This window comes from Clostridium sp. AM34-9AC, from assembly GCF_003480225.1.
In the GTDB taxonomy this organism is placed as follows: domain Bacteria; phylum Bacillota; class Clostridia; order Lachnospirales; family Lachnospiraceae; genus Acetatifactor; species Acetatifactor acetigignens.
On record NZ_QUIU01000017.1, the window covers coordinates 1 to 57,671 of the forward strand.

Here is a 57,671-nt window from a genome sequence, read left to right on the forward strand (position 1 = left end):
GGAGTTCGTGGATTTTGCCAATGTATTTCACTAACTCTCAAGTTAGTTTGGTGTAAAAACTCTAAAAACAATGAATTCCGTACAAAAAAATTCCCAAATCCGGAATTTTTGTACGGAATTTCTTCATTTTGCACGCTCAGCGAAAATAACAGCTTTTTGCATGGCAAAATCTCCTGTTTTTGTATTTTTTTTAGAAAAAATAGCGTTTTTAATACAAACAGAACTCCCCGCGTAACTCTCCATCAACTACGCTTGGCAGCATGTTCCAAATAGAGAAAAAAAGCCACATTCAGAACAATGCCCACTGCAGTAGAGATGGGGGCTGCGAGGCCGATATTGGTGAGACATGCGTCCGGTTGGATACTCATATAGTAAGCGAAAGGAAGTCGGACGAGAAGTGTCTGGATCAGTCCCTGAAGCATGACCCACACGGTCTTGCCATTACCGTTAAAATATCCCATCATGCTGAACAGCACAGCAGTCAATAGTGTTTCCGGTGCGAAACCTTTCAGATACTCATATCCTCTCTGCACCACTGCCGCATCCGCGGAGAAGATACCTGCCAGCAGATCCCCCCGGAAGAACACCAGTGAAAAGGCAAAGCATCCCACCAAAAGTCCGATGCCGATACCGGTGAACATGGTCTTCTTCGCCCGCTTCTGTTCTCCGGCACCTACATTCTGTGACACGAAAGAAGAAGTGGACTGCATCAGTGCACTGGGGATCAGCATGGCAAAGTTAACGATTTTGCATGCCACGCCGTAGCCGGAGGAAGCTTCAAGTCCCAGGCGGTTGACAAAGGCACACAGTGCCAGGAAAGAGCCTTGCGTCAGACACTCCTGCAAAGCTAACGGCAGACCAATCTGCAGGAATTTACCGCACTGGGGATTCCAACGGAAATCGTATCCGGTAATGGTAAAGGGCAGTCCCTTTTTCACAAGGCGTACAATTGCAAACACTACGCTCAATGCCTGTGCAAAAACAGTAGCCAGCGCTGCTCCCATGGCATCCATGCCCAGTCCTGCCACCAGCACCAGATCACCCACGACATTGACAATGCATGCCACGAAGACAAACAGCAGCGGTGAATTGCTGTCACCAAGTCCTCGAAAGATCGCGGACAATACATTATATGCCACGATAAAAAAGATTCCGGCACCACAGGTCCGGATGTAAGCTGCGGTCAGCTCTACCGCCTCTTCCGGCGCCTGCATGAGAACCGCAATAGGACGGGCAAAGCCCACCATAATTACAAACAGCACCAGTGAAATCACTGCAAATACAACGGTTCCGCCGCCGATGATACTGCCGATCTGCTCCTCCTTCTTCTCTCCCAGATACCGTGCGATCAGCACAGTAATACCCATTGCCAGCTGAGTCACCACGAAAGTTACCAGATTCAGCACTTGACTACCGGTAGAGACTCCGGACAATCCCGAGGTGGAGCCGAACCGTCCCACTACCAGCAGGTCTACCGCACCGTAGGCCGCCTGTAAGATCAGTGCTCCCAAAATGGGAACCATGAAGCGAAGCAACTTTTTCAAAATGCTTCCTTGTGTAAAATCCATCATGTCATTTTCTTTATTTTTCAAACTTCTCTCTCCTCTCGCACATCACCTGATAAAAAGTCTCTATGGCGTGTATCATAGCTTCCGCATCTGCTTCGGAAATGCTCTCCAGATACGGTGCCAGACCGGAAAAATAATTCTCGTTATATTTTTCCGACAACTTTCGTCCCTCTTCGGTCAAGGAAATATAGGTGATCCTACCGTCCTCCGTTGCATTCGTTTTCCGCAGATATCCCTTTTTTTCCATTTCCTTCACAGTCCGGGTCACACCGGGACGGGGGATATTCAGATAGTCGCTGATATCTGAAATCTTCACAGTGATACCCTGTCGCTCCAGAATCTGGATCACATCCAGAAAATGAATATAAGAGGGTGTCACGCCTGAGGGCAGCGCCGGAAGCATCTCCCGGATTCTTTTTGCCTGATAACAGGCATCCAACATTCGTTTTATCGTCTGAATCGTCATTTTTTTCCTCTCGGATATCTTTTTTATCCCATATTTTGTCTTTATAGTTACCTTTGATAATTATCTTTGGTAATTATATGGGGCCAATTTCAATTTGTCAATGAGATATTTTCATAAACGCGAAGACATAAACATGAAAATAGCAGACTCTTTTGGGAGAATCTGCTGTTTTTTCCATAGACTTCATTTTTTGCTTTTCTTTATTTTCTTTATTTCAATTTCAAATCATATGATTTTAACTTATAGAACTGTTTACGCATCCGATCTGGCATAGGCGTTTTTCATCTGCCCACTGAGTTCATACAGGACCTTGTCCAAAGTATCGGCTGCCGCGCACTGAAGCATCCCAGCAATCTTTTCGTTGGCCTCTTCCTGTAATTTTTTACGAGTTTCCTCGTCAGTCTCCTGCTCCAGCAATGTATCGTAACGGTTCAGGATCTCGTGGCTTTTCGCTGCCACCTTTTCCTGATAACGTTCGATATGGAACACGGATTTGCTATAAGAAGCATCGGCCATGGCTGCGATCATACGGCTCATCCAGTAGAAGTTCTCGGTGGAGACTTTTCCGTTGGTTCCGGACAGGTAGCCGGGTGTCGTATCCATGTCCGTGTAGAACGGAGCCAGCACATTAAATGCATTGGATGCAAACGCCAGCCACTGGATTGGCTCGCCCTCCGGGCGCATCTGAATCAAAGTCATAACATCATTACGGTTAATACCAATGGAACGATATGCTCCACACATAGTTTTATCCCCATACGAAGCATAAGGATCATAGGGCGTTCCCTGATAATGGGAAGAAAGCACATATTTTACATCTTCCACCGTGATCTTCTTCTCCGGCACCATGCACCAGGGCAGATCATCGGAAAACGGTGTGTACTCTGCATTCGGGCCATCCCAGACCTTTGTACGGGGATTCAGGGTCCGCAGCATATACCAGGCTCTTGCGGTATTGTATACATGGTCGGAATCGTCATGGCTTCCAAAGGCATCTCTGGCGGAAAAATTGCCGTCCTGTGACAGATCCAGGTGGTTCTTTTCAATAAATTCTTTCAGATCCGCGGAACACATATGCTCCTTTTGCTCCGTCAGCGCATCTTCCAGATCAAAGGCATCGATTCCGAACTGGTTCGGCATCACCACATAAGCGTCGTCCGGCACTCTCCGGGCGATCCAGTGATGGCCGCCGATGGTCTCCAGCCACCAGATCTCGTTTTTATCGGAAAAAGCAATACCGTTCATCTCGTAGGTACCGTATTTCTCCAACAGGCTTCCCAGACGTGTGACACCCTCTCTGGCACTGTGAATGTAAGGAAGCACCAGAGACACAATGTCCTCCTCGCCGATGCCGCCGGAGATCTCTTCCATACCATCCTTCGCCGGAACATATTCCACCAGTGGATCCGCTCCCAGAACTCTGGCATTGGAAGTGATGGTCTCTGTGGCCGTCATGCCCACACCTGCCGCATTGATACCGTGCGCCGCCCAGATACCCTCTCCGTCCAGTGCATTGGGAACTGCGGTATAACGCATGGGATCCTCCGGCAGATCGATCTCCACATGGGAAAGCACGGATTTGTATTTTTTCGGCTGTTCTTCCGGATGCACCACAACGAATTTCTTCGGTGTGAACTGCCCCGAAGGAGAATCGTCATTCCGGGCGATCATGGTGGAACCGTCATAAGATGCCTTTTTTCCTACTAATATGGTTGTACATGGCATAATCATTACCTCCTGATACTGTGTTTCAAAATTTTCTTCTCCGGCACCGGAAATCTGTGTTCCAGTCCTGGCACTTATGCCAGCTTCTGTCCGTTAATGACTACATTTTGAATTGTCTCCGGCCTGCCCTGTAAAGGCTCGATCTTTGTGAACTGTCTGCAGCCGGTGACTTCAATATTCTCCATCTGCAGATTTCTGAAATACGGGATGTCGTCCTCATTTTCCATGGCAATGGTCTCTTCCCGGTTCAGGGAATTGAGCACATAGGACATGGTCAGGATCACTGCCTCGCCCTTGATCTCGCTCATATGGATATTGCGGAGAGTGATATTTTCCACCACGCCGCCGCGGCCCAGCGCACTCTTCATGCGGACACCCACATCGGTTCCCACGAAAGTACAGTTCTCCACCAGAATATCCTTTACTCCGCGGGACATCTCACTGCCGATGACGAAGCCGCCATGGCCTTCGTTCACCAGACAGTCATGGATGTAAACATTGCTGCAGGGCCCCTGAATCTTGCGGGCAATGGCATTTTTGCCGGACTTCATGCAGATGGCATCATCTCCGGTCTCAAAAACACTGTGATGAATATGCACATTAGTGCAGGACTCCACATCAATGCCGTCACCGTTCTGGGCATAATAAGGATTGCGGACCTGTATATGCTCCACCGTAAGGTTCTCGCAGAAATAGGGGTGGATATTCCATGCCGGAGAGTTCATGAACGTTACGCCTTGCAGAAGCACATTTTTGCAATGGCGCAGACTGATCATCACCGGGCGGTAAAAATCGTAATAGGGTGCCGCGGCGGCCAGTGCTTCCTCGGTGCTTCCCTGAATGTTGTGGTGATTTCCTTTTAAAATCGACTCTGTGGGCATCCAGATCGCTGTTTCTTTCGTCTCTAACACATAAGGACTGATGGTAAACAACGCATCCCACTGCTTTTCCGTCATCTTAAACTTCTTGATCGGACGCCATTTATCACCGCTGCCGTCAATGATGCCTTCTCCGGTAATGGCGATGTTTTCTGCATTTTCCGCGGTAACGGGAGATACGGTGCGAATGCAGTCCTGACCTTCATAGCTGGTGATCCGCAGCGGATAGTCCTCTTTGGACTTGATGAATTTTAACATAGCCTGACTGTCCAGATGAAGATTGACACCGCTTAACAGCCGGAGCGGAGCCACCGCCCAGATGCCTGCGGGAACTCTTACCGTACCGCCCCCCTGCTCCGACACTTCGCAGATCGCGCGGTTAATGGCCTCCGCATTGTGTCTGCCGGTCTCGATCTGCAAATCGCCGCTCTTCGCGCCGTATTCTGCTATGGACACCTCCCGGCCCGGGAACTGGGGAAGTTCTACTTTATAATTCTGATTATACATGGTTATTGTTTTCTCCTTTGAATATTTTCATGGATACTTTCACATTTTCTATGTTTCTGATTCTAGCGTGTTCCGTTTCGGACTTCCACCCGGTTTTTGCGTTTTTCCGAAAGGTTCTACTGCTTATTTGTGCCCTTCCGCGCAGATCCAGTCCTCGCCGTCTTTTAAGTGAATCCGTACCTCTTCAAATCCTGCATTTTCCAGCAGTTCCCGGAATTCTTCCGGTGTGGGATTAAACAGATGGAATCTTTGAATGTTTTCCCGCACCTGTTCCGGCAGATCCTCCTTCTGGTAAATGTCGGCCACCAGTAAAAAGGTTCCCTGCTCCTTCAATACCCGGTAGACTTCTTTCAGATTCTCCGCGGGATCCGGCCAGAAATAAAAGCTTTCCACCGTAATGATCTTGTCAAAAGCATTGTCCGCAAAGGGCAGTTTTTCCACTGAGGCTTCCACGAGATCCATTTTTCCCTGCTGCAGTGCTTCTGCATTGGTTTTCCCGGAAAGCTCCAGTGAAGTGGCGGAATAATCCACTCCGATCAGATGTCCGTCACGCACCTCTTCACTCATGCGTTTCAGAGTTGCTCCTCCACCGCAGCCGATGTCCAGAATCCGGTCATTTTCCCGGATCTTCCAGTGTTCCAGCGCCCAGCCGGTCACTGCGTAGTGGCTTTCGTTCATGCGACGCAGCATCTTCTCCCCATCCTCCCCGACCGGTTTCCCGGGGTTGCCGGAGATGGTGATCTCCTGCTGGGTGCGTTCGTTGGTGGTTAGGTTTATGGTATTATTTTCTGTTTTTTCAGTCATGATCTTTATTCCTTCTTCCAGCCGCTTTCTTTTTGGATCTTTGCGGTTTTCTTTGCAATTTTTACTATCTCTATTATAATAGTAACTGTTTATAATCATGTAAAGGGCAATCCCGTTATTGAGAATATCTCTGAATAAGGGATTTGGCAAAACACCCGATACAAAGTACAATCTGCGAAAGCATACGCCGAAAATGCAGTGGAACGCTTGCAGGTTACGGAAAGGCATACATTTTTTATGAAATATTATCTTGCCCCCATGGAGGGACTGACCACTTATAATTTCCGCACTAACTGGAACCGCTGTTACGGCGGCATGGACAAATATTTTACCCCTTTTATCTCCAATCGGCACATGAACAGCAGAGAACGCAACGATGTGCTTCCAGAACATAATGTGGGCATGTACACTGTACCGCAGATCCTGACCAATAAGGCGGAGGAATTTCTGTCGCTGGCAGAGCAGCTGGCCGGATATGGCTACCACGAGGTCAATCTGAATCTGGGCTGTCCTTCCGGGACGGTGGTGGCAAGAAACCGTGGTGCCGGCTTCTTAGGCACGCCCCGGGAACTGGAGAATTTTCTGGACGAGATCTTCGAAAAATGTCCACTGGAAATCTCCATCAAGACCCGCATCGGCATGGACTACATGGATGAATGGGCTCCACTGCTTAAAATATATCAAAAATTCCCCATCAAGGAACTGATCATTCACCCCAGACTGCAAAAGGAAGGTTACAAGGGGACACCCCATCTGGAGGCTTTCGCAGAGGCGGTGGAAGCCCTGCAATGTCCGCTGTGCTATAACGGGGATATTACCTCTCCGGAGTCGCTAACGCAGATTCTTACGAAGCTTCCCAGTATCGATACGGTCATGATCGGCCGGGGAATTTTGCAGAATCCGGGATTATTGCAGGAATTGAAGGCTGCCTCCACGGAGAGTGTTGCGCTGCTGTCTTGTGAAGAGCGGCTGGCTGTCCTGAAGGAATTCCACACTTCCCTCCTGACCGGTTATCAGGAGATCATGTCCGGCGATACCAATACGCTCTATAAGATGAAGGATCTCTGGACTTTCTTAAGCCACAGCTTCGAATCTCCGGACAAATACGTAAAAAAGATCCGCAAAGCCACAGATGCCAGCGACTATAAGCTGGCCGTCAATGCGTTATTCCGGGAGTGCGCATTGCAGTCGGAGAATTCTTGATCCTGACATCATCCCATACCTTTATTCCCCAGTGTCGAACTGTTCTCCTTCGTTGGCGTCTTCCATGACGACCTCCGGCTCCGGGATGCCTGCATTTTCCACATAGCTGAAATGAATGACCGCCTGTGGCCAGTTGAAGCTGATCCGGGCGGTCTTCTGCCGCTCCTCGCCTGCCTTGCGGATCAGTTCCAACAGTTCCTGCAAGACTTCTCTGGTCAGATAGCCTCCCCGCCACTGGAACGTCATGGCCCGGCCTTTTTTCGCCATCTGCTGTGCTCTTTTATATACTTCTTCCGTTTTCGTAAAGGAAAGTTTTTTCTCCTTGTAATAAAAATGATCGTTGTCCGGACAGCCGGGTGCCGGGGCGATCAACGGTTCATGATCCCGGAACACTGCTTTATCTCCCAGATTGAAATAGTCGTAGCGGATCTCTCCGGGTGCTTCCGCATTGCCCTGATGTTTTCCCAATGTATTGTCAAATGTGGCATCCAGATGGTAATACTGCCCGCCGATCCGCACAATATTCCAGGTGTGACGGTACTTGATCCCTTTCTCCGGATTGTTGCCGCAGATAGCGATTACACACCATACACCCAGCGCATCACAAAGCACCTTCACCGATTTGGCAATGCCCTCGCAGACACCCACACCCTGTCCCAGCGGTCCGATAATCTCATGGGAATAGGGCTTTTTCAACTTATCGTAGGTGATATTTTCGCAGATAAAGTCGTGAATGTACTTCTCTTTTTCCCACTCTGTGAACTTTGCGGCAGGTCTTGCCAGCTTTTCCACCCGGGACTGCATGGCTTTCTGATGTTCTCTGATCTTATTTTTCTCAAACAGATACTCCGGCACGAAGATGATATTGGGGGAGTCCTGATAATATCTATACCGATAACTCACCACCCAGAAGATCTCCGGATGATCCAGCCGCAGTCGGAAAAATACGTCATACAATTCTTCCGCCGGGATCCGCGGCAACTGGATCTCGTCTGCCAGCGCCAGCACTCCCTGATGCATGGCGTGATAGGCGGCCTGCTGGGGCTTGTTCATTTTCTGGTAGTAATATGGTTCCATGGTAGTTTCCTATTCTATTGTTTTCATCTGTCTTATTTTTACATTTTAACAGAAGGTTTTTCTTTTGGGTGGATGTTTTTGATATTTTTTTGATATTTTTTGAAACTTTTGCAGCAGATGCATAGTCTAACCATCAGAGACCTGTAAGATATGGTTTTATTTAAGAGAGGAGTTTTACTTATGAAAAACAAAATGATCTGTACACTTTTAACTACTGTGATGGTATTGTCTTTTGCTGCCTGTGGCAGTCAGGGAAATGGAGCAGCTTCGGCGGAAAGTACGGTGACTTCCGAAATCGGTGCGGAGGCTTCTACTGCTGAAAGTTCTGCTGCTGAAGCTAGTGCTGAGACAACTACAGAAGCTTCTGCTGATGCGACCAACGGTACTTCTTACGAGGATAACTTTGCAGTTTCCACAGAGGATGCTGCCGCTTTCGCTAAAAAGATCCAGGATGCCGTAGCCGCTGAAGACCTGGATGCACTCGCTGATCTGGTCAATTATCCGGTCTATGTTGCTCTGGGCGATGGCAGTGTGATCGAAACCAGGGAAGACCTGATTGCCTTAGGTGCAGACAAAATCTTCACCCCTGAATTGAAAGACTCTATGGCTAATGCTGATCTGTCCGAATTAAGCCCCAGCATGGCAGGCTTCACCCTCTACAGCACCGGTGACGGCCCCAACATCACCTTCAATGTCCAGAACGGAGTACTCGGCATCAGCGGTATCAATTACTAATTTCCGCTTTGAACCATTAAGGGGAGCCTTTCATCAGGCTCCCCTTACTCGTGTCGAAATAACCGTTGTCAACGGTACCATAGTGATATCTATGTTCCCGTCTGTCTTCCTCGTGATCAGCGTAGCTCCACGCTGGATATATTGCTTCGCAATGCCGGAATATCCCAGATAATCAATGGACATTCCGTAGGTCATGCGGATGCCCTGATATATCAGGGATAATGTATTCAGGTGATCGTGTCCACAGAAGATCCATTTCAGCCAGCCGTTATCCACCGCTTTTTCGAAAAAATGTGGCGGTTGATTCGATATTCCGAAGTACTCGTCCTTTTCTCCGATACTGCCGTGTTCATAAATCACGCTGTGATCGCCCAATTTCATTTTCTCATAAGCTTCCTTAAATTCTGCGGGCGGCATGTGGAAAAATGCCATGGCAGGCACTTTTCTCTCGTTCAGTTTTTCCATGCACCAGTCCGTCTGATCCTCATGGATCCGGTCGAAACCACTGAAAAACCAGCCGTCACCATACATGTTGGAATCCAGCAGAATCAGCGGAAGTAACAGTTTTCCCTGATCATCTGTGAGGTCTACTACAAAATTCCCTACGCCGGTAATGGGATTCTGAGGACTGTGCTCATATCTTCCTTTGGTAAAAACCGCATATTTTCCCGTGGCAAAAATCTCCGCCAGCTGTTCCTTATTGCAGGTGGAGCCCATTTCACAGTCATGGTTACCAAAGACCAGAGTATAGGGAATCTGAAAACCATCCAGAAATGCCAGCAGTTTTTCTGCCTGCTTTCGGTTGTTCATGGTACCGCTTTTCGGGAAAAACGGGAAAACAGAATCTCCGGTCAGGACGATCAGATCCGGTCCCGTCCGGCGAATCAGCTCCGTCACCGCTGCCAGCGCCAGTCTGTCCTTTTTCCCGGAAAACATGCCGAAACCAAGGTGCAGATCCGTCAGCTGCAATATTTTATAATCTCTGTCCGTCGGGATGCAAAGAGAAAAAGTCTCTTCGTCCCGAATCTGAAAGTTTTTGGAAGTATACATAAGAATCTCTTTTCTTTTTGGGGATTAACTCAACGGGATCAATGCTCCTATTGCAGAAAGTACTGTTGAAATCACCATCAGCACCTGAAAAGGCACCGTGCCGATCACACCGCAGATAGGACTGCTGCCCGCATTTTTTCTGGATTTACCGTATGTCAGCACCAGCATGATGCTCACCAGTACCACTACACCGCTCATGATCCGGGTCAGAACGATAAAGCTGTTCACGCCAAACACGGCAAACAGAATGCAGGGAACTGTGGCGATCAGCCAGCTGATGCGGTTGCCGCTGCCGATCTGCTCATGAACCACATCGCGGAGGGCGAGAGTATTGCTCCAGAACGTGGTAAGTAAAGCAAACAGGGAAAATACGCCTGCCAGGATCATCGCCCAGGTACCGATACTCTCTCCCAACTGCATGTATGCCAGTTCTTTTTCCAGCGCTCCCTTGGTTCCCAGGAGAACCGTGCCCGTTACGATCAGGACAAACACTGAGGAAAGTCCAAAACCGATGAAAATGGAGCGGCGGATCTGTTTCGCGTTGCCATCCAGACCTTTCACCACCTGAATCACCGCCTGATTGGCCGAAGTGGCAAATACCACCATGCTGTACAGCGCCAACAGGTTGTTCCAGTGGAACTCTGCCCGTTGCAATGTATTCAGCGGATGCAGAAAAGTCCCCACCGTCATCACCGCAACGATTCCCATCAGGACGATGACTGCGTATTTCTGCGCGATTCCTACTGCTTTCATGCCGATAAACACCACGACTCCGGCGATCACATAGTACAAAATCTGCGCCGCCACGAAGGGCATCCCGAACCAGTTCACAAATATCTGGGCGCCACCGTTGATATTACCGCTGACACCAATCATGATGGCCAGCCCGTAGACAATAAATACGCCCCAGCTGAAGATCTGTTTCATTGTGCCGTGGAACAGCTCTCCTTCGAAACTTTTTACCAGCTGGACGCCACCGTTGTTATAGGACAACTCGGCAATGATCAGGTGCAGAATCACGTTCACACAATATGCAATCAATACCATCCACACGACATCCAGCATACTGTTCTTCGTGGCAAGATACGGAACGGCAATGATGCCCGTGCCGATGCTGTTGCCGACGATCATGCTGATGGCTTCGAAGGTCGTGAGATGGGCTTCGGATTGGATGGGGTGGGACATGGGGAGGACCTCCTTGGTAAAAATACTGATTTTCTATAGTTATAAAAGTTTAGCGGTAAGTGCTTCCTGCAATACTTTGGAGCAATTGATTCCTCGCTTATCGGCAAGTTTGGACATCCATGCCGGAAGCGAGACATTTTTGCGAACTGCCTTGGTGTCAGTCATGCTACGATATTTTATAGTGTCTGCCTGAATGATCGTAAGAATATCTGTCGGTAAATGAGGAATCTCTGACTGCGGTGTAGGCTCATTCGGAGTAATTTCCTCATCTTCCAGACCAACAAGACAAAGATTCAATGCATCTGTAATAAGGGCAATCGCCTCTGCCAAAGTCGATGCTGTAGTAATACACCCGTCCACATCCGGAACCTTTGCATAGAAAGTGCCATCTTTTTCAGTAATAACTGCGGTATATGTGTATTGCATGTCATTTGCCTCCTTCTATATTTGCTTCTTTGAAGATATAGCGCATATCATCTTCATTAAAATCATGACGTTTTACAGGAATTGTCTGCTTGGTATTCGGTTGAAAATACAAATCATGACTTGCTCCATGTCTTTTAAAAATAAAACCGTTCTTTTCCAATTCTTTAATTGTTTTCTTTCGTGGATGCATTCTTTTCTCCTTTTATATTATACACAATCTTACACAAAATCAATAGCGAAATACACAAATTTACACAAAGCCATGCGACATAACATTAAAAATTCAAATTGTTACGTAGGAAATATAAATAGATTTTCTTAAAACTGACTTTAAAAGATATTGTAATTATCAACATGTTGTACAATATCAGACATAAAATAGAATAGTATAAGAAATTATTACAATCTGTTTTGATTTCAATATAAAGTATTTCTTGTCTGTAAATAAAAAAATCCAAAGAACTAATTATGCTTTCATGTTCTCTTCTTGCATCCAAAGTGGCATATAGTTTCCATCTTTTTGCTTATAAAAATTTTTACTCAAATATCTGTTTTCCATCTCGTATTCTTCCGGTGTCATTCCGTTTCTCCAAAATAGGGCTTCCATATGCGTTTCCGTTGCCCAATCACTTTGCCTAACCGTCTTACTCAATTAGATATCCTCCTTCTATGTAATCACATAGTACATGATATACGATTGTCTTTTCTATTTCAATGGTCGCTCCCGCAAGGGGAGCGACCATGTTGAAAAAACAGATTATCCCCATCGTCCGTGCATTTCAATCCGCGCTCCCGCGAGGGGAGCGACAACAGATTGGAGGCAGTCCGGATGAAGACAGAAATATTTCAATCCACGCTCCCACGAGGGGAGCGACTTCCTGACGCCGGAGTCCGCAGTCTAACATCAGATATTTCAATCCACGCTCCCACGAGGGGAGCGACAGCCTCATCCATACAGTACTTAGATCTTGGAAGCATTTCAATCCACGCTCCCACGAGGGGAGCGACGCGTAAGCAAGTTAGACCTCTATTGGAACCCCGCGATTTCAATCCACGCTCCCACGAGGGGAGCGACCGCAGTTGGACAGATGCGTTGATGTGAATTTGATATTTCAATCCACGCTCCCACGAGGGGAGCGACGTCCTGACCCGGACGATTTACCTTTATTTTCCGGAATTTCAATCCACGCTCCCACGAGGGGAGCGACCTTTTCCAGTTACTAACCAGTCAAGGCTTACTTTATTTCAATCCACGCTCCCACGAGGGGAGCGACATAGATGAGGCACAGCTGCTCTTTAACTCCAGGATTTCAATCCACGCTCCCACGAGGGGAGCGACTTGCCTGTGTCTTGATAAATACCGGCTCATACATATTTCAATCCACGCTCCCACGAGGGGAGCGACCACCGGCTCCGGAAACCTCTTCGGTGATAGCATCATTTCAATCCACGCTCCCACGAGGGGAGCGACGCCGATGCTGCAACTAAGGTACAGCCGGAAACCGATTTCAATCCACGCTCCCACGAGGGGAGCGACGGAAAGCTCTTCGCAGCACACGCTGTATTGACATATTTCAATCCACGCTCCCACGAGGGGAGCGACAATTGGCTTGCACGCCATTTACGCTACCCCGGTAATTTCAATCCACGCTCCCACGAGGGGAGCGACGTACAACGGGGCAAAATATTTTATTCATTGCGCAGATTTCAATCCACGCTCCCACGAGGGGAGCGACCGCAGTACCGGACGATTATCCACAGTATTGTGTATTTCAATCCACGCTCCCACGAGGGGAGCGATGGTAATATGCTTCTGCAACTTCTGAGTACCGTAATTTCAATCCACGCTCCCACGAGGGGAGCGACTTCTGCTGTCTTGCTGTTACCCGTAGCAACATCTAATTTCAATCCACGCTCCCACGAGGGGAGCGACCAGACAAGTACGCAATCGATATTAACGATTTTGTATTTCAATCCACGCTCCCACGAGGGGAGCGACTTCCTGTGCAGATAAACATTCTGCCTGCTCTTTTTATTTCAATCCACGCTCCCACGAGGGGAGCGACGATCGCACGCGTAGAGCAGTAGTGTAAGCCATGGTAGATTTCAATCCACGCTCCCACGAGGGGAGCGACTCCGAAGACCGAATCAACATCTATCAGGTAAATATTTCAATCCACGCTCCCACGAGGGGAGCGACCCCTGTCAGTACTCCCATTCCGGGAATACACTGCATATTTCAATCCACGCTCCCACGAGGGGAGCGACTGGAGGAAAAGATATTATCGGAGGAGCTTCAGAAATTTCAATCCACGCTCCCACGAGGGGAGCGACCAAACTGCTTTGATCATTGCCAGGGAGAGATGGATATTTCAATCCACGCTCCCACGAGGGGAGCGACGGATGTGTAGCCATGTAGAGTAATTCACCGTTCTATTTCAATCCACGCTCCCACGAGGGGAGCGACTTTTAAGGACTGCTACAGGCTTTTGTGCTGGATATTTCAATCCACGCTCCCACGAGGGGAGCGACAGTATTTTCATTTCTGCTCAAAGATGCTGAAAAAGATTTCAATCCACGCTCCCACGAGGGGAGCGACGACTTTCCCTGGAACATTCCGTTCCACATATAACTATTTCAATCCACGCTCCCACGAGGGGAGCGACAGAAAGTGAGGTAGTTTGATGTCGCATTCTGTTATTTCAATCCACGCTCCCACGAGGGGAGCGACACCGTGTTAAATGTAAGCGGACACTCCGGATCCCATTTCAATCCACGCTCCCACGAGGGGAGCGACTATTGATGTTTTGCTTAATAGTGCCTCTGCTCAATTTCAATCCACGCTCCCACGAGGGGAGCGACATATTACCGGTGCCACCACCTGCAGCCGTCTCAATTTCAATCCACGCTCCCACGAGGGGAGCGACACAAACCGATCGAATACGAGACAGACAATCTTATAATTTCAATCCACGCTCCCACGAGGGGAGCGACGGTGCATATTATGCCGCCCAGTGCAGATTTCATAATTTCAATCCACGCTCCCACGAGGGGAGCGACGGTAAAGATTATTTTATGGGTGTCTACGAGCACATTTCAATCCACGCTCCCACGAGGGGAGCGACGTTCCTGTTGTAACAAGGTTACCGTGATTCTTGATTTCAATCCACGCTCCCACGAGGGGAGCGACGTAATGTGGTTGCTACTTGCTCAACGCCAAAATGTATTTCAATCCACGCTCCCACGAGGGGAGCGACCCGGTGTAGTTACAAGCTGACCAATATGTCACTGATTTCAATCCACGCTCCCACGAGGGGAGCGACTTAAAAAGTCACCGAAAACCTGTCATCCAACTATATTTCAATCCACGCTCCCACGAGGGGAGCGACTATCCTGCACCTTTTACGATTGCAACAACACCGGACATTTCAATCCACGCTCCCACGAGGGGAGCGACGATGTTCTGCTTAGTAATGCATCTGTCCAGCAGATTTCAATCCACGCTCCCACGAGGGGAGCGACAGCAATTTTCGCCAAAAAGTTCTCTTTTCTCTCAGCAAAAATTGTCTAAAATATTTAATCTTAACAACAAATTATTTTAATTAAAAATATCTTTGTATGTTATTTCAATAAATCGCATAATTTATAAGGTGCGAATCCCCCAGGCATTTTATGTATGCTTGGCTTTCGCATCAGTTACAAAATCAGTGTCTGATCCGGGGCGATTCCTCTGTCTACCCCGATATGTTCAATCTTGGTCTGATATTTATTACCCAGATAGTAGAATCGAAGACTGTCCTTTTCTGTATCAATAATATCCTCAAGTGTTGCCTTCAATGCAATGCTCTGAGCATTATCCAAAATACATTCAAACACAGAATTCTGAACTCTTCTGCCATAATTAACGCATTGTTTTGCCACTTTGCGTAATCTCGCTTTTCCGGTCGCATTTTCTGTGTTGACATCGTATGTGATCAATACTAACATATCGCACCTCACTTCCACAGGAATGCAGGATAACCGTCCAGATCCCCACGTAGATACCGCGCCAACAGCATTGCCTGCACATAGGGTACCATGCCCCATTCCAACTTTTCCTGCAAATAGGGATGTGTTATGGTTTCTTTTTTTCGATTCTGCCACTCCGTCAGTATCAGTCTTCGTCCATCATCATCCAGGAGAACCGCACCGTTTTCCTTTTGGGTAAAATTCTTGGCTGTGATCATCCGTTTATTTACCAACGACAACACAAAGCGATCTGCCAGCACGGATCGCAGTTCCTCCATCATGTCCAATGCCAAAGATACTCTGCCCGGGCGTTCTGTATGTAGATATCCAACACAGGGATCCAGTCCTACACACTCCAGTGCAGATGCCTCCGTATTCGTCAGCAACGTATACACAAAAGACAGCATCGCATTCATTTTGTCGAGAGGCGGTCTCTTATTCCTGCCCTGAAATGTAAAATCTTTTTTCTGCTGCAGAATCAATTCGTCAAACACGCTAAAATAAATACTGGCTGCCTCTCCTTCATATCCCCTGAGTTCGTCCCTGGATGTGCTATTCTGAATCAACATCAGAGAATTTTTCAGCATTTCAGATGCCTTTTTTACCCGCTCTGCATCAATCTGCATACTATGATCTCTGACTGCCCGCTCCAGAACCCACCTGGCATTATGTACTTTTCCAAGGATACAATTTTGAGCAATCTCCAATCCCACCTGTTCATCTTTGCTGCTGGCATACTGTTGTTCCCGCAGAATCACGTTACCCCGCACTTTCCCGGTGACCCGTGCCAGGAATTTTCCCTGGGGAGTCATGTAACACAGAGAAATATTTCGTTCTGCACAGGCACCCATAAGTGCCGGGCTGGTTCCCCGATATCCGAATGATACAATTCCCTCAAGATTATGCAGCGGAACTCTGCCCAATTCTTTCTTGTCATCATAAATTACAATATTTTCACCATCCAGAGCAAGATAACTGTTTTCGGAAGTAACATATAACGTATTCAGCAATTTTTTCATACGTTTTCCTCCATAAGCGCCTGTTCCATATAGTTTTTCACAGAACCGGTTTTCCCGAGTCTTGGCATGCAGAGCTCCTTTAAGGAGCAGGATGTGCATCCTTTTCCCGTCTTTACTTTCGGCGTATATTGCCGTTCGTAATATTGATGCATTTCCTGAAACATTTCCTTCACTTCACTGCGAAGTTCTTCCGTGATCTCCACGATTTCCCTCCGTTTTGTCTCTCCGTAAAACAGTGCACCTTCCGGAATCTGTGTGGAAAACATTTCTTCCAGGCACATTGCCTGCGCAGCTAATTGTAATTTGTCTTCCTCTGTGATCTTCGGCTTTCCCTTTTTGTATTCGATCGGATATACCGAAAAATTGCCCCTGTGCCCATGCAGACGGATTCCATCCTCACATCTGTGAAATTCCACCACATCACACTCACCCGTGACGCCCATTTCTCTGGACGCCACGGGTAATGCTCTCGCTATGATCGTGTCTCTTCTTTTTTCGGTAAGATATGGATCATGCGCTTTCTTATGCATTAATTCACCGATTACCGTATGTTCATTTTCAGCCCACTGCTGCTCTATATGGATCAGCGCCCACTGTCTTTTGCAGAATCTGAAATGCTGGATCCCGGATATCATGAGATAATCATCTTCTGCATATTCCATTAATTCATCCTTCTCACTTCCACAGAATCAGGAATCTGCTCCTCGTGAACGGTAACTGTATAATCTTGATATTTTCTGGGATATTCCACGCCCTCGTTTCTCTTTACTTCTACGGCATCGAACAATTTATAAGCCGGGCAGTCTCCCAGTTCTTTGCTATGCTTGAATACAATCAGTTCCCGCACTGCCATATTGCCTCTCGCTGCAGAGTGGTCTACCTCGAACATGTTAAGAATTGCTTCCCATAGTAATTCCAAATCGTCTTCGGAAAATCCGGTTACTTTCCGCGCCAGATTTGCGGAAATATAGCCTTCTGCCCGGTACAGTCCATAAGGAACGATGGTCTTTCTACCCATTTCCGTATTCTTGTTTTCCGCGTCCTTTTCTGTGGTGATGGCAACTCTGGTGATAGTTACTTCTTGACTGATGATCGGATCGATACTTCTGGCAAATCCAATCTGCACGGGTCCTCTCACCTGACCGCAGTTCAACGATGCTTTTACAAAAGTAGTCATTACGGCACCAAATGTACGGATATCATAGAAATTCCGGCACATATAATCCTTCAGTTTAATATCTACACCGGGATCATTTTTCTTTAACTTTTTAAGTTCCTCTGTCACCTTTTTATCATCCGTTTCGGTGATTCCCATATCCGCACAGGCTTCTCTGTCACTGCGATTTAAAGGTACATCTTCTTTGATGTAAATCTTATATCCCTGAGCATCCTCTTTTACGGTCTCGACATAATTACGGATCTTACGTTTCAGGCAGACATCCGTTACCAAGCCCAGTCCGCTCTCTGGATCGACTCTTGGCATATTGCCCGCATCAGGATCTCCATTGGGATTACCGTTCTCCACATCAAATAATACTACGAACTCATATCTGTTTTTAATAGCTTCACTCATTTATTTGTCCTCCCCTTTTTTATATTTTTCCTGCTGTTGATGATAGTAGCCAAGTGCAAACTGCCCCTGCTGTTCCAGGGATAAGCGTTTCGGGAAATCGTCAAATTTGCCCATAATTTTCCCAACTTCTTTTTCGTAATAGACTTTCGCTCCGCCTTTATCCCGTTCCAACTTTTTCATATGGCTGTTTTTCAGTTTGAGCAACACCGGGAAAATAACTGCCGGCGTAGCACATGCGGAATTAAAGTAGCGGTCATGAATTGTCGTAGTGATTGTCGGGTTTGCTTCTTTCTGTATGCTTTCCAATACGGAAAACAATCTTCCCAATACATAGGCTATATCATTGCGGTCTTCGTTCAATCCCATGAGATTTTCTCCTTTCATACAATTATAATTTTTGATCAAAACTGCTTTGATGATAGCAGCACGTTTCCAGTTCACGTTACCGCACTCTGCCCGAATGCGGATCAGTGTGTAGGTATACAGACTTGCCGGATATCGTCCGCCCGACAGAATCGCCTGCAATACAAGGGCTGCCATGTTCGGAACCGGTGTCTTATCTTTTGATTTCTGATTCACGGTTTCATTCAGCATGTCACGAATCCCCAGATAATCCTGTTCTTCCCATGCCGGTTTTACAATCTTGAGCCGCTCATAATGGTCTGCTATATTCTGTATGATTTTCCCAAACGAATTTACATAGAAAAAACGGACCGACAATCGTGCTGCATTTGGTGCCAGCGCCAGTATGTAAAAATTCTGTTTCGGATCCATCTCCGCATCTTCTAAGTAAACCCTGGTGCCTTCTTTCAGGCTGTCGAAAATGTCCTTCAGTTTTTTCTGATTATCTTTCGTGGGTTTAAACATATTCAGAAAACATTTCTGATACTGCTCTTTACCGCTTTCTGCCCAGTACACGATCATGGAATCCCCCAGGAAAAAGGTGTAATCCCGCTGGGACAGCAGATAATTCAGTGCCGTGGTATATGCAAATTCCGCATATTTTCCCACCGGCGCATTATAACTCTGTTCCTTTCCATAAGACTCAAATGACGGTGCATTGAATGATACCAGCGCCGCTCCGCTGGACTGTGCCCCGGGTACTCCTTTGATTGCTTTATGGATTCGTGATATCTCGGCTTTTTTACCGGTAACCAGGCAAATGCCGTTATCTTCTCCACCATTCCGCGCCCGATAGTTTTCCCAACAGTCTCGAATCTCCGGATCTTCCTGTGCTTCCTGCCCTTCCACAGAGAAAATAAGATTGCCGCCTTCTGTCAATTCTTCCCAGTTTTCCCGAATCACAGGATGTTCTGATGCTTTCTGCGGATCCCATTTTTCAAAATAGGCTAAAATTGCCCGGGCTGTTTTTCCCTGTGCAGATTGCAGAATCTGTCCATGCTTTTCTTTCGTCGCCTGGAAGCAATCCACTACACGTGAGTTCGTTCCATCTGCGTCAATACCCAGCATATACTTGGAATTGTCGCACAGAAAATTAGCTGCCACACCGGAAGATCTGGTCACCATCTCCGGCACGACGAGATTTGTCGGTACCCAGACTACTTTCTTACCACGCATATCCTCTATTTTTCGGGAAGTAATACCTATGATATCCCCCTCCGAAGACAAATTGATTTCATAGGACACTTTCGCATGGCACCATCCCAACCTGGATACTTTCCCCTGTTCTGCCAGATTTTCATAGTATTTTACCAGTGCCTGTAGTATCATCGCAGCACCTCGCAATCTCTCAGATCCACCACGCCGTGACGCATTATTGCCCGGAAAAACATAGGCTGGATATTTTCCGGATCACTGTAATCCATGTCGTATAACATTAATCCCAAGTCCTTCTCTGCGACCACATCATAAGCGGTATGGATTTCTTCTTCCTCACAGAGTGCGAAATTGGCAGGAAATTCTCTACAGCCAAAGTAAGGCATATGATAGCATTCTCCTCTTCTCAATCGTCTCATAATAATGTCCTTGAACTTTCCAGAATTATCAGAATCCGTTGCTTTGGGTGTGATTTCGAAATGCGCCTCGACAACATACGAAACATTGCATAGCAAAACGGACGCGCGTTGCACAATCTCATCCTTGGTGCATATATACAATGGCTTACCCACGCCATTATACGCATCTAGCATTTTACTTTTTGAAATTTTACTGGTTACTTCATTCCGCCGTACACTGGTAAATTGAATAGGGTTTTTGACATAGATTTTGTCGATGATCCACCGCATTCCCGGATGCCAATAGATAGCTTCCAAAATGCCGCGTGCCGCTGAGGGCGTGATGATGTCATAGCTGTAGCGTTCTGTCTTAAGTTCGGGTCTTGTAAATAGTGCATAGTCTCCCCATACATTTACTTTTACTCCGACTCCCATTTATTCCACCTTCTTTCCACAATGAAAGCGCTGTTCCCGTTTACTGTTCCCTTGTAGTACTATTTTCTGTCTGACAATAATACCCCCCTTGTAAAACACTGTCTTTTTGTAGATATGTTATGACAATATTTTAGATTATCTATATTTATCTGACAAATTCACTATACTACAAGTCTAATATATTTGCAATGCTTATTTTTATTCGTAATGATAATTTCAATTGAAATTATCGCTAAAACTATTAGATTTTTTTGAATTATATGTTATACTTTCAATGTCAGGTATATCCTGTGGATTGAAATAATTGTAATTTTCATTAACTTACAAGAGTAGCGGTACACTTTTCCATCGTGTACCGCCACTTCCATTTCCTGCAATATTAAACCATCATCATTCCGCCCAATTCCACTTCCAGTTTCAATCCGGTGTCTTCCCGGTATTGTTCCTCCTGCGTCAGCACATAAAAATCCTGCGCATCCGGGTCTACCGCTTCTACCATCCCCGCATCACGCATTTCTTCAAACAACATATTCCGTTTCTCATATTCCCCTTTTTTCCGAACACTTACACAATATTGCCCTGCTTTTCGCATACGGCTCTTTGTCAGTCCCTGCTGCCGAATTTCCTGCAAAAGAGCCTCCGCTTCCGGTTCTCTGTTGATATATACCGTAACTGTATTTTCCTCAATCAGATTAAATTCTCCGGCTACTGTTGCAAATTGATAATTTCCGTCCTTGAACTTGTCCAATATTTTCTTTATATCCAGGCTTTCGCCCTTGATGCGATATAGTCTCCGAAAATATTCTGTGATATTATCCAGTGCAGTAATATCTCTGCCCTCCGCCAGCAGATTTTTCGTCGTGTCGATCTGCTGCCGCTGTCCGGATACCCTTTCCTTGTCTTCCCACTGGAAGATGCGGACAATGCTCTCTTCCTTTCCTCTTTTATCATTTCGATTACAACGTCCTGCTGCCTGAATAATGGAATCCACACCGGCTAGTTCCCGATATACCGAAGTAAAATCCAGATCCACTCCGGCTTCCACGAGACTGGTCGAAATGACGATACATTTTTTTCCTTTTTTGTCATCCAAACGTTCTCTAATCTCCGCAAGCACTCGTCTTCTATGCGCCGGATACATGGTGGTTGATAAATGATAAACGCCCTCTCCCTGCAGCCGTTCGTAAAGCCGCTGTGCTCTTTTTCGCGTGTTCACGATACACAGTGCATGCCACTCCTGCTGTAGTTTCTCCGCCATTTCCTCTTCCGTGATGGTATCAATATTCTGATAGGTTACCCTTTCAAAAAATCGAAATTGTTCCTCTCTCCGTGGGCATAATTCCCGGGCAACATACTTTTCAGGCAGAAACTGCTGTAATGCCGGTTGTGTCGCCGTACACAGCACGATACTCGTGCCATATTGTTGCAACAGTTCCTCTATCATTGCCATGCACGGTTTCAAATAATTCGCAGGAAGCATCTGCGCTTCATCGAATATGATGACACTGTTTACTATATTATGTAATTTCCTGCATTTGGAGGACTTATTGGCATACAGGGATTCAAAAAACTGGACATTTGTGGTAACCACCACCGGTTTATCCCAGTTTTCCGCCGCCAACTGCATGGGTTTGAACTCTTCCGAGCTCTCATAGTCTACATTGCTGTGATTTTCCAACACATTTTCACTACCCAGGATTTCCCTGAACACCTGCGCATTCTGCTCGATAATACTGGTATAGGGAATCACATAAATCACACGGTCCATATGGTTCTCCACCGCATGCTGCAACGCAAATGCCAGAGAAGCCACAGTTTTGCCACCACCGGTGGGTACCGTAAGCTGAAACAATCCTTTGGAGGACTTTCCCATTTCCAGACAGTTCCGGAGAATTTCAGATCGTCTTCCATCAATCGTAGTATCATTCCGATTTATAAGCCATTTTGCTATGTAATTTTGCAATTTTTCCAAAAGAACATCCATGTTCTCTCCGGAATCCCTTTGAACCGTTCCGTTGTTCATAAACTGTTCTGTATCCAGAAAATCGGCATCCACCAGGCAGGAATACAGCATGCGAATAAATACACTCAGCGCAAAGTTTGGATCCTTTTCCGGATTCATGGCAATGGGTGGTGTGGTAATTTGAGGGATTTCTATTTCCTTTTCATACGCACTGTAATCGCACAACCTTTTCTTAAGTCTCCCCAGCAAAGAGGACGGCAATCCCTCTCGTCCCAGATCCGGCAACCCTGCATGATGCCCTGCTATGCAGTAAGTCAGAAGCCAATAGTAGCCATCTAAATTTTCGCAGACCTTCGCCCCGGCAGTGGAATGATCCACCCGGATATCCAGATTTTCTTTGATCTTCTTTTGAAATTCCGCGGAATATTTTCCAATGTCATGTAACATCCCACAACAATATCCCCAGTCCGCTTTCCTGAATTTTGCAGCAAATTTTTCTGCAAGCTCTGCGGTTCCCTGTAAATGTTCTTTTACTGATTGCTCTCTGTCCCCATCAATGTGTGCAAGGTATTTCATGTTCTTCCCCTCTTTTCTACAATCTATTCCCTCCGCTCCGGCAGCATCCCCTTGATCTTCGCTCCACTCAGGTCCACATCCAACACAATCTTCACCATCCAGAAGAACAGTAACAGCACCAGCATCGGGATCACGCAGGAAGTAATGATCATCACAGCCACTGCCTCAATAAAATGATTTAAGGAATTCTCCACTTTCTGCACCAGTTCTTCGGTAGAAACCGTCACGTTTTCCACAACATTTGTCACTGAATCTTTAGCGCCGGAAATAGCGTCTTTTGCCCAGTCGAAAATGTTTGAGACAGATCCTGAGTTATTGCTTTCCTTCTCCTGCACGTTACCTGTAACAGTTCCAGGAACTTCTGTTGTTCCGATTCCAGGTGTTTCCGTCGCATTAGTGTCATCGTCATCATCCGCCACGCCACTGTTTTCCAGTATATTCTGTGTGTTCCTGGCATCCTCAATGGTAGCTTCGATCTGGGCCTGATAGGTGTCTCCGATAATGTCAGAAATCTTTACACTGGCCGGAACCACGAAGGAGATTGCCAAGCCAAACACCACCAGTTTTGTTGCCAGTTTTCGCAAGGTGGCATTTGCAAAAATCAGGTTGAATATCCACAAGCCACAGGCAATCGGAATCAGGTAGGTAAATGCCACATATCCGGTAATCGTCACTAGATATTTTTCAAGATAAATGGCGCAGAGAACCACCAGCAGATACCCGCTGACATCCGCCATTTTCTCCGCAATGGGCGTTGCCGTGTCTCCCGGAAGCAGGGTGATCAGCGCCGAAGTCACCGTGGATGCCGCCGTCAGCTCCATGACCGTCTGTTTTTTCTCATCCAGAGAGGCTATGGTTTTCTGGTGATTTTCCGGGGCGGAGGCGTATTTTCCGATAACGGTTATGGATAGAATAGCGACCAACAGCAAAATCACTGCCGTAATGCATTTTTGTTTGTTAAAGTTCATGTGATTACCTTCTTTCCTTCTCGATTTCGATATTATTTCCCACAAATACCCTGCCATTACATTTTTCAGGACGTAATATGAACTATACGCTACACTTTTCAGGACGTAATCCAATGTTATCTTACACTTTTCAGGACATAACTTCTATTTTAGGATGACGTTACTTCAAAAATCTCCGTAACATCTTCTCTTTCATCTCATCATACCTCTGGTACCGTATCGGCAGATCCGTCCATGTCTTTTTATCCACAATACTTCTATAATGGCTGAAAGTCTCGAATCCGGCGCGTCCATGGTAGCCGCCCATGCCGCTCTCGCCCACGCCGCCGAAGGGCATGGCGCTGGTGGCTAGGTGGATGATGGTGTCGTTGATGCAACCGCCGCCAAAATGGCAGTGATCCAAGATCCGTCTCTGGGCTTTTTTATCTTCACTGAAGAAATACAGTGCCAGCGGATGAGGATGTTCCTCCACACAGCGGATCGCCCAATCCACAAAGTCTCCCGTGGCTGCATGCGTCCCGGAAGCATCCCTGCAAAAATCATTTTGTGCAACACCTTTCTCTGCATCATGTGCATTATACGTCAGCACCGGCAGGATCGGTCCGAAGATTTCTTCTCCCATCACGGCATCTTCCCAGGTCACATCCGTCATCACTGTGGGAGCAATCCGCAAAGTCTTTTCGTCATACTGCCCGCCGCAGACGGTCTTTTCCGCATCCATCAGCCCCAGCAGTCTGTGAAAATGCTTTTCGTTGATGATTTTTCCATAATCCGGATTTTGCAGGGGATCCGCACCAAACTGTCTCGAGATCTCCGCCCGGATAGCTTCCACCAATCGGTCGCGGATCCTAACATCACACAACACATAATCTGGTGCCACACAGGTCTGCCCGCAGTTTAGATATTTTCCGAATACGATCCTCCTCGCCGCCAACGGAAGCTTCGCCGTAGCATCCACGATGCAGGGACTTTTCCCGCCCAGCTCCAGCGTCACCGGGGTCAAATATTCCGCAGCGCTTCTAAGCACCTCCCGTCCCACGGTCTTGCCTCCGGTGAAAAATATCATATCAAACCGCTGCTGCAATAATGCCTGATTCTCCGTTCTGCCGCCGGTGATCACAGCCACGTATTCTATCGGAAAACATTCTTCCAGAATATTTTTCAGCACAGCTGCCGTCGCCGGAGCATATGCACTGGGCTTCACCACCGCCGTATTTCCGGCAGCTATGGCATCGATCAGCGGATCCAGCGTCAGTAACACCGGGTAATTCCAGGGGCTCATGATCAGCACGGTGCCATAGGGTGACGGAGAGCGAAAGCTTATCGCTGCGAACTGTGACAGCGGTGTCGGCACTCTCTTTTCCTGCATCAGCCCCCGCAGATGTTTCTGCATCCAGGTCAGCTCCGAGAGCGTCAGTCCGATCTCGCACATATAGCTCTCCATCCGGCTTTTTCCCAGATCCTGTTGCAGTGCAGCATTCAGTTCCTCTTCATGGCGCTGCAGGGAGGCCTTTAATTTTCCCAGCTGTTCTGCCCGAAATTTCCGGGAAAGTGTGGCTCCCGTAGCAAAATATTCTCTTTGTCTGTTCAATATCGTCCGGATCTCCTGCTCTGTCATAGATGTCTCCTGCTTCTATTCTTTATACTGCCATAACTATTCACAAAACCACCTCTGAATAATTACATACTACCCAATTTTGAGTCTCGGTGCAACCGCTTCCCTGCTCATCCTATACACAAAAACGGCAGAGTTCTCACCCCACCGTCGTTTGTCTCTTCCTATCTTGATCTCATTTCTCCTATTTCCACGCAAAATTCACTATTCCGTACACATAAATGAACAACACCGCCGCCGGAACAAAATACTTGAACACCGGCTTCATCCAATGCTGCACTTTCAATCCTTTTCCCTCGTTGGCTTCCTCCAGGAATTTGTCCCAGCCCCAGCCGACCTTATAACAGCAAAATACTGCCAGCAGGATCGAACCTATGGGCATGATATTGTTGGACACCAGGAAATCCCAGAAGTCCAACCAGGTCGTTCCCGCCGCAAAGGGCTGAAAATGGATCACGCTGAAGCCCAACGCCGTTGTCAATGCCAACAGAAACGTTCCCACACCGCAGACGATACATCCTACCGGTCTGGACCATCCGGTCAGTTCCCGGACCATGGCCAGAATATTTTCACATACACCCAGCACTGTGGACATGGCTGCGAACACCATGAACAGGAAAAATAAGGTTCCCCACCATCTGCCTCCTGCCATGTGGTTAAATACGGTTGCCATAGTATCGAACAGAAGACTGGGCCCCGCCGTCACTTCCACATCATAAGTGAAGCATGCCGGAAATATAATGATACCGGCAATCACTGCCACCAGTGTATCCAGGATAATAATATGGATAGACTCCCCCATGAGAGAACGGTCCTTGCCGATATAACTTCCGAAGATCGCCATACCGCCCATTCCCACGGACAAGGTGAAAAATGCCTGATTCATGGCGCCCACCACCACAGAACCGGTGATTTTGGAAAAATGAGGGATCAGATAGAAGCTCAATCCCTCTCCTGCTCCCGGAAGTGTAAAGCTGTGCACCGCCAGCACCAACATCAGCACGATCAAGGCTGACATCATATATTTGGTAATACGTTCCAGCCCACCCTGCAGATGGAAGCTTAAAATGACAAAAGCGATCAGTAAGGTGAACAACAGATATGTCACATTCACCGAGGGCGTCGTGATCATTTTTTCAAATCCGAAATCCTGATTCTGCCCTGTCAGAAATTTTACAAAATAATAGAGGATCCATCCGGACACCACCGCATAGAAAGCGATCAGCGCAATGTTTCCGATGAGGCAGACGATGCCCCACAGATTCCATTTTCCCCTGCCGCCGGATAATTTCCGGTACATATAAAGCGGACTCGTCTGCGCTGCGCGTCCCACGGAAAACTCCATGATCATAGCAGGCAGGCCCAGCACGATCAGGCAGATCACATAGATCAGCATAAAGCTGCCTCCACCATTCTGTCCGCACATCCAGGGGAACTTCCACACATTTCCGCAGCCAATGGCACACCCTGCCGACAGCATGATAAATCCCAAACGGCTTCCCAGTCTTTCTCTTTTTTCCATACCTCTGATCCTTCCCAAAACTACTTATTCTAAACACGGGATACGGCATATATTTTTGCTGTTTTCCCATATTTTCGCCATCTTTTCACATTGACAGCCCTATTTTCTCATTATATAATTTTCATAAATATTTGAAAAACGAATTATTTTTATCATATTGATCGAATAACTCAATCGAGAAGGTGCAATTATTTTATGGATGTCAAAAATCTGGAAACCTTTGTTATGGTGAACGAACTGAAGAGCTTTACGCTGGCGGCCGGACGTCTGGGTTATACCCAGTCCACCGTATCCTTTCAGATCAAACAATTGGAAAAGGAGCTGTCCATCCCTCTGTTTGAACGGATCGGGCATACCGTAACCCTGACTAACGAAGGGGAAAAGCTGTTACCCCTGGCCCAGCAGATCCTGCGTCTCGCCGCGGAAGCCACTCACATCAGCGGTAATACCGCCCCGGAGGGTCTGGTGCGGATCGCCATTGCAGAGTCCCTAGCCAGCTGGGAATTTCACAGCCGTTTTAAAGATTTTCATGAAAAATATCCCGGAATCCGGTTGAAGATCATCGCTACCAGCACTGACGAAATGTTCCAGATGCTGGGACAGAATCAGGTGGACATTGTATACACACTGGACCGCCGTATTTTTAATCACAATTATGTGACCGCTTTCGAAGCTCCGGTAGATATTCACTTCGTCACCGGTGCCGGTCACCCCTTAGCCAGACAGACGCAGATCACCCTGGAACAGATTCTGCAATATCCGCTGATCCTCACAGAGAAAAACATGAGTTACCGGGCTGCTCTGGATGATCTGCTCTCCCAAAACGGTAAGGAGACAGTGCCCATCATGGAAGTGGGTGATACCCAGCTGATCCGCAATCTTCTGTGTCAGGACCTCGGCATCTCCTATCTGCCGGAGTTCGTGATAGCGGAAGATCTGACAAACGGAAATCTCGTCAGTCTCCCCATGACAGAGATTCATCCGGATATCTGGCGGCAGCTTTTATATCATAGGAACAAATGGATCTCGCCGGAATTGAAATGCGTAATAAAATACCTGCAGGAGGAATAATCCCCTGCAGGTTTTCTATTATATATGAATGTCAGGGGCAAAAGTCCCACCTTTAATTCCTACGAATTGTTTCGTGCTGCGCACTCCCACACTTCTATCCAATATTCGCTTATCGAGGAATCTTCATCCCAGAAGCATTCCGATTCCATGTACTAAAAAGGCTGCCACCCATGCCACAAAACACTGCCAGAGTACCACGGCAATGGCCCATTTTCCACCCAGTTCTCTGCGGACAGAAGCGATGGCTGCCACACAGGGAGTATACAACAGGCTGAATACCAGTAATGTAGCGGCTGTCAACGGGGTAAGTACCGTGGCAATGCCGCTGCCGAACAATACTTCCAGGGTTGCTACCACACTTTCTTTTGCCATGAATCCACTGATCAGAGAGGTACAGATCCGCCAGTCTCCCAATCCCAGTGGCCGGAACACCGGAACCAACAGACCTGATAGCATTGCCAGCATACTGTTGGCTGAATTCTCTACCAGATTCAGTTTCAGATCAAAACTCTGTAAAAACCATACTACAATCGTTGCAATGAAGATCACAGTAAATGCCTTCTGTAAAAAATCTTTCGCCTTTTCCCACAACAACTGTCCTACATTTTTCGCTCCGGGCAGACGATAATTAGGCAGTTCCATTACGAACGGCACTGGCTCGCCTTTGAACAAAGTTCCACGATATAAAAATGCAACCAGAATACCAATCACGATCCCCAGCAGATACAGGGCTGACATGATCAGTCCACCCTTTCCCGGGAAAAATACGCTCACAAAAAAGGAATAAATTGGCAGTTTCGCAGAACAGCTCATAAACGGAGTGAGCAAAATCGTCATTTTACGATCTCTCTCACTGGTCAGCGTCCGCGTTGCCATGACTGCCGGTACCGTACATCCGAACCCAATCAGCATCGGCACAATGCTTCGTCCGGACAGACCGATCTTTCGAAGCAACTTATCCATCACGAATGCCACACGGGCGATATAACCGCTGTCTTCCATAAGTGAAAGGAAGAAAAACAAGGTCACCACAATAGGCAGGAAACTCAATACGCTGCCCACCCCGGTAAAAATACCGTCGATCACAAGACTTTGTACTGCACTGTTGACATGGGCCGCTGTCATGGCTGCATCCGCAAGTTCTGTCAGTCTGCCGATTCCCAGTTCCAAAAGCCCTTGCAGCCAGGCTCCGATCACATTAAATGTCAAATAAAACACCAATATCATGATCACAATAAAACAAGGGATTGCCGTATATTTTCCGGTAAGGATCCGATCGATCTTCTCACTGCGAATCCGTTCCTTACTTTCTTTGGGTTTTACTACTGTCTGTTCACATAATCTCTCGATAAAATCAAACCGCATGTCCGCGATAGCCGCACTCCGGTCCACACCACGCTCTGTCTCCATCTGGCAGACAATATGCTCCAGCATTTCTTTTTCATTTTCATCCAGCTGCAGCTTCTCCAGGATCAGATGGTCTCCTTCAATGGCTTTGTTGGCTGCGAAACGCAGGGGCAGCTTTGCAGTCTCCGCATGATCCTCAATCAGATGGCATACCGCATGGATGCAACGGTGTACGGAACCATCATGATCGTTTTTATCGCAGAAATCCTGCCGCAACGGCCGTTCCTGATATTTTGCCACATGGACTGCATGACGGATCAGTTCATCCACGCCTTCGTTTTTCGCAGCGGAAATGGGGATTACGGGAACTCCCAGGAACGCCTCCATGGCATTCACATCGATGGAGCCGTGATTGCCGGTGACTTCATCCATCATGTTCAGGGCTACGACCATGGGAATGTTCATTTCCAACAACTGCATGGTCAGATACAGATTACGCTCGATATTCGTGGCATCCACGATATTAATGATAGCTCTGGGTTTCTCATACAGGATAAAATTACGGGATACGATCTCTTCACTACTATAAGGGGACATGGAATAAATACCGGGCAGATCTGTCACCAAAGTATCCGGATACCCCTTGATGGAACCGTCCTTACGGTCTACGGTAACTCCGGGAAAATTTCCCACATGCTGATTCGAACCGGTGAGCTGATTGAACAGTGTCGTCTTGCCGCAGTTCTGATTTCCCGCCAGGGCGAACGTAAGTGTCGTTCCCTCCGGCAGAGGATTCTCGTCTTTTTTCGAATGGTATTTTCCATCCTCACCTAATCCCGGGTGCTCCGCATCCGTCACCCGGTCCAGCCCTTTATGTTCTCTTGTTCTCTTCGATATAGGTGCGATCTCGATCTGATCCGCTTCCGCCAAACGCAACGTAAGTTCATAGCCGTGCACCTGCAATTCCATGGGATCCCCCATCGGAGCCAGCTTTACCACCGTCACCTCTGCTCCCGGGATCATACCCATATCCAGGAAATGCTGTCTGAGTTCTCCGGAACCACCGACGGTTTCGATCACGGCGCTTTTGCCGATTTCCAATTCTTTCAGTGTCATAACACTTCTGTATCCTTTCGTATCTCAACATTTTAATGTTCTGTGTTGTAACAGAAGTATTATAGCGCATTTGGTATTGAAAATCAGTATCAATTTGTTTTTTATTTCCATATTTTTTAAAAAAATGGAACAAAAATGTAGAAAAAATTGATGAAAGAAGTTACACTTAAAATAGTATCAATAGAAAAGGGAGGGAACTTATGAATATGAAAGAAAATAATAAATATCGTTATACGGATACTTCGGAACGCAATATCAGAATGAACCGGTTCTATATTATCGCTTCTTCGTTTTTGGCGATTGTTTTCCTGTTTTATCTGTGGTTAAAACTGATAAATCACAACATTGCGCCCATTGTTACATACGCAAATACCATTCTGATCGCTGTTTTCTGTGTGGTAAATGTCGTGACACACCTTCGAAATAAGGCGACACGACTATTAAAAGTCTTCGCTACCATCGAGATCGGCATTGAGTATCTGTTGGTTGGTTTACAGACAGATGCAAGTTTCATTCACTATGCGCTGATCGCCATTTTCATATTACAGATTCCTTATTATGAGAAAAAATCTCTGAAGAAAACCGCTTTGGGATTATTCGTGCTCTACCTGATCGTCATGATCGTTCAGGCTACGAAGGGAATCTACGGTCAGGATGTGAATGCCGTCTGCTCTACCCTGCTGGTATTCCTGATTGGGATCATTATTCTGGGAACCGGTAAAATTGCTATATTATTTAACAATGACGCCATCGGTTCTTCCCGGGAAGAACATAACCATGTAAAAGAAGTACTGGATAATATTCTGGACGTATCCCAGACCGTACATCAGGAGACCACCAAAACCACAGATCTTATGAACCAGCTGGTACAAACTACAGAATCTGTAGCCAACAGCATGCAGGAGATCTCCGATGCCACCAATATGACTGCCACCAGCATCGAAGAGCAGAGTCAGATGACCGGTACGATTCAGAATGCTATCGAGCAGACCAGTCATATCTCCGAGCAGATGGTTCAGATTGCTGAGGATTCTAACGAAAGCATCCGTAAGAATATGGCTGCTATGGAATCCTTAAAACAGCAGTCCGCCATGATCAAGGATACCAACCATTCCGTCACCGACGCCATGGCAAAATTACAGGAAAAGACAAAAGAGGTGGAAACTATCGCCGGAAGCATCATGGCAATCTCCGGTCAGACAAATCTTTTAGCCCTGAACGCTTCCATCGAAAGTGCCCGTGCCGGTGAAGCCGGACGCGGTTTCGCCGTTGTAGCGCAGCAGATCCGTCAGCTCGCAGAGCAGACCAAGAGCTTTACGGAAGAGATCACCAAGATTACCAGCGATCTGAATACCAATGCCAACATGGTAGTCAACACTATCAACGGTTCCATCGAAGCTACCGAACAGCAGGGCGAAAAGATCCTGGCTGCTTCCGAGACTTTCGAACAGCTGAACAAAAATATGGAAGCACTGGCTTCCCAGGTAGAAGAAGTAAATCACCACATTCTGGGCTTGTCAGAATCCAATAATAAGATTATGGAAAACATCTCCCATCTGTCCGCTGTAACCGAAGAAGTCACAGCTAATGCCGAACAGGTGCACACCATGAGCCAGAACAACCTGGATTGCGCAGAACAAGTAAAAACAGCAGTAGAACATATCCGCTCTACCACCGATGAGATGGGAACGCAGGAGGGTTAAACCTCCTGCGTTCTTTGCTCCTACTATTTCAATTTCAAGCCGTCTTTAAAAGCATTTCCTACTTTATCTCCCATTGCAAGATAAGTATTATTCACAGGATCATAGCTGATTGGCTTCAATTTCTTCGGATCGATCTTGCCATCCGTCAGGATGCTTTCGTCCGCATTGACGTTGACGATATCGCCCACCAGAATGCCGTCTTCAAAACTTTTCACCTTACATTCCAGCGCCATGGGAAGTTCATCGATCAGCGGTGCATTGACAAAATCACTCTTGGCTGCATGGAAACCGGACTTTGAGAATTTATCAGGTACTTTCTTCGCAGATTCCACGCCCACATAGTCGCAGGCTACCACGGTATCTTCGGTTCCGATACTTACGGTAAATGCTCCGGTCTTTGCCAGATTCTCCGTGGTCTTATGCTCTGACATACTGATGGAGATCTCATTCATGTCCGTAATGATTCCCCATGCTGCGTTCATGGCATCGGGTACTCCATTTTCGTCATAAGTTGCAATGATCAGCACCGGCATGGGATACATTACCGGCTTTGCTCCAAAATTTACTCTACTCATATTCGTCCTCCCTGTACTAAATTAATTTTTCCTTCCATTCTGCTTCCCGGAATCCGGTCAACACCAGATCCCCGTCCACGACAAACGGCCGCTTTACCAGCATTCCGTCCGTGGCCAGCAGCCGAAGTTGTTCCTCTTCCGTCATGTTCGGAAGCTTGCCCTCTCAATTAAATCTGCCTTGAAACAAAATGTACCGTTTCTTTTCTCTGCTCAAGTATGTAAGGTATCAGTTCCAATGGATATACCTTCGTGTCCTTCCTTAGTTCCTCCAGCGGAATCCAGCAGAAATCCAGATTGATTCTCTCATGATCCAATTCATCATATCCATGAAACACCCCATCCATAGGAATACTATCGTCCAGTAAATGAACATTATAATATAAGCAGATCTGGTGGCAGGGTCTCTTTCCCCATGGAAAATAAATTTCGCCTATAGCCAGCAGATTATCTACCTCTATCTCAGCGTGAAGTTCTTCTTCAAACTCCCGTTTCAGCGTTTCCATGCTGGTCTCCATAGCAGCAACATGCCCGCCGATGATAGCATAGTCATCATTTTTCGGACGTTGCAACAGAATCTTTTCATTATGGATCAATATACCGCCAACCCTGTAGGAAAATACAAAATCATCGTTTTTAAATAGAATGTCCATGTGATCTCCCTTCACGTCAGATATACTCATCCTGTTTTACCTAAACTTTAAAATCAAAACTGTTATTCCCACGGAAATCATCATAAGCCCAAGCAAAATGGCCAGCGCAATAACCTTTGCATTTTTCTCCATAAATCGGATAGGTGTCCCATACTTTTCATCAATGTTTGCATCTCTTCGCTCATTCCTGATATTCTGCTCCCACTCCAGATCCTTCAGTTTCATATATTCGTCATAATGGCGTTTTTCCAGACGGTCTTCCTCTTCGTGTACCAATAATTCCAGGTTTTCTTTATAAGAAGCCCCACAATTACTACACCCCTTTTCGTCTGTGCTTTTTCCCCTTATCTTATTATCACAGCATTCACAGGTAAATTCATAATCACTTGCAGGTTTATAAACCGGAGGCTCGCCGATTTCAAAATTGTAGTATTTATGACGTATCAGCTTATATTTTTGAATTGCCTGCATTGTAGTACTTATATATTCCGTTTCCTGTGTAATGGCCTCTTCCTGGGATTTCATATACTCTAAATACCTTTGATGCATGGCCCGTTTCTTTAACTGATACTCCTTGTTCTTTCCAAAATTACCGCCACAGGTTGGACATTTTTCATCCGCAGAAGATACCTTGGATCCGCAAAACTCACAGGTAAATTCAAAATTCTCCTGAAAATGATCCTTTTTGTAGGAAATGTACTTAACCGGTTTCAGGTCCTTACGTGCTCTAATGCCGGAAGAGAAAAACAAGTATATAAGTAATAACAGGCCAAAGGTAATTGCTATATTAAAAAATACTGTTGAAAACAAACTGAAAAATTCCATAATAATGTGTCATTTCTCTTTCGTATTAAATATAATTCTTAACTAATCATATCATAGTAAATCCTATTTTTCATCTAAATCCTAAGAATGTACTGATTACAACTCTTGATACTTCATGCATGGGAAATATCTTAGAAAAATCCAGTTGCCATATCTCCATTTTCTGCTACAATTTGATCATAATAGTTGCGAAGCAACGTTAAGCACCGGATGCCGGGCAGAGTGAAACGAACGCAGAAACCGAACGCACTGAAACCACAGAAGTGATAACGGAAGATTCCACAGAAACTCCGGCACCGGTGGAAGTATCAGGAAGCACGGAGAATAGCACCATTTTGCCTCTCTCTTATGAGGATTTTAACGTTAATGGATTTGGATATAGCAATTACGTAGACTTATATGGAGCCGGAAACGGCTATGAAGATGTAGAACGTATTTCTATTATGACTACAAATTGTACGGCATATACTGAATACCCCGATCAAATGTCATCAGACACGGCGACCTCACGTGGTATAAAGTTAGGCGATTCCAGAAAACAGGTAATTGCTGCTTATGGAGAGCCCCGAAACGAGGTTGTATATAGATCTAAGGCCTATAATCATGATGGTTTGGAAAGCCAGTATAATTTGTGCTATTGCTATATTGATGAGCGCTACCCGGAAGTCTTTTTCAATTTATCCTTCAGTATGGATCAAAATGATAATGTGCTGGATATTTGCTATGAAGCAATATTGATGAAATGGTATAAATAATTAGTCATTTATAAGTATACCCCAGGAGATATTATCTCATATCCCCTGGGGTATATTAACCTTATAGTTTTATTTCCAATTCGAGGCAATCCCATTCTTCCCCCATTACATTATACTCTTCTATTTCATCCTGAGGTACATCTTCAAAGCCTATTGCCTTATAGCAATAATAAGCGGATTCATTATTTTCAAAAACCTATTTGATTTCCCAGTGACCACTGTAACCACTTCCCACATATGATATATTCGGCATTTTCTTAATTTTACGCTTTACTGTTGCAATGCCAATTCCCAATCTTTTTGCCATATCAGATGTTGATACTCGTGGATTTTCCTCTATCATTTTTATTATTTTTTCTTGAGTATCATCTTGGGTATCACCTTGAGTATCATCTTGGGTATCACCTTGAGTACCATTTTGCTTCACCTGTGTTGCATAATTAGTGCCATAATTCAGATTATACAAAGTCAATGTAAAATCATCATTATCTGCATCAAAGACTGGCATCTTAGTCTCATTAAATTCAACTTGTCCCTCGTAGTCTGCCAATATTTTCTTAAACCCACTACCTCTACGCTCCATGTATTTCAAACGACTGAATATATCAGCTAATATCGGATTTCTTCGCTTTGATGGAATTTTCAATAAATCTTTTCCCTCTAAAGATATTCCGCTTACCAGTCCACCCGGTGAATATATTTCAATTCTGTCATCAAACATATCTATATGGACTTCGCTGCCTATCTCCATATAATTTCTATGAATCAATGCATTTACTACACCTTCCAGTACTGCACGATCCGGATAATCAGGCATTTCAATTCTGCCGTCACCTACCTTACGCCATGCTTTCTTGGAATTATTTCTGACAAAATCTGTTCCTGCCTGCAATAGTGTGACAAGACTTCCCGTATATTCCTTATCATCAAGTGCATCTACAATTCCAGATGCCTTCGTAAGGCCATTCCATCTTGTACAAAATAATCTGGAATGACGAACCGGAGATTCATCTGCCAGAAGTGCCCCTGCATTCGTCAGATTGCCTTTTTCATCAACCAGACCAAATGATTCATAATCTGTATCTTCAAAGGTATTTCCTGTTCTCTGTTTATATACTGATTTTAATTTTGTAAAAGACATATTATTAAAATCATATCTTGATTTCAAGCTATCGTAGCTTTCACCACTTCCGCGAAGCACCAACTCTCTTAACTGTGAAGGTGTTGCCGGAACACTTTCATTTCCAATACGCATAAACGCAATAAGTTGTCCATCGCCTTCATAATAGTATGGTGTCTGCTGTCCTTTCATAACTTCTACAATAACAAACGTCTTGTCTTTATCTTTTTCAAATGAAAGCTTAAACTCTGGTATTGGATTAAGATGTGTTTTAATTATCTCACTAATTTTCTCTGCATCTCCTTCAGCATCCGAAAGACCAACCAACGCATCATCGTTTGCCACACCAAATACCAGCTTACCACCATAGCAATTTGCAAATGCACTGATGCTCTTGCACCAGCTTTTAGGTTTCTTTATCTCAAGTGCAACCTTTTTATCGTAATCTGTGGCTTCGCCGATTAGCTGCTTTATGTTCATAAATTCACTTCCTTTTATTAATTCTCATAATCTTCTGGGGCCTTGCCATCATTATTTCTAAATGTAATCTCCATCAATTCACCTGCTATCCCTTTACTCCTTACTCTCATAATACTATCATCAACCTTATCTTTCGCCAGCAGATTAATATTTCCATACCAGACTACTTCCTGATCAATAACAGCAAATCGATCACAATATTCTTCTACTGTTCTAATATAAAACCCAGCTCTACGCATATCTTCATGTAACTGCATCCAGTATGCAGCATCACCAAATCCATAGGAATCTGGAGTCCACGTGACTATTGTGACCTGAACTCCTGACATCTGTTTTTCCTTTAGCATATTGATTAACTCATAAACTTTTGATCCGCTGATTACGGGGCTGGAAATAATTATATTCTTATTAGAATCAAACAAATCTTTATGATAATTTTCACTATAATTATTTCCATCATATATTGCATTAACCGTCTGTTTAACAGTTTGCAAACCATCGCCAAACTCATATCCAATCTGTTTATATGCTTTCAGCCGCTTCATATACATATTATTAAACATTGGAATATGATTATCCACATAATCATATATTATCACATTTTCTTTACCTGCATAATCACGATTCAATCTTCCTGCATACTGTTCCACTACACCGCGAAATGATACAGGTGTTGCCATAAAAAGTGTATCCAGTCTTGGAAAATCAAAACCTTCTCCTACAAGAGAACCTGTAGCTATCAGTATAAGTGATTCATTCTTATCAACCTGATGCATCTGCTCAAGAATCTTCCTGTGTTCTTTCTTAGAGTTGTTACCTGTCATAAGAAATACATGATCTGCATAGCCTTTTAACCGCTCATAGAATTTTTCAGAATGATCCTTGTATCGTGACAAAACAACCGGTGTCCGGCCTGCTGCTACGCAATTCTTCACATCCTCAATAATCTGCTCATCCCTGACATCATTATTATGAATAATCTCATATGCTTCATTTGGATGCATCTTATCGGTAATTACACCTCTCGGCGGTACAGTCCTGGTAAAACGCGGGTACACAAGATGCTGTATTCCCTGCTCCTTTGCTTTTTCCTTGGCCGTATAGCTATATCTTATAGGTCCGATAAGCATATAGTTGATTTTTTCCAGTCCATCTCCTCTTTTGGGAGTTGCTGTCACACCATATACATACTTTGCTTTCACTTCTTTTAAAACATTGGCTATTGTTTCTGAAGCAGAATGATGGCACTCATCAATCAACACGAGTCCATATTCATTCATCATCTTATGATACTTACCCTTTTTGCACAATGAACCTGCCATTGCAATGTCTATGATTCCTGTCATTGAATCATGTGCTCCCTGTAATGTTCCAATCAGGCTTTTTCTTTTCCTTACTCTTCCTGTCTTAGTCTCATAAGTTGGAAGTCCCTCATTGATATTTAAGAATTTTTCCAACGCCTCTTTCCACTGCTCTATAAGTGCAGAAGATTCAAGAATAATCAATGTATTTATTTTCTTTTGTGCAATTATTGCACTACTGACCACTGTTTTGCCAAATGCTGTTGCTGCATGAAGTATTCCATTATCATACCTGATCAGTTCTTTTAATGCCTTATCCTGTTCGGGACGCAATTCACCTTTAAAATCCACATTAATTTTTCTTCCCTGCTGGCGCTCATCTTCCATTTCGTAATCAATATCTGCCTGTTTTATATTTTCCCAAAGTTCGTCCTGCAGTCCTCGTGGTATTTGTATATATCCGCTCAGATGATCTTTCCCGAGATAAATCCATCTTGCTGTATCATAATTTGATGTTCCTATTGCCTGATTCTTATAGAAAACCGGATTACTGAATGCTGCCATTCTCCGGATTCTATTCTGCATAGCCGCATTTAAATTCGTATTATCTACATATATTCCGTTCGCCAAGATAATATGTAATTTTCCTTCTACATCATTCTTATTAAAATGCTGCATTCTGTTCCATGGTTTTTCCCTGTCACTTTCTGCAGCATTTGCTGCAATATCATCAATAGTATTTGACCATTCTTTTATTTTCTCTTCCAAAAATTCCTGCGATAATCTTGGTTTATTAAATAAAGTTTCCCATTGATTAGGATATGCATTCCAATTACCATCAATAAATGCACTGTTCCCATCTTGCAAAGCTTTTCCCTGCAATGGCAGTGCAATCAGATTGCCAACAGCACTATCCTCCGGTAATGAATCCTGTGCAGGCAACATTCTATCATAGTATTTAAAAGATTTTAAATTAATCTGTTCCGCACCCTTGTCCAGCAGAGCAAATCCAAATTTTCTTACAAATGAAGCAGCTATCGGCTTATCAAAGAATATCCATACATGTGCACCTCTGCCAGATCTTGATCGTTCTACTAACGGCTCTATTCCGTTTAATACACAAATTTCCCTCATTGACTCAACTTCTTCCACCCATGTATCATCAGAATTTGCAAAGTCTTTCTCTTCTGCATCCTTATCATGATTATCAAAGTCAAATACCATAAATCGACATGTTCCATTACTAAGAAGAGGATAAACGCCTATTACGTCCGATGCGTTATATGCATTTCCCTGCAAATGATTTAATATATCTTTCTTCGTTATTGTTTTATAAGAACGGTTCTTGCAGTTCTTACAGTTAATCCCATCCTTTATCTTCTTATGACACACATTTGTCCAGAAATTATTACACTGTGGATAGTATGCAGCCTTCCCTGTTTCTTTATTAACACTACGCTTTGCATAGACATCCTGTCTTCCCCAGAACATACTAAAAAACTGATTTGCCATATTTTCTGTTATTGCCTGTGGATGAATGATTCTTTTACCCTGTTTTGGATCAAAAGCTTCTTTACTACCACTTTGTCGTAATTTTGATAATTCCTTATGGTATGACAATCCTGCTTTGTCCAATATATTTTTCAATATCTGATTTTCCAGCTGCAGGTCATTCAACTTTTTCTGAAGTTGTGATATGTTCTCTATTGAATCACGCATCTTGACATACCTCCCATTGCAATACCTAAAATCACAGCTCCTCTGCCAGTGTTATTCTGTAGTTATCAAACTTAAGCACTTTAAAACTCTTATCAGATACATTGAGTCCATCACAATTTTGTAAGAAAAGCATATGCTGATTTGATAATTCAAAATTAATGAATCTCCTAACATCATCATTAATCAAACAATCTGCATTATCTATCACAATAAAATTATTGCGGCCTGTTTTATTGCTTCTAAAAAGTCATCTGATTTGTAATTAAATAATTTGATAGCATTGTATTCCTCTGTAAGTCTTATATCTTTCAACAATCCATAAAGAAATGTCTTACCCGTACCACTATCTCCACCAATAAGAGTAATTCTATCATCAAATTCCAAATTGTATGAAAATGGATCTGCTTTAATTATAATACCTTTATAAATCATATACATCCCCTTTCATACTCCATCGGACACTATAATTTTATGCTGTAACAACTACATCAGATTTATTAAATCAACTTTGTGCATCATCTGTGATATTAGAAATCTCAGTATACACATTTTAATAATATTATGAGTAAAATCAAACATTATATTATTATCATAACATATTCTTTAAATAATTTCTCAAACGATTGACATATCTACATATATTTCAGCTTAATAAAGCATAATGATATCTCTGGTACTATCAAAACGGGGATCATATAGATATCACAATAAAAGAAAAATCCCCATAAATGGCTTGTTTGTACCATTTATGGGGAAAAGTCCATCGCCTTGCGGCGAAAGACTATACTATCGACTCAACCATTTATATACCGCATATCGGTCAGTGGTAACCTTTCTTTGTATCTTCATACAAGCAGACGCAAAAAGGAATGTCAATAGGGTTCCATTAAAAAAAGTTCTATTCAAACTCTTTTTCGGGTTTGCTTTTTCATGTTACTTAATTGTTATTGCGTTTCAAAACCGTATCATTTTGATACGATTTTGTATCTTGTTAATGTGGTTTCAAAGCTGCTGTACCCAAATTGTACCCAAATATTTTCCATCATCTCTGCAACAACAATTTATCTACATTTTCTTTTATTTCAGGTTTTAAAGCCAAATACTTTTTATATTTAGCCTGTGTTTTATTAATTTCTTTAGTTGTTGCTCCCATTTTCTTTCCTAATGTGACTATATCTGTACTTGACAGATTCTCAAAAACTTTATTTATAGCAATATTTGAAAAATACATTTGTGAATAAAAATTAAAGTTATAAAAATGCTCAAATCTAAATTTAAATAACTCAACTTGTTGGTTAAAATCACTACGTTTGCTATTTTGTTTAAGAAATTGTTCTGCCTCAGGATATACCTTCAAGAAAGCAATCACACTCTCATATATTGCAATATCTCCATATCTATTAATAACCATATCCTTATAATCATTATTAGAATTTATAACGTTAATAATAAATCCTTGATTATGAATTTTTTGAATATTTTTATTACAGAACTCTACGTTATCAACAATAAAATTAACAAATTGCTTTTTATATAATTCATCATCTATTACCTGCATACATAAAACAAGCATATTCATTACATTAATTCTTTCAATATTATTGCTAAATGCTTTTTCCAATTTTTTCAAAAGAAACTCAACAATTTCTTGGTATTTGCTCTCATTTTTCTGCTTAAACATAGCCAATGTTAATTCAAAAATTTCCGAATCTACATCAAATGTTCTCCATGCATCATATATTTCTTCAACACTCGACATTCTTGTAAAAATATATTGTGAATAAAAATATTCAAAAAATGAACGATGAAAAAATTTAAAACAATCCTCACCAGAAGCTGGGACAAAAAGTTCAGTTCGATCAGAACAAAATATTAAAAACTGGTCAATTGCCAACTCCGTTTGATTTTCTGAAACATATTTTGTCTTATAAATCTGAGTTAATCGTTCTTTTATTATATCCTTACTCACATCACTATTATTAGGCAAGCAAAGATTTGCTAATTCCATGAATGTATTATCTTTCATTAATGTTGAAATAAGTGCCCAATCGTACTTTTCTTGTGATTTTTCTTTCTCTCGCTTATTTGAAATATACTCAAAACACTTTTGATATAACTCCAACTTATTTTCTGGTAATTCTCTTTCTGCCTTATATATATTAATCAAAAGAGATAATACTAAAAAACTGTTTAAAAAACCTTTATCAACCAATATCTGTGTTTGCTGTAAAAAAGATTCTCTATCACTTTTGTCAAATTTACCTAATTTAATAATATTATCAACATATGTTTGTATTTGAACCCTATCCAATGGTTCTATTTCAAACACTTCAATATTCTTTTCTGGTAAAAAACCTCTTGCTCTCGATGTAATACACACTTTATTATTAGGATTTTGATTTTTAAAATAATGAATCACATGACTATGCAATTCTTGCCTTCTCTCTTTATCTACTTCATCCAATGCATCAAGTAATATAATGCATCTCCCTCTCTTTAAATAATAATTTATTAATTCTTTAGATACCCTAGAATCTTCAATAAGCGTCTCTCTTTTCATACTATTCTGTAAAAAATCGACGACTGACATAGGATTACTTGTATTATTTATAAAGAAATTCTTCAATTCACCATAAATAACCATATATTCATCAGCATCAACAATATTTAACTTTTCATATTCCCCAATCAATTTCTTCATAAATAAGGATTTTCCGTAACCGGCTCCCCCTGTAACATATACTATGTTACTTCTTTCAAAAATATACTTCCAATCATCAAAATCAACTTCATTAGGTAATTTTTCTTGCATACTGATTCTATACATTGGATTATTTCGTATATATCTGAAATTTAACCCATGTATCTTTTCTTCCCTCTGCGTAAGAAAGGGTGGAACATAGAATTCATTAATATCAAATTTATCCAATAAATATATATGTGCCATTCTATGATTATCTTTCAGAATTTTAATATAGTATTCTTTATCATCTAAATACTTATCATCAGTATAAACCACCTCAGATTGAATACTTTGTCTCAAAATAGACTCAATTTCATCTAGCTTTGATATAACCCCATTTCCTAATAAATTCATTTTGTTATTGACAAAGTATATCATTGCAGCTTCTTCGTGACCTAATTGCTCAAAAATATAATTACTGCTTAATGAGAACATTTCCGAAAAAAAGGATTCTATCAACTGTTTTTCAGGTATCGTAAGTACATTTGCATCTATATATCTTTTCTGGAGATTATCTGACAAAAAATCAATAATCTCTGACTCTTCCAAATATTTGCTTTTTCCTTTTTTATTTATGCCATTATTGGATAATTTTACTTCTAATTTTCCAGTAATAACATAAGTAATATAATTATTTATAGTATCAATAATCAATGGACTTTTAAGAAAATCTAAAAGTATACCTGAATCGCACAACAACTCATACTTTTTATCTATCTTTTCAAAAACATATTTTTCTACATCTTTTTTTTCGAAATTTACTTTCCTATATTTCAATTGGCCTAATCCATACTTTCCTATATCACAAATAATCGATGCTACTATACTACACAATACACTTTCAACAGTTGGATTCATTTGAATATTCCTCTCTTTCTCTCATGTTCATTTTACATTTTATAATAAATATAAATTTGTTCTTGCATTTTCATATCAAAAAATTTACACAAATATCCTCGTAATATCCTGATACCGATTTACCACTCGGTAAATCTCCACTGCTTCTTTAACAACCTTATACAGCACAACATAATCTTGCCACACCACATACTTATAATCCGTCTTAAAAACTTACACGCTTAGACAGGTCTGCACCAATGTAAGGGAACTGCTGTATATTCTCAAACTGACGGTAAATCTCCTGCACTGTTTCCAATGCTTTATCTGCATTATCCTCAGCAATAAAATCCTTAATAGATTTCAAGTTCCTTTGCTACTAACGGATTAATCCGTAACTTCATCATGCTCTATTCTCCAACCATTGCCTTTAATTCATCCAATGACAATCAACCTTTTTCATCCTTGACAGCCGCCTCTGCCTCTTGTAGTTTTTCTAAAAGCTTCTTTTCTGCTTTATCACGCTCATAATCTTCTATATCCATTACCACAAATCTTCCCCTTCCGTTTTTCGTAAGGAAAACAGGCTCTCCCACCTGACAATTCTTCAACACTTCATTGTAATTTCTCAAATCAGATACCGGTAATATATTTGGCATAGTTACCATCCTTTCAAAATCAATACTATATTCTATCTTTTATTATAGCCAAAACGCTGTAAAAATCAACGAAGTTTTTTACAGCGTTTCCCTTATTTGCAGTGTCTGATTAAATCGATAACCAACTCCCCAGACCGTTTGAATGTAAACTGGCTTACTTGGGTTATCTTCTATCTTTGCCCGTATGTTACGAATATGGCTCATAACAATGTTGTAATCGCCGAAATATGGTTCTTTCCAAACACCATCATATATCTGTTCTTTGCTGAATACTATCCCAGCATTTTGAGCCAACAACAATAAAATTTCAAATTCTGTAAATGTTAAAATGATTTCTTCCTGTTGCTTTTTCACCAATCGTTTTGTGATATTTATTTCCAAATCCGAAAGGGAATGACATTAAATACTACCGCTTCCTGCGATGAATATGAGGTAATTCTATCCCTCAATTCAGCAAAAGATCCTTTAAATTTAACAACAATCGCAAATAGTAGAATAATATATGCCCACCAAATCACTTTTTCTACTTGATTTTTATTCATAGTAATTTCTCCCGAAAAATCACATTCTATTTTTCAAGTAGCATTGCGCAAGTGCCTCTAACAGATTGTCATCAGCGTATATCTTATCATAATCGCTAATAGAAAGAGTCGTAATCTGCTCTCCACTCCAGAGACTCGCCTCACTTTTCTCATAAGTTTGGCGGTCCACCTTTTCTCCAATAATCTCTTTTACATAACCTGTGTTTTCATCTCGTATAATATCCGAAACATTGACATAATACTCAACATTAAATGTGGCGTCTGCATACTCTTCCTCAACATAATTATAAATAGCATGTAACATTTCAATATTAGCATTCGACGAGGTACAGGTCAAGGTATCCAAATCCCATACATCCATTTTAGACATGTGATCATTTACATTATCAATCATATCTGTCTCGCTATTATATGTTGTAAAATCATATATATAATAATAATCGCAATAAACCATACCCTTTCGTTCTACATAGCTGAAAGGTTTATTATATCCGTAGAAATCATCTATCGTTTCTGCACCCGGCGTCAGAAGTACCGCTTCTCCATTTTTATAAGTGTATAAGTAATTTCGCAAATTACATCTATCATCATAATCCAAATCAGTACATCCGTGACTAAATAACATTTCTGGAATTTCATCATCATTCAGATATATAAAACAGACATTTGCATAGTAACGTTCGGGATTTTCATAATAGGTACTATTTTCTCTATAATACTCCCTCAAAATATCCTCATAAGCTTTTAACCATTGCTGGGATAAGATTTCATCATCTACTTTTACATCGGAATCCAAGGTTATAATTCTTTCTCTTTCCACATATTCTATATAAGGCCAATCACTTCTTATCCCACGCTCTATCTCATCCTCTATTCTTTGTCTACAATAATCAACTTTTATTTGAAAATCAATTAGCTCTAAAAGCTGTTCATCGCTCAATTCATCATTCGGAAAATAAAAAGTACAATTATTAACACAAAACGCTATATCTTCCCCACTATATTCACTCTCCTTTTGAATGATAGGCATTGTGTTCTCCGGCTGCTTTTCTCCGCTTTTATAAAGCATTTTCAGAACTTTTCTTCTTCCCAATTCATCAAAGGATAACTCTCTATTGTAAAAGCTAGTCTCCGTATTGGCAGAACTATAATTTATGTATAATTCATCAACCTCCTGCATGGTCATTTGTTCTAAAGCATTCAAATAGTACAAAGGGTTGCTCGCTTTCACATATGCCTCATAATCAACATATCGTCCCAGCAGATTAAATACCACAAGCTGAAGGATTTCTTCGTCCGTCATTTCCTGCATAGGAAGGTTTAAGATACCCTCTTCTTTAGAAAACGCAATTCCCTCTCCATTGTATTCATCTTTTGAAGAAATAACAGCAACTTCTCCCTCCGGCTCTGCCATATCTCTACAATACAAATCATATAATTCGCTAAAACGTCTCTCCTCATCTGCAGACATAGATCTGGACATATATTTACTATCATACTGGAAGATATTCTCATACAAATCAATAACTTCTTCAGCTTCCATGTTTCTTATTTTTTCTAAATGACTTATATAGGCTTTTACAGATAAAAAAGTACCACCCGATAACAATACAACTGCCCCGAATACAACTGCAATTTTAGCAAGAGCATTCACATTTTTCCATTTAGAAATTTTCACAATATTTTTATCTGTTTCTTTTTCCATTTTAATTTGTTTAATAGCATTCTGATATCCTTCCCATACAACATCAGGCACCTGCACATTATCACTAATTTTTTTGTATTCATCTATTTTCATAAGCAAACCTCCAACTAATCCATTGCTCTTACCGTAAGAATCTGTTCCAGTTGCTTCCGCCCTCTGACCATTCTACTACGGACATTCACTTCTGTTATATGTAGCATCCTTGCAATTTCTTTGGTAGAAAACCCATCCACATAATACAGTTCCATAACAATCTGGTACTTTCCATTTAAATTACTTAATATTTTTCTCCATTCATTGGTAAAGTAATGATCCTCATGTATAAGTTCCGGAAACTCTTCAAGTGGAACAACCTTTTTTCTTTCTTTCAAAATATCTTTGCATTGATTTATTAGTATTCTAGTGAGCCACGTTCCAAAATACTCTTCGCTTTTCAGTTGTCCAATTTTTTGCCAGCATTTAAGAACCGTTTCCTGTATTGCATCTGCAGCATCTTCTTCATTATGCAGCATAGAAATTGCAACACGATACATTCTTTGTAATTGTGGCTGTATAAGCTGTTCAAACGCATCCGGATTCTTATTTTTAGCATCTTCAATAAGACTCATCGCCCTCTCCTTTCCAAACTTGATAAGCACTAAAATATAATTCATATCAAGTTCTTTGTTTCTGTCTATTAGACACTTGAAACATGCATTATGTGACAAATAAATCAATTTATAATTACCAAAATTTTCAACAAATAAATTTTCACTACTTTATCCCTTATCAGCAGAGTTTTTCCACCTCAAAGCAGATTTTTTATATTTTTAAGTAACCAGACATGATATCGTTTGCAGTTATAATGGTAAATCAAATCACTAATTTGTAAAATATTCTCTCATGGACTTTTTTCGTCAAAACATATTCTCTGACGGACTTTTTTTCTTTAAGTACAATTAATCCATACTTAAACCAATAAATATGTCTCTACAAACACTGTCGGCGTCATCAGGTAACATTGTGGCAATACTGGCACATTGTGTGTTAAAAACTTTCTGTGCGATTAATTCTATAACCAACCCACAAATTACGGAAGTAACACCACTGGTGTATTTTCACTAATTTGCACCAGTTTTTGGTGCTTCATATAATTGGGATAATTTTTGAAAATAAAAAGAAATGTGATAATAGAAAATACCTATGACACTTCTGTTTAGTACTTATTAATATCTGTGGTACTATCAAAACAGGTATCATATAGGTATCACGATAAAAGAAAAAGCCCCATAAATGGCTTGTTTACGCCATTTATGAAGCTCTGTTTACTATTCAAACTCGGCAAGTTGTTTATTTAACTTAAATTGTTTTGTTTAAGTTTTATTCAAAATCTGCCGGTATTTTACTTTATTTACAAATTTTATTTTGGCTTACTGATTTTCTGTTGCCAAAGTGTTGCCATGACTTATTATACCAAGTTTGTCAAATAAAGCAACTCTCTCTAACAAGAAATCAAGCAGACACACCAGAAACTGATTCTTTATGTCAATCAATCGTTTTCATTCCAATAACTATTGTCCCTGACAAACTATCTGCACTATTACTGCTTAAGAAACTCTTGGAAACCTGCTCATATGTAATATGCTGATCATTCGTAAGCACTATAAATTGTGTACCATGCGCTGCGTTGGGATCCTTTCCTGTCAAGACAATGTAATACTCAAAAAACATATCACCATCGACAACATATCCTCCGTCAACTTCCTCATACACCACACCCAGATTTTCATCTTCTTTTGAAATTCCCGGAGCCATTCGACTTTGTGAATCTGTATTATTATGTTGCAAATCGTCTACAATACCACTGCTTTGTACAATTGTTATAGCACTGCCATTTGTTTCATATGATCGAATGATATTTATGTTCTCATCTGTCATCTCAGTCAATTCTACCTCCAATCTCAAGGGATTTTCCCTAATGGCGGAGGTAACTACAAATGGTAATTTCCCAGCAACCATATCTGCCGAAATTCTCTCCTGCAATGTTTCAACATATGCCCTTGATGGTGTTTCATTTGATTGTGTGAATTCCATGATAGTCTTCAATTCCATATACCCTGTATCGTAGCCACAATCAAGGATGCACTCCCGCCATAGAGGTGCATCATCATATGCATAAACATAGGTAAATAAAAACTTTCCATCCGATGTCGGTTCTAAAACAGGCTGTCCATCCGGTGCACCTGAATAAAACCAGGGAACATATGCAAAGTTCCAATGATCCTCTCCTTCTTTTTTATCATTCAGGAGTAAACCAAAAGCGCCATATTCTGCGCTCATAATGCCATAGACTTCATATTCATCAGTATCATCGTTTGCCATTTTTATTAATACATCCGCATCCTCCTTAAATTCCACAGTATTATTCCAGGAATATGCATTTTCCAAACCGACTCTGCTAACAACTTCTGATAAGACATTATGGTAAATCGAATTTGTTTCTTCAAATATTGTATGGTATGACGACTGAATATCCATCGCATATCCCAGTTCCCCAATTGTTGTATCGTTTACCAGACAATAAAATTTGATATCACCATCTTTTTCATATGGAGCACGCTTTCCGTCAAAAACAACTTGATCTGAATACTTATCCCTATATAAGTCATAACCATCCAAATTGTACGGTTCCCTCCACATCTGATTATCCGCCACAGAATAAACATACATCATATTACTAGATACCGGACTTAATAAAACCTTTGAGCCATCTTCTGTGGCAACTATTTCACATGCATTATCACCTTGCGTATCATTGCACCCTATAGGAGCCAAATCAACACTTCGAATGATTTGGCTTTTTGTTACATCATATACAAACAAACCATAGTAACCGCCAAAGATGAACATACTTTCATCTGCATAATACATAGTACTTCCATCTGCTCCGGTAGTAGCTGACAAATCGATGGTCGGTACACTTACCTCTATTATATCCTGCAAAGGCGCAATTTCCGCAGTAGTGTCCTTATCTGCTGCAATTCGAACCTCCACATCTTTTACAGTCACATGAACTGTTTTTTCTTCTGCTGTATCATTACTTGCATAAATACCTACTTGAAACCATGCTCCTTTCTCAACCTCCATTTTGGCAGGCATTCCCGGCGTCGCATACACAGGCTCATCATAGGCATTTTCTTCCTTTACCTCAACACCCTTCAGTTGGATTGCGGTATCTCCGACATCCTGTCCTACTAAAAAGGAAACCGTTTTCCCTTTCGGCGATATCTCCTCATCTGCAAAAACAAGTGCCCCTTCACACTCTGCCGGAATATGAAATGTTATTTCATATGTATTATTTTGAGGGTTTGTTAAAAATAATACAGAAGTCACCAAAATTGAAATGACCGCTACTGCAATAATCCAAAATGTAGGTTTTTTATAATTCAAAATAGATTTTATTCTTTCCTTTACTCCTACTTCACCAAAAGCAAGCGGACACGCCAATACATGTTTTTCTGATTCACTAAACGAAAGAAGAACTTTGGAATAAATCTTCTTCTGCTTTGCATCCATATCTTTGATCACTTTCTCATCACATGCCAGTTCTATATCTCTGCAAAAAAGAATATATGCCAACCAGCATAGCGGATTAAACCAGTACACTGAAAGTAAGCCAAAACCAAGCGGCTTCCAAAAATGATCCAAGCGTTTTAAATGTGCTCGCTCATGGGCTATTACACTTTCCTTTTGTTCTTCATTCATTCGGGAAGGTAAATATATACGTGGCTTGATTATTCCAAAAATAAAAGGAGAATCTATCCGGTCACAGATATATATGTTTTCCGTTGTACGTATAGACAGTTTCACTCTTCTCCATATCTTCAAGCAGCTTCCCAAAGCGTATACCGCCAGGATAACAACGCCACCCAACCAAATGATTGAAAAAATATGGAGAGGATCCGTGTTTTTCTTTTCTACTGTTACCACTTCATGATCATAGCTTTCCGCATATCCCTTTACATAACGATCAGAACCCGTCGTTTTCGATAGAACATTTGGCATTCCTACATAGTTATCCATGCTCACAACTTCTGCATCCGGAGCCAGACTAAATTTGCTTTCAATAGAAAACGGACATACAAGCCTTATTGCTACCAACGCCCATAAGAGGCATTTGATCGACTTTGGAGATTTATTAAGTATAAAGCGAAGCAACAAAACTACAGTTATAAGAATTGATGCCTGAATACTTAAATTAAGCAATTTTATAAATATACCTTCCATACCTACTCCTCCTCAAAGGAATCTATCATCTGCCTGATTTCATCTATTTCAGCTTTGCTTAGTTTTTTACGTGTAGTAAACGCTGCTAAAAAGGCTGGCAAGGAACCCTCAAATGTGTCTTCCACAAATTTCTCACTTTGAGCGGCACCAAACTCAGCTTTTGTCATAAGTGATGATACGATTCCATTTTCATTCTTAAAGATTCCACGTTCACATAGACGCTTAAGCATTGTATACGTAGTTGATTTTTTCCACTCCAACTCTTTTTCACATATCTTAACAAGTTCGCCGGATGGAATGGGTTCATGGTTCCATATAATATCGGCAAACTGTGATTCAACATTTCCAAGCTTCAATTCTACCATAGCAACCTCCTTTGGTCTAACAGTATTAGACCTCTTATTGATATAAGTCTAATATCGTTAGACCATATTGTCAAGTATAATTTCATCATTGTCTTATTTATAATCAAATTGTTCAAATCATATTTTTTAAAAACAGTTTAGTCTATTCGCTATAACAAAGCTTCTTTCGGAAGAAATTGGTGTTTACCCTGCCAGATACAGTCAGATAACCAAGTTTCTGCAATTCTGTATTCAGCTCTCTTACAACCTTATAGGCATAAGACTTTGATACGCCCAGTTCATTTGCAACTTCTTCCACCGTCATAAATGATTTGTTCTCCATACAACCTCCTCCTTTCGTCATTATTTGTTGTTCGCCGTTCTCCCTCACTGGTTCCTAACAGGTTGCCTTGCGTGGTACTTTGTCGTGTTTCCATCCCTTCGTACGCTCGCTTTCGGTCATCGCATATTTTTCCGGATGGTATCTGCTCGGACGGTCATTCAGTTTTAACTTAACTTAATTTGTTTAAGTTTCTGTTTGTATGATACTAAACATTTTCCGTTAAGTCAAGTGGTTTGCAGAAAAACCTTAAACATTTTTATTTAAGTTCTTCTTGCTATCCTCATTAACACATGTTATACTCTACTTAAACATTTCTGTTTTACCTAACAGATAAATGGCAACAACATGACAGGAGGCAATGCCTCTGCTCCAGCAATGGCAGTCGCATTTTCCTTCGGAAAACAAGGAGGCATTACTATGGCAATCGGGCAACGAATTCGATTTTTTCGTAACAGAAAAGGCATGACACAAAAGCAGCTTGGAGAAGTCCTCGGCTTTCTTGGCAAAACTTCTGATGTCCGTATGGCGCAATACGAATCAGAAGCAAGAGTACCCAAGCATGACCTTGTAAAAGAAATGGCTGGTATCTTTGATGTTAGCACTCATGCACTTACCGTACCGGATATAGATACCTACATCGGTCTTATGCACACCTTTTTCGCATTGGAAGATATGTATGGACTGAAAATTGACGAAATGGATGGAGAAGTAGTCTTACGTCTGGATAAGTCCGACTATTCTACCTATTCCTCAATGGATAAAATGCTCCGTGCATGGCTCACCGAAGCTAAGAAGCTGGAGACTGGCGAAAGCACCAAAGAAGAATATGATGACTGGCGTTACAAATATCCTGAACTGGATACACACCAAATCTGGGCTAAGGTTCCTTCACAAGAACTTTTTGATATGTTAGAGAAAGAACTCAAGAATACTAAAAAAGGAGAACAGACATGAAAATTAATATTCCTAACACAGTTCCATCAAAACCATTACCACAAGCATCTTCATCTGATGATAACAACGCTCCTTGGGAACATGACACAACCCGTCAGGAACGGGATCATGTAATAATTGATGAAAAATTAGATACGGAACTTGACTTAGATTAATTTCCACAAAATAAGCATGAAAAAACCTTACCAATTTTCAGTTGTCATATCTGAAAATCAGTAAGGTTTTCTTATGCTCATAAAGTAATCTTATTCATTGAATAAGGAAAAACTGTTGCCAAATCGTTGCCAATACTTAAACATTTTTGTTTGGAAGCCGCATAAATACTGGGTTCTTTTGGCACTCCACCTTATTCAAACTCCAGACAGACAGTATGCCATATAAGTGAAAATCATTGATTTTAAGGCATTTTCAGGAACTATCAACCACTAAAATCTATATGAAAAAAAATAAAAAATGCAATAAAAATGCAATCGAAGTACATCCAGATTTATAGTATAGACCAGCAAACCTCAATATCTTCCCTCTATAGACGTTCAGAAATGAGCGTCTATTTTTGCTTTAAAACATACTGGTACTAAACTTAGAATTATAAAATATATTTTAGGATATTAAAAACAATTTTCACTTTTAAAAAAAATGGTATAATATTTTATAATTTAAAATTAGGAGGCTCTGTATGCAACAAAATTTATTTTTTCCTGTATATAAACAATTAGAAAAAGAGTTAGACGAATTAAGCTATTTTATAACCTTTGACAAGAAACAGTTAAAAACTTATTCAATTAAAATTTCTGAATTACTTTTAAGAACAGTTTCTGAAATAGAAAACATATCTAAAGAGTTGTGCAAACGTGAAAAAATTAAATTCTATGATAAAAATAAACATATCCGCAAAGTGGTATATTTTAACGACTATTTCGAAAAACTTGAAGACTTATTTCTTTTATCAAAAAAATATGTGTCGTTTGACCTAGATAACTGTAATGAAAATATATTTGATGTTAAGCTTGTTCCGTTTAAAAAAGATAAAACATATACGCTAAACGGAAAGACTAAAAGTATCTGGTCTTGGTATTATGCCTATAATAAAATAAAGCATGATAGAGTAAAATTTTTTAGATATGCAAATTTAGAATGTTTAATTAAAGCTTTAGCTGCCTTATTTCTACTCAATATTTATTATTTAAACAAAACATTCTATTCAGAAAATTCCTATGATACAGATTATATACTCGAAAAAATAGAAGGATTTTCAAAAATATTTTCCGTAGATTATACAATGGCAATTTCTGATGATGAAAGAATCTCACCAAATTTAAAAGATACTTTTTTTAACCCTATTGAATTTTTTAGAATAGGTCGTGAATCATCAACATACTTATTGTATTCTGATTATGTAATTAGAACTTCTTCTGACGAAGCTGCTGATATGTTAGATAAATTAGAAGGAAGTGTTCACTTATTTAATTCCGAAACTCACACTTTAAGAAAAAAATATGACAATTATCAATATACAGAACATACAACTCAATGTAAATTAGTTGCAAAACTAAATAGGGAAATAGACGTTCAAAAATGAGCGTCTATTTTTTTACCCCAAAACCAGAAAGGATGTGATACTACGAAGAAATCACCACCGCCGGAGCGTTCCCCTCCACTTCCAAACCAGCACCCGAAACCAACCATCAAACACAACATTCAGAGAGGACAGGTACATCTATATGGAATTAAAATTCGTTATCCCCAACATGGAAAAGACATTTGGCAACTTGGAGTTTGCCGGAGAAGACAAAACAGAGCAGAGAAGAATCAACGGACGCATGGCGATACTCTCCCGTAGCTTCAACCTGTATTCAGATGTACAAAGGGCGGATGATATTGTGGTTATCCTCCCTGCCGAAGCCGGAGAGAAGCATTTTGACTTTGAGGAACGTGTAAAGCTCATCAATCCCCGTATCACCGCAGAGGGCTATAAAATCGGCACAAGGGGCTTTACCAACTACATTTTGCACGCTGACGATATGATAAAAGCGTAAGGAAAAGGAGGACATCAGACTATGAGATTAGCAAACGGAATCGTAATTGACAAGGAAGCAACTTTCGGGGCATTGAAGTTTTCTGCCCTCCGCCGTGAGGTTCACCTCCAGAATGAAGACGGCTCGGTATCAGAAGAAATCAAGGAGCGTACCTATGACTTAAAATCCAGAGGACAGGGGCGTATGATTCAGGTTTCCATTCCTGCCAGCGTGCCATTAAAGGAATTTGATTACAATGCAGAGGTGGAAATCATCAATCCTGTGGCAGACACCGTGGCAACGGCTACCTTTCAGGGGGCAGCGGTGGACTGGTACATCAAGGCGGAGGATATTGTCCTGAAAAAAGTGACTGCAATAAATCCGCAGCCGCCGAAGAAAGACCACCTAACAGCAAAATAACTTGATAAACCTATTGCGTTTTATAAATAATAAAAGTTAAATTCCCCTCTATTTCTATTGGGAAAATTGTTGTTTTAATAAAAAATAAATGGTAGTATTATGTAAATAAATATTTAGATAAGGGGTGTCTATATGAAAAAACTCGTCGGAGAAATGTCGGATTTATTGAATAAAATCGTAAAATTTTCAGATGACTATGCAGACGTCAAAGATATTTTTCTTAATGACTCTACAATGGAGTTGGCAGAGGATGCAATAGGTTCACTTAAATTTTTAAATAATTCTAGGAAAGCACTATCAATTATTAAGTTCAAATATTTCTTAAAAGGACTTAACTATGAAAATGCTGATAAAGAAAGTATTGAAAAACTAATTAGATATGTAGATAATCAATCCAAAGCTGAATTCATTACAAACTCTTTTGACAAAATAATTTCGTCAAATTCAAAATTAGCCTGCTGTGTAATGGGACTAATGTTAAATGATATAGGACAACATAATGATGATATATCACAAGAAGATTTGATAATGTTAAATGCACTTCCTATGCTTAATGATTTCGACATAAAAAACTTTCATTATTTATATAAAATTTCCTCAAAAAATCACAAAAGTAATCATAATATTTCCCCAAAAGATATTAAGGAATGCGTACAATTATACAATATTACTCGTAGAAATTTATATTTAACAATGGGAGTATTAGAAAAATATAACTTGATGGACAAAAACATAGATGTTGATTTAGACATAGACGAGGATAACTTAGACTTTAGCAGCGTAGATTGTGATGAAACATATTATTTCAATTCAATAAGCCAAAAATTATACACTTATAGCAGTATGTTATTTAAAGATTAAAATAACACTTTTTATCTATTATACAAAATTCATATTAAACCATAAAGCAGATAATTCATTTTTATTGAGTTATCTGCTTTTCATATTCTTAAAAAGGAGAACTTTCCCATGAAACAGCTTTTTCCCCGTGGAAAACGTATCCGCCCCACGGATAAAGACCTTGTATTCCATACTGCCCTTGCCGCCCTGTTCCCTGTCTTCCTGCTGGTTGTCCTGCTGTTTCATACAGGACAGATTGCCGGAACCAACTGGCAGGAAGTGTCCCTCTCCCAGATAGTACAGGATGTAAACATCCCTTACCTGTTATTCAGTATGGGCGTAGCAGGGCTGGTGTGTCTTGCAGCCGTTCTTCTGTTCTGGCGATACCGGAGGGATGAAGTAAAGCAGCTCATCCACCGCCAAAAGCTGGCAAGGATGGTATTGGAAAACAAGTGGTATGAATCGGAACAGAGAAAGGAAGACGCTTTTTTCAAGGACTTGTCTTCCAGCCGTTCCAAAGAAACCATCACTTACTTTCCCAAAATCTACTACCGGATGAAACAGGGCTTGCTCCATATCCGTGTAGAAATCACCTTGGGGAAATATCAGGAACAGCTTTTAAACTTGGAGAAAAAGCTGGAAAGCGGCTTGTACTGTGAGCTGACGGATAAGGAATTAAAGGATTCCTATGTGGAGTACACCCTGCTCTATGATACCATTGCCAACCGTATTTCCATTGAGGATGTACAGGCAAAGGACGGCAGGCTCCGGCTCATGGAAAATGTCTGGTGGGAATATGACAAGCTCCCCCATATGCTCATTGCCGGAGGAACCGGCGGCGGAAAGACTTATTTCATCCTGACCCTCATTGAAGCCCTGCTCCGCACTAACGCCGTCCTGTTCGTGTTAGACCCAAAGAACGCCGACCTTGCGGATTTACAGGCGGTTATGCCGGATGTGTACTACAAAAAGGAAGATATACTCGCCTGCATTGACCGTTTCTATGAAGAAATGATGAAACGCAGCGAAGACATGAAGCTCATGGAGAATTACCGGACAGGGGAAAACTACGCTTACTTGGGACTTCCGGCAAATTTCCTTATCTTTGATGAATATGTGGCATTTATGGAAATGCTCGGCACAAAAGAAAATGCCGCCGTCCTCAACAAGTTAAAACAAATCGTTATGCTTGGGCGGCAGGCAGGCTTCTTCCTGATACTCGCCTGCCAGCGTCCGGACGCAAAGTATCTGGGGGACGGAATCCGTGACCAGTTCAATTTCCGTGTGGCTCTAGGGCGGATGTCGGAAATGGGCTATGGGATGATGTTCGGGGAAACCACAAAGGGCTTCTTTCTCAAGCAGATAAAAGGGCGTGGCTATGTGGATGTGGGAACCAGCGTTATCTCGGAGTTTTACACGCCCCTTGTCCCAAAAGGGCATGATTTCCTCAAGGAAATAAAAAAGCTCATAGACAGCAGGCAGGGAGTGCAGGCGGCGTGCGAAGCGAAAGCCGCAGAAACGGACTGACCTGCTGTGGCTGGTGTGCCGCAAGGCACGCCAGCATAAACCCCTCGTATCTAACAGAGGGGTACAAATCGACAGGCAACAACTAAACAACAGGGCAGAATCCCACGGTACACAAGGGATTTTCCCCATATCCGGCGTATGTCAACAAGGCTCCAAAAGTTGACATACGCTTTTTTAGACAGGAGGGATTTTCACTGAATGAAGAAACATGGGTACGGGACATTAAAGAGAAACGGGAAAGTTACGGTATCTCACAACAGAAACTTGCGTTAGCTGCCGGAATCACCCGTCCGTACCTGAGCGACATTGAAACGGGCAAGGCTCACCCATCCGAAGCATTACAGGAAGCCATCACGGAAGCTCTGGAACGCTTCAACCCAGACACTCCCCTTGAAATGCTCTTTGATTATGTGCGGATTCGTTTTCCCACTACGGATGTGAAGCATATCGTGGAAGACGTACTGCGGCTAAAGCTGCCTTACTTTATCCATGAAGACTACGGCTTCTACTCGTACACGGAGCATTACTATCTGGGTGATATTTTCGTTCTGGTATC

At 42.2% G+C, this 57,671-nt stretch carries 51 protein-coding genes, 1 pseudogene and 1 CRISPR repeat array (1 of these 53 running past the window's edge); of the genes and pseudogenes, 13 read left to right on the forward strand and 39 right to left on the reverse strand.

The genetic code is table 11. From position 1 onward, the window contains the following. Positions 1–242: 242 nt before the first annotated feature. From DW835_RS10930 to DW835_RS10950, 5 genes are all read right to left on the reverse strand, one after another. On the reverse strand, positions 243–1,592 hold the full coding sequence (locus tag DW835_RS10930) for an MATE family efflux transporter (RefSeq protein WP_347559375.1): 1,350 nt from the start codon (positions 1,590–1,592) through the stop codon (positions 243–245). Continuing rightward, complete coding sequence (locus DW835_RS10935) at positions 1,582–2,034, reverse strand: MarR family transcriptional regulator (RefSeq protein ID WP_118731102.1); 453 nt, start codon at positions 2,032–2,034, stop codon at positions 1,582–1,584. The genes DW835_RS10930 and DW835_RS10935 overlap by 11 nt, the downstream gene beginning before the upstream one ends. Before the next feature lie 252 nt (positions 2,035–2,286). Beyond that, complete coding sequence (locus DW835_RS10940; protein ID WP_118731103.1) at positions 2,287–3,759, reverse strand: C69 family dipeptidase; 1,473 nt, start codon at positions 3,757–3,759, stop codon at positions 2,287–2,289. A 74-nt stretch (positions 3,760–3,833) separates the two neighbouring features. Then, positions 3,834–5,144 carry a glycoside hydrolase family 28 protein gene (locus tag DW835_RS10945; RefSeq protein ID WP_118731104.1) on the reverse strand — a complete coding sequence of 437 codons (1,311 nt, stop codon included), beginning with the start codon at positions 5,142–5,144 and terminating at the stop codon, positions 3,834–3,836. 123 nt (positions 5,145–5,267) lie between these two features. After that, positions 5,268–5,948: a class I SAM-dependent methyltransferase gene (locus DW835_RS10950; protein ID WP_118731134.1), complete on the reverse strand. Its 681-nt coding sequence runs from the start codon at positions 5,946–5,948 to the stop codon at positions 5,268–5,270. 237 nt (positions 5,949–6,185) lie between these two features. On the opposite strand from DW835_RS10950, the gene DW835_RS10955 reads away from it, so the two are divergent. After that, positions 6,186–7,151: a tRNA-dihydrouridine synthase family protein gene (locus tag DW835_RS10955; RefSeq protein ID WP_118731105.1), complete on the forward strand. Its 966-nt coding sequence runs from the start codon at positions 6,186–6,188 to the stop codon at positions 7,149–7,151. Between the two features lie 21 nt (positions 7,152–7,172). On the opposite strand, the gene DW835_RS10960 is transcribed toward DW835_RS10955, so the two are convergent. Further along, positions 7,173–8,228 (reverse strand): transglutaminase domain-containing protein, encoded by a 1,056-nt coding sequence (locus DW835_RS10960; RefSeq protein WP_118731106.1) that lies wholly within the window; start codon positions 8,226–8,228, stop codon positions 7,173–7,175. A 180-nt stretch (positions 8,229–8,408) separates the two neighbouring features. On the opposite strand from DW835_RS10960, the gene DW835_RS10965 reads away from it, so the two are divergent. Continuing rightward, on the forward strand, positions 8,409–8,963 hold the full coding sequence (locus DW835_RS10965) for a hypothetical protein (protein ID WP_117466533.1): 555 nt from the start codon (positions 8,409–8,411) through the stop codon (positions 8,961–8,963). 33 nt (positions 8,964–8,996) lie between these two features. Here the strand turns inward: DW835_RS10965 and DW835_RS10970 are convergent, their stop codons facing one another. From DW835_RS10970 to DW835_RS11040, 15 genes are all read right to left on the reverse strand, one after another. Then, the gene (locus DW835_RS10970; protein WP_118669560.1) at positions 8,997–10,013 is read right to left on the reverse strand and encodes a metallophosphoesterase; all 1,017 of its coding nucleotides are present in this window, start codon (positions 10,011–10,013) and stop codon (positions 8,997–8,999) included. Positions 10,014–10,037: 24 nt separating this feature from the next. After that, entirely contained in the window at positions 10,038–11,198 is a 1,161-nt protein-coding gene (locus DW835_RS10975) for an aromatic amino acid transport family protein (RefSeq protein WP_118669561.1), read from the reverse strand. A gap of 39 nt (positions 11,199–11,237) precedes the next feature. Next, positions 11,238–11,624 carry a type II toxin-antitoxin system HicB family antitoxin gene (locus tag DW835_RS10980; RefSeq protein ID WP_118538654.1) on the reverse strand — a complete coding sequence of 129 codons (387 nt, stop codon included), beginning with the start codon at positions 11,622–11,624 and terminating at the stop codon, positions 11,238–11,240. 1 nt (position 11,625) lies between these two features. Next, a complete protein-coding gene (locus DW835_RS10985) occupies positions 11,626–11,814 on the reverse strand; it encodes a type II toxin-antitoxin system HicA family toxin (RefSeq protein ID WP_118538655.1) in 189 nt (62 codons plus the stop codon). Between the two features lie 276 nt (positions 11,815–12,090). After that, complete coding sequence (locus DW835_RS10990; RefSeq protein ID WP_118538657.1) at positions 12,091–12,276, reverse strand: hypothetical protein; 186 nt, start codon at positions 12,274–12,276, stop codon at positions 12,091–12,093. A gap of 56 nt (positions 12,277–12,332) precedes the next feature. Continuing rightward, positions 12,333–15,146: direct repeats of the CRISPR family, unit length 32 nt; unit sequence ATTTCAATCCACGCTCCCACGAGGGGAGCGAC. A gap of 174 nt (positions 15,147–15,320) precedes the next feature. Further along, positions 15,321–15,611 carry a CRISPR-associated endonuclease Cas2 gene (cas2, locus tag DW835_RS10995; protein ID WP_118538659.1) on the reverse strand — a complete coding sequence of 97 codons (291 nt, stop codon included), beginning with the start codon at positions 15,609–15,611 and terminating at the stop codon, positions 15,321–15,323. Positions 15,612–15,619: 8 nt separating this feature from the next. Then, positions 15,620–16,651, reverse strand: a complete 1,032-nt coding sequence (gene cas1c, locus DW835_RS11000; protein ID WP_118538661.1) for a type I-C CRISPR-associated endonuclease Cas1c — start codon at positions 16,649–16,651, stop codon at positions 15,620–15,622. Then, entirely contained in the window at positions 16,648–17,313 is a 666-nt protein-coding gene (gene cas4 / locus DW835_RS11005; RefSeq protein WP_118731107.1) for a CRISPR-associated protein Cas4, read from the reverse strand. The genes cas1c and cas4 overlap by 4 nt, the downstream gene beginning before the upstream one ends. After that, positions 17,313–18,224 carry a type I-C CRISPR-associated protein Cas7/Csd2 gene (gene cas7c / locus DW835_RS11010; RefSeq protein ID WP_118669564.1) on the reverse strand — a complete coding sequence of 304 codons (912 nt, stop codon included), beginning with the start codon at positions 18,222–18,224 and terminating at the stop codon, positions 17,313–17,315. The genes cas4 and cas7c overlap by 1 nt, the downstream gene beginning before the upstream one ends. Next, positions 18,225–19,955 carry a type I-C CRISPR-associated protein Cas8c/Csd1 gene (gene cas8c, locus DW835_RS11015; protein WP_118731108.1) on the reverse strand — a complete coding sequence of 577 codons (1,731 nt, stop codon included), beginning with the start codon at positions 19,953–19,955 and terminating at the stop codon, positions 18,225–18,227. It abuts the gene before it with no gap. Further along, complete coding sequence (gene cas5c, locus DW835_RS11020) at positions 19,952–20,614, reverse strand: type I-C CRISPR-associated protein Cas5c (protein ID WP_118731109.1); 663 nt, start codon at positions 20,612–20,614, stop codon at positions 19,952–19,954. Before cas5c ends, cas8c begins: the two co-directional genes overlap by 4 nt. 379 nt (positions 20,615–20,993) lie before the next feature. Next, positions 20,994–23,153, reverse strand: coding sequence for a CRISPR-associated helicase Cas3' (cas3, locus tag DW835_RS11025; protein ID WP_118731110.1), 2,160 nt, complete (start codon positions 23,151–23,153; stop codon positions 20,994–20,996). 23 nt (positions 23,154–23,176) lie between these two features. Beyond that, positions 23,177–24,121, reverse strand: coding sequence for a hypothetical protein (locus DW835_RS11030; protein ID WP_118731111.1), 945 nt, complete (start codon positions 24,119–24,121; stop codon positions 23,177–23,179). Positions 24,122–24,281: 160 nt separating this feature from the next. Beyond that, positions 24,282–25,739, reverse strand: a complete 1,458-nt coding sequence (locus DW835_RS11035; protein ID WP_118538675.1) for an aldehyde dehydrogenase — start codon at positions 25,737–25,739, stop codon at positions 24,282–24,284. A gap of 181 nt (positions 25,740–25,920) precedes the next feature. Next, the gene (locus tag DW835_RS11040) at positions 25,921–27,258 is read right to left on the reverse strand and encodes a sodium-dependent transporter (RefSeq protein WP_118731112.1); all 1,338 of its coding nucleotides are present in this window, start codon (positions 27,256–27,258) and stop codon (positions 25,921–25,923) included. Between the two features lie 195 nt (positions 27,259–27,453). Between DW835_RS11040 and DW835_RS11045 the strand changes: the two genes are divergently transcribed. Beyond that, complete coding sequence (locus tag DW835_RS11045) at positions 27,454–28,329, forward strand: LysR family transcriptional regulator (protein ID WP_118731113.1); 876 nt, start codon at positions 27,454–27,456, stop codon at positions 28,327–28,329. 123 nt (positions 28,330–28,452) lie between these two features. Here the strand turns inward: DW835_RS11045 and feoB are convergent, their stop codons facing one another. Then, complete coding sequence (feoB, locus tag DW835_RS11050) at positions 28,453–30,792, reverse strand: ferrous iron transport protein B (RefSeq protein ID WP_118731114.1); 2,340 nt, start codon at positions 30,790–30,792, stop codon at positions 28,453–28,455. Positions 30,793–30,992: 200 nt separating this feature from the next. Here feoB and DW835_RS11055 point away from each other — a divergent pair, with 200 nt between their 5' ends. Next, a complete protein-coding gene (locus DW835_RS11055; RefSeq protein WP_243037138.1) occupies positions 30,993–32,495 on the forward strand; it encodes a methyl-accepting chemotaxis protein in 1,503 nt (500 codons plus the stop codon). A 23-nt stretch (positions 32,496–32,518) separates the two neighbouring features. Here DW835_RS11055 and DW835_RS11060 read toward each other — a convergent pair whose 3' ends face one another. The 4 genes and pseudogenes from DW835_RS11060 to DW835_RS11075 all read right to left on the reverse strand — a co-directional run bounded on the left by DW835_RS11060 (position 32,519) and on the right by DW835_RS11075 (position 34,545). Next, on the reverse strand, positions 32,519–33,070 hold the full coding sequence (locus DW835_RS11060; protein ID WP_022152807.1) for a flavin reductase: 552 nt from the start codon (positions 33,068–33,070) through the stop codon (positions 32,519–32,521). 16 nt (positions 33,071–33,086) lie between these two features. Beyond that, positions 33,087–33,233 (reverse strand): annotated as a pseudogene (locus DW835_RS11065) (ArsC/Spx/MgsR family protein); the annotation flags it as partial. Positions 33,234–33,237: 4 nt separating this feature from the next. Continuing rightward, positions 33,238–33,720, reverse strand: a complete 483-nt coding sequence (locus tag DW835_RS11070; protein WP_118731115.1) for an NUDIX domain-containing protein — start codon at positions 33,718–33,720, stop codon at positions 33,238–33,240. Between the two features lie 36 nt (positions 33,721–33,756). Continuing rightward, on the reverse strand, positions 33,757–34,545 hold the full coding sequence (locus DW835_RS11075) for a hypothetical protein (RefSeq protein ID WP_118731116.1): 789 nt from the start codon (positions 34,543–34,545) through the stop codon (positions 33,757–33,759). Between the two features lie 299 nt (positions 34,546–34,844). Here DW835_RS11075 and DW835_RS11080 point away from each other — a divergent pair, with 299 nt between their 5' ends. Further along, complete coding sequence (locus tag DW835_RS11080) at positions 34,845–35,300, forward strand: hypothetical protein (RefSeq protein WP_182430303.1); 456 nt, start codon at positions 34,845–34,847, stop codon at positions 35,298–35,300. Positions 35,301–35,496: 196 nt separating this feature from the next. Here the strand turns inward: DW835_RS11080 and DW835_RS11090 are convergent, their stop codons facing one another. From DW835_RS11090 to DW835_RS11145, 13 genes are all read right to left on the reverse strand, one after another. After that, on the reverse strand, positions 35,497–36,900 hold the full coding sequence (locus DW835_RS11090) for an ATP-binding protein (RefSeq protein ID WP_118731118.1): 1,404 nt from the start codon (positions 36,898–36,900) through the stop codon (positions 35,497–35,499). Positions 36,901–36,917: 17 nt separating this feature from the next. After that, positions 36,918–39,920, reverse strand: coding sequence for a DEAD/DEAH box helicase family protein (locus DW835_RS11095; RefSeq protein WP_118731119.1), 3,003 nt, complete (start codon positions 39,918–39,920; stop codon positions 36,918–36,920). A 204-nt stretch (positions 39,921–40,124) separates the two neighbouring features. Further along, entirely contained in the window at positions 40,125–40,352 is a 228-nt protein-coding gene (locus DW835_RS18440) for a hypothetical protein (RefSeq protein WP_243037140.1), read from the reverse strand. A 610-nt stretch (positions 40,353–40,962) separates the two neighbouring features. Further along, positions 40,963–43,521, reverse strand: coding sequence for an NACHT domain-containing protein (locus DW835_RS11105; RefSeq protein WP_118731120.1), 2,559 nt, complete (start codon positions 43,519–43,521; stop codon positions 40,963–40,965). Positions 43,522–43,726: 205 nt separating this feature from the next. Next, positions 43,727–43,867 carry a hypothetical protein gene (locus DW835_RS18715; RefSeq protein WP_347559376.1) on the reverse strand — a complete coding sequence of 47 codons (141 nt, stop codon included), beginning with the start codon at positions 43,865–43,867 and terminating at the stop codon, positions 43,727–43,729. A gap of 82 nt (positions 43,868–43,949) precedes the next feature. Then, complete coding sequence (locus tag DW835_RS11115) at positions 43,950–44,159, reverse strand: type II toxin-antitoxin system prevent-host-death family antitoxin (protein WP_118731121.1); 210 nt, start codon at positions 44,157–44,159, stop codon at positions 43,950–43,952. A gap of 78 nt (positions 44,160–44,237) precedes the next feature. Further along, positions 44,238–44,540: a winged helix-turn-helix domain-containing protein gene (locus tag DW835_RS11120; protein ID WP_118731122.1), complete on the reverse strand. Its 303-nt coding sequence runs from the start codon at positions 44,538–44,540 to the stop codon at positions 44,238–44,240. After that, positions 44,531–44,701 (reverse strand): hypothetical protein, encoded by a 171-nt coding sequence (locus tag DW835_RS18015; RefSeq protein ID WP_182430304.1) that lies wholly within the window; start codon positions 44,699–44,701, stop codon positions 44,531–44,533. Before DW835_RS18015 ends, DW835_RS11120 begins: the two co-directional genes overlap by 10 nt. Before the next feature lie 19 nt (positions 44,702–44,720). Further along, complete coding sequence (locus DW835_RS11125) at positions 44,721–46,499, reverse strand: hypothetical protein (protein ID WP_118731123.1); 1,779 nt, start codon at positions 46,497–46,499, stop codon at positions 44,721–44,723. A gap of 14 nt (positions 46,500–46,513) precedes the next feature. Next, the gene (locus DW835_RS11130; RefSeq protein ID WP_118731124.1) at positions 46,514–47,059 is read right to left on the reverse strand and encodes a sigma-70 family RNA polymerase sigma factor; all 546 of its coding nucleotides are present in this window, start codon (positions 47,057–47,059) and stop codon (positions 46,514–46,516) included. Positions 47,060–47,930: 871 nt separating this feature from the next. Then, entirely contained in the window at positions 47,931–50,672 is a 2,742-nt protein-coding gene (locus DW835_RS11135) for a M56 family metallopeptidase (protein ID WP_117467135.1), read from the reverse strand. Between the two features lie 2 nt (positions 50,673–50,674). Further along, positions 50,675–51,037: a BlaI/MecI/CopY family transcriptional regulator gene (locus DW835_RS11140; protein ID WP_118550078.1), complete on the reverse strand. Its 363-nt coding sequence runs from the start codon at positions 51,035–51,037 to the stop codon at positions 50,675–50,677. 142 nt (positions 51,038–51,179) lie between these two features. Continuing rightward, entirely contained in the window at positions 51,180–51,359 is a 180-nt protein-coding gene (locus tag DW835_RS11145) for a DNA-binding protein (RefSeq protein ID WP_118550084.1), read from the reverse strand. 417 nt (positions 51,360–51,776) lie between these two features. Here DW835_RS11145 and DW835_RS11150 point away from each other — a divergent pair, with 417 nt between their 5' ends. The 8 genes from DW835_RS11150 to mobT all read left to right on the forward strand — a co-directional run. Next, positions 51,777–52,313, forward strand: coding sequence for a helix-turn-helix transcriptional regulator (locus DW835_RS11150; protein ID WP_118550190.1), 537 nt, complete (start codon positions 51,777–51,779; stop codon positions 52,311–52,313). Further along, entirely contained in the window at positions 52,310–52,468 is a 159-nt protein-coding gene (locus DW835_RS18020) for a hypothetical protein (protein WP_182430305.1), read from the forward strand. The genes DW835_RS11150 and DW835_RS18020 overlap by 4 nt, the downstream gene beginning before the upstream one ends. A 521-nt stretch (positions 52,469–52,989) precedes the next feature. Next, on the forward strand, positions 52,990–53,892 hold the full coding sequence (locus DW835_RS11155; protein ID WP_118633429.1) for a hypothetical protein: 903 nt from the start codon (positions 52,990–52,992) through the stop codon (positions 53,890–53,892). A gap of 142 nt (positions 53,893–54,034) precedes the next feature. Continuing rightward, positions 54,035–54,349: a YdcP family protein gene (locus tag DW835_RS11160; protein ID WP_118633428.1), complete on the forward strand. Its 315-nt coding sequence runs from the start codon at positions 54,035–54,037 to the stop codon at positions 54,347–54,349. A gap of 21 nt (positions 54,350–54,370) precedes the next feature. Next, the gene (locus DW835_RS11165) at positions 54,371–54,748 is read left to right on the forward strand and encodes a YdcP family protein (RefSeq protein WP_118633427.1); all 378 of its coding nucleotides are present in this window, start codon (positions 54,371–54,373) and stop codon (positions 54,746–54,748) included. Between the two features lie 153 nt (positions 54,749–54,901). Beyond that, positions 54,902–55,609 carry a hypothetical protein gene (locus tag DW835_RS11170; protein WP_182430306.1) on the forward strand — a complete coding sequence of 236 codons (708 nt, stop codon included), beginning with the start codon at positions 54,902–54,904 and terminating at the stop codon, positions 55,607–55,609. A gap of 108 nt (positions 55,610–55,717) precedes the next feature. Further along, positions 55,718–57,115 carry an FtsK/SpoIIIE domain-containing protein gene (locus DW835_RS11175; protein ID WP_118731125.1) on the forward strand — a complete coding sequence of 466 codons (1,398 nt, stop codon included), beginning with the start codon at positions 55,718–55,720 and terminating at the stop codon, positions 57,113–57,115. A gap of 164 nt (positions 57,116–57,279) precedes the next feature. Beyond that, positions 57,280–57,671, forward strand: the beginning of a protein-coding gene (mobT, locus tag DW835_RS11180; RefSeq protein WP_118731126.1) for a MobT family relaxase. 820 nt of this gene lie beyond the right edge of the window; the window shows 392 of its 1,212 coding nt (coding positions 1–392); it begins with the start codon at positions 57,280–57,282; the stop codon falls past the right edge of the window.

Excerpts from the sequence above, each read along its gene's own strand:
- DW835_RS10935 (WP_118731102.1), bottom strand. The coding sequence starts at position 2,034 with ATGACGATTCAGACGATAAAACGAATGTTGGATGCCTGTTATCAGGCA.
- DW835_RS10940 (WP_118731103.1), bottom strand. The coding sequence starts at position 3,759 with ATGCCATGTACAACCATATTAGTAGGAAAAAAGGCATCTTATGACGGT.
- DW835_RS10945 (WP_118731104.1), bottom strand. The coding sequence starts at position 5,144 with ATGTATAATCAGAATTATAAAGTAGAACTTCCCCAGTTCCCGGGCCGG.
- DW835_RS10950 (WP_118731134.1), bottom strand. The coding sequence starts at position 5,948 with ATGACTGAAAAAACAGAAAATAATACCATAAACCTAACCACCAACGAA.
- DW835_RS10955 (WP_118731105.1), top strand. The coding sequence starts at position 6,186 with ATGAAATATTATCTTGCCCCCATGGAGGGACTGACCACTTATAATTTC.
- DW835_RS10960 (WP_118731106.1), bottom strand. The coding sequence starts at position 8,228 with ATGGAACCATATTACTACCAGAAAATGAACAAGCCCCAGCAGGCCGCC.
- DW835_RS10965 (WP_117466533.1), top strand. The coding sequence starts at position 8,409 with ATGAAAAACAAAATGATCTGTACACTTTTAACTACTGTGATGGTATTG.
- DW835_RS10970 (WP_118669560.1), bottom strand. The coding sequence starts at position 10,013 with ATGTATACTTCCAAAAACTTTCAGATTCGGGACGAAGAGACTTTTTCT.
- DW835_RS10975 (WP_118669561.1), bottom strand. The coding sequence starts at position 11,198 with ATGTCCCACCCCATCCAATCCGAAGCCCATCTCACGACCTTCGAAGCC.
- DW835_RS10980 (WP_118538654.1), bottom strand. The coding sequence starts at position 11,624 with ATGCAATACACATATACCGCAGTTATTACTGAAAAAGATGGCACTTTC.
- DW835_RS10985 (WP_118538655.1), bottom strand. The coding sequence starts at position 11,814 with ATGCATCCACGAAAGAAAACAATTAAAGAATTGGAAAAGAACGGTTTT.
- cas2 (WP_118538659.1), bottom strand. The coding sequence starts at position 15,611 with ATGTTAGTATTGATCACATACGATGTCAACACAGAAAATGCGACCGGA.
- cas1c (WP_118538661.1), bottom strand. The coding sequence starts at position 16,651 with ATGAAAAAATTGCTGAATACGTTATATGTTACTTCCGAAAACAGTTAT.
- cas4 (WP_118731107.1), bottom strand. The coding sequence starts at position 17,313 with ATGGAATATGCAGAAGATGATTATCTCATGATATCCGGGATCCAGCAT.
- cas7c (WP_118669564.1), bottom strand. The coding sequence starts at position 18,224 with ATGAGTGAAGCTATTAAAAACAGATATGAGTTCGTAGTATTATTTGAT.
- cas8c (WP_118731108.1), bottom strand. The coding sequence starts at position 19,955 with ATGATACTACAGGCACTGGTAAAATACTATGAAAATCTGGCAGAACAG.
- cas5c (WP_118731109.1), bottom strand. The coding sequence starts at position 20,614 with ATGGGAGTCGGAGTAAAAGTAAATGTATGGGGAGACTATGCACTATTT.
- cas3 (WP_118731110.1), bottom strand. The coding sequence starts at position 23,153 with ATGAAATACCTTGCACACATTGATGGGGACAGAGAGCAATCAGTAAAA.
- DW835_RS11030 (WP_118731111.1), bottom strand. The coding sequence starts at position 24,121 with ATGAACTTTAACAAACAAAAATGCATTACGGCAGTGATTTTGCTGTTG.
- DW835_RS11035 (WP_118538675.1), bottom strand. The coding sequence starts at position 25,739 with ATGACAGAGCAGGAGATCCGGACGATATTGAACAGACAAAGAGAATAT.
- DW835_RS11040 (WP_118731112.1), bottom strand. The coding sequence starts at position 27,258 with ATGGAAAAAAGAGAAAGACTGGGAAGCCGTTTGGGATTTATCATGCTG.
- DW835_RS11045 (WP_118731113.1), top strand. The coding sequence starts at position 27,454 with ATGGATGTCAAAAATCTGGAAACCTTTGTTATGGTGAACGAACTGAAG.
- feoB (WP_118731114.1), bottom strand. The coding sequence starts at position 30,792 with ATGACACTGAAAGAATTGGAAATCGGCAAAAGCGCCGTGATCGAAACC.
- DW835_RS11055 (WP_243037138.1), top strand. The coding sequence starts at position 30,993 with ATGAATATGAAAGAAAATAATAAATATCGTTATACGGATACTTCGGAA.
- DW835_RS11060 (WP_022152807.1), bottom strand. The coding sequence starts at position 33,070 with ATGAGTAGAGTAAATTTTGGAGCAAAGCCGGTAATGTATCCCATGCCG.
- DW835_RS11070 (WP_118731115.1), bottom strand. The coding sequence starts at position 33,720 with ATGGACATTCTATTTAAAAACGATGATTTTGTATTTTCCTACAGGGTT.
- DW835_RS11075 (WP_118731116.1), bottom strand. The coding sequence starts at position 34,545 with ATGGAATTTTTCAGTTTGTTTTCAACAGTATTTTTTAATATAGCAATT.
- DW835_RS11090 (WP_118731118.1), bottom strand. The coding sequence starts at position 36,900 with ATGAACATAAAGCAGCTAATCGGCGAAGCCACAGATTACGATAAAAAG.
- DW835_RS11095 (WP_118731119.1), bottom strand. The coding sequence starts at position 39,920 with ATGCGTGATTCAATAGAGAACATATCACAACTTCAGAAAAAGTTGAAT.
- DW835_RS18440 (WP_243037140.1), bottom strand. The coding sequence starts at position 40,352 with ATGATTTATAAAGGTATTATAATTAAAGCAGATCCATTTTCATACAAT.
- DW835_RS11105 (WP_118731120.1), bottom strand. The coding sequence starts at position 43,521 with ATGAATCCAACTGTTGAAAGTGTATTGTGTAGTATAGTAGCATCGATT.
- DW835_RS11115 (WP_118731121.1), bottom strand. The coding sequence starts at position 44,159 with ATGCCAAATATATTACCGGTATCTGATTTGAGAAATTACAATGAAGTG.
- DW835_RS18015 (WP_182430304.1), bottom strand. The coding sequence starts at position 44,701 with ATGAATAAAAATCAAGTAGAAAAAGTGATTTGGTGGGCATATATTATT.
- DW835_RS11125 (WP_118731123.1), bottom strand. The coding sequence starts at position 46,499 with ATGAAAATAGATGAATACAAAAAAATTAGTGATAATGTGCAGGTGCCT.
- DW835_RS11130 (WP_118731124.1), bottom strand. The coding sequence starts at position 47,059 with ATGAATTATATTTTAGTGCTTATCAAGTTTGGAAAGGAGAGGGCGATG.
- DW835_RS11135 (WP_117467135.1), bottom strand. The coding sequence starts at position 50,672 with ATGGAAGGTATATTTATAAAATTGCTTAATTTAAGTATTCAGGCATCA.
- DW835_RS11140 (WP_118550078.1), bottom strand. The coding sequence starts at position 51,037 with ATGGTAGAATTGAAGCTTGGAAATGTTGAATCACAGTTTGCCGATATT.
- DW835_RS11145 (WP_118550084.1), bottom strand. The coding sequence starts at position 51,359 with ATGGAGAACAAATCATTTATGACGGTGGAAGAAGTTGCAAATGAACTG.
- DW835_RS11150 (WP_118550190.1), top strand. The coding sequence starts at position 51,777 with ATGGCAATCGGGCAACGAATTCGATTTTTTCGTAACAGAAAAGGCATG.
- DW835_RS18020 (WP_182430305.1), top strand. The coding sequence starts at position 52,310 with ATGAAAATTAATATTCCTAACACAGTTCCATCAAAACCATTACCACAA.
- DW835_RS11155 (WP_118633429.1), top strand. The coding sequence starts at position 52,990 with ATGCAACAAAATTTATTTTTTCCTGTATATAAACAATTAGAAAAAGAG.
- DW835_RS11160 (WP_118633428.1), top strand. The coding sequence starts at position 54,035 with ATGGAATTAAAATTCGTTATCCCCAACATGGAAAAGACATTTGGCAAC.
- DW835_RS11165 (WP_118633427.1), top strand. The coding sequence starts at position 54,371 with ATGAGATTAGCAAACGGAATCGTAATTGACAAGGAAGCAACTTTCGGG.
- DW835_RS11170 (WP_182430306.1), top strand. The coding sequence starts at position 54,902 with ATGTCGGATTTATTGAATAAAATCGTAAAATTTTCAGATGACTATGCA.
- DW835_RS11175 (WP_118731125.1), top strand. The coding sequence starts at position 55,718 with ATGAAACAGCTTTTTCCCCGTGGAAAACGTATCCGCCCCACGGATAAA.